The sequence below is a fragment of the Paenibacillus nasutitermitis genome, from assembly GCF_014641075.1.
Classification (GTDB): domain Bacteria; phylum Bacillota; class Bacilli; order Paenibacillales; family Paenibacillaceae; genus Paenibacillus_Z; species Paenibacillus_Z nasutitermitis.
Genome location: NZ_BMHP01000001.1, coordinates 1,441,790 through 1,499,460 on the forward strand (window position 1 = coordinate 1,441,790; position 57,671 = coordinate 1,499,460).

Consider the following 57,671-nt stretch of genomic DNA (forward strand, 5'->3'; position numbering starts at 1 on the left):
GTTATTGATCCAGTGATAAGGTACCTATAAAGTCACTCTTCTATATCTGAACAGTGTCAGATTGTCGAGAAACCCCCGTCTTTTTAAGACGAAGGGGTTTCTCTTTATTTTTATAGAGTATCAGTAATAATGGAGGGTACTTTACCCTAATTCCCTCCTTTCTTGCCGTAGGCTTGTTGGGGTTCAGCGTATTATCCCATTTTCCTTTTTTTGATTAAAGACGGCAGCGTGCAGCGGGGCAGAGAAAAAAAGGTGATCGATCACCTGATGCCAGACGAATACCTCCCTTGTGACAGGAGTTCGACTGGCGGAGAATCACCCTGAGTTCTGAAGGGCCGATTAGAGATTGGATCGAAAGCAGGCATATAAATATTTCACTATTCCTTGACTAACTTTGTGAACCATGGTAGTATATACAATGTTAGAGCATGAAATGCCTTAACACCAATCGCGGTCATGGCGGAATTGGCAGACGCGCTGGCTTCAGGTGCCAGTGGTAGCAATATCGTGGAGGTTCGAGTCCTCTTGACCGCACCATACCTTACAATCAAACTCCAGAGATTTCTGGAGTTTTTATGTACTTGTTAATGATGGATTAATGATGTTGCGACGTTTTCCTATTCGACCGGGTTGTAGGTCCTTGTTCTTGTTTACTGTCTTTGTGAAAGGCTGGCTTGACAAGAAACTTGTCAGGCCAGCCTTTAGCATTTTATCTCTTACGCTTGGTACGAGTGTGTTCGACCGGAATCCATTTTTGATGTTATTCTCCTATTTCATTGTGGACAAGCCATACGTATATTTGAATTGCATTAAGCGAAGAGTATCCCAGTGCTTGAGCGAAAGCCGCAAATTTGAATTCGTTTACTTCACCGATTATTGACTTCCACTTCCGCCAGCTTCAGTAAATAATCGCCCGCTTGCTGAATGCCAAGCTTCGTTGCCGTGAGCCGAACGTAACGCGCGTTCGTTTGCTTGAACGGCAGCGCCTGCGGTTCAGTCGGGTTCGTCATTGCATAGTTGACAAACGTTTTGGCCGTCGTCCAGTTGACGTTGTCCGTGGAGGTTTCAATCACAAAGTCGACCGGGAAACCATCCGCTGTATAAGACGAATTAATGATCGGATACAAGACCAACTGATTGATCGGTTGCACGCTCGTCAAATCGAGCTTTAGCCACTCGGTATGGTCCGCGTCGCCGAATGCCGTTGCCGAACTGAAGCCCACTGCGGCGCTGCGAGGCGCGCGAACGCCGTCGACCGCTTTCGCTTTTCCGAAATCCGTATTTTCCACACTTGACGACGAAGTGACGGTAGGCAGCTCGTAGTTGAACGTGTACCGCATGTAAATCGTCGGGCCGTCGGTCGCGATCGGAGAGTAAATCCAGCGCGCCGTGCTGCCGGCCGGGAAACCGGCGACGTTGGTGCCCCAGGGACTGACGCCGTAAGCGCCATAATCTGCCGCGTTGCCCCAACCGGTTTCGTTAAAGCCGAGTTCATTCCAACCTTCTCCAGTGGCCGAGGTGATTTTCCAATCGGTGCTCGTGACGATTTTAGTTCCGTTCGGAAGCGTAAAGTCGGCGATAAATCCGCCAACGCCTCCCGGATCGTTCTGTACCGCCACCGCAATCGTGTTGACGCCGTTCTTCAGGTAGCCGCGCAGCGAATCCGCCGTCGTCCAGTTGGGGCTTGTGCCCCCCAAAGCCTTGCCGTTCAGGTAGATGGAAAAGCGATTATCCGCGGTCGCCTTGCCTTCGATCGTGTTGATCGCCACGTTGTTCAGGTTGTAGGTTTTCGTGGTTCGTTCCAGGGTTACCGTGCCGCCGGCGGCGATCGTAACCGTCTCGTCGAATAGTCCGCTTACGGCCGTTCCGTTTACTTTCCAATCCGTGTAGGGACTGTTGTTGTCCAGCGCCTGGATGCGGACGGAAGTGTTGGTAACCGTAATTTTCAGCTTCATATCCCAATAATACATGGCGTTCAGGGTCAAGGAAGTCATTCCGCTCGAAGGTAAATTCGGTTTCATGTGCAAGCCGTCCTTGTCTGCGGTAATGCCCATAAACCCGTTCTTCAGCGCAACGGGGACGAGACCGCTTTCCGGGAAATCACCCCAAGTACCGACAAGACCTTCCGTATAATGCTGGCCCGTTTCGCCATAGTAAAGCGGGTTGCCGCCGGAAAGATGATCCAGGTTAAAGCGGTTCACCATCGCTTGCAAACGGGTATACGCATCGTTGGCGCCGGTCGAGCGAAGCCGACTCATGAGTTCATAATAGGAAGTATAGAAGATAGAGCCGCCGTTCTGGATTTGCATACTGCCGAATGAATTATTGCTGTCGTAATCGCGTATCCACCAGCCGCCGCTCCCTTTCGGCGGGTTATTGAACATGGTTGCGCGCGGAGCGAAAACGAATCTTGTAAACACGTCGTTCGTACCGGAAGACGTGTTCGTATTAGATAAATAGGCCATGATTGCATTTGCTTTCGTCGTGTCTGCCAAACCGTACGCGATGGCTTCGAGATTGACGAATACGCCGCCGTAATCGCGCACGACGCCGTTCACGTCGACGTTCATCACGTAATGGTTCGTGGACCAGAAGGTCGAATTGTATGCCGTCTTCAGATCGTCCGCATAACCGTTCAATTGCGTGCTGCGGGCTGTATTGCCGACCATGTATTCCAACTCCGCCATTCGACGAAGGGCGACGTAGCCGTAAATATTATCATAGGCGCTCTTATGGCCGAACGGCAATATATCCCAATAGTTACTGCCGATCGAAGCGCTTGTACCGTTGTGGTAAGCATTCGTGATGATAAACAGCTTCGACGTTGCGTTATATTGCGTAAGCAAGTACGTCATTGCGTTACGCAGCCGGTCGATGTTGTATTTCAACGCGTTCAAATCGCCCGAATTGATAATATGATTGTACAGACCATTGATCAGATTGGCCGAAGTCGTGATGTAGTGGTTGCTGTCGACATCGGTCGGAAACGGCCAGCCGGGGGAATCGCCCCACGTATACACATATCCGTTCGCTCCTTGCTTCATTTGGGAAGCGTCGTACTCCATCTGGTCGCGATTGGCATCGTCGGCCCAAGTGCGCTGCAGGCTTTGCCACTCGTACCAATCCGGATTTACGCCGCCGGGCACCCAGCCGTAGTTACGTTCATTGTAGATGGTGTTTACGCCGCTCGTGACCGCCGGGTCGCCGCCTTCGTATTTGGTATAAGTCGCAGGCGTTATATCGGCGGATGGAAGCAACTCGATGTCCAGTGTATGGGAAATGGTGTTTCCTGTATTCAAATGTGTTGGATAACCAAAGTAACGATTGAAGAAATTCATGTTTAAATAATCTTTGCCCGTTTCAGGCTGCAAGGCCTTTGTCTGCGGATAGAAGCGAAGATTGAAGTTAAAGCCGTTGGCGCCTTGCCAGTCGATCCGGTTCCCGGAGAGATTGAATGACCTGTCGTTACCTGAAGGAGTCCGTTTCAAGACATGAGGCCCGCGATACACTCCATTCACGTCCACCATCCTTGAAAAAGGAATTTTTAAAGTATTCACGTAATAACCTTCATTGGCCCATAAAGTTTCCATGGTGAGTCCGGCAGCCTCCAGTTTCTTGCCGTTGCCCAGAGCGGTTACCGTATAGCTGTTGCGCATCCACTTGCCATCGAGCGTGATGACCCAACTTCCAGATAATCCCGATCCGCCAAAACCGATGCCGTTGATCGTCAGTGTATTGCCGCTGATCGAGGAAGTGACCGGCGAATTACCGATGTAACGCGTACCTGCTTGATCGAAAACGAAATACATATTATCCGTAATCAGATCGTTGCTGTAGTTGCCTGTTCCGGTCGGATCGAAGCGCATGGTGTCGATTAATCCGTCGACGCCGGAGATGCTGTAGTATCCATTGCTGAGTGAATAGCGATTGGCTTTGTCCAGCACACGCAAGGATTCAAGTTCGAAGTCGCCGTTGCCTGTGTTGCGTGTCGGGTCGAAACGAAGCTGGGTTATAGTGCCTGTCCAGTTAGGGTTCCCGCTTAAATCGACCTGCAGCGTGTGCCATTCGCCATCGGCAATTGTGCTGAACGTTTGGCTGCGCGCCTGCGCCCAACTGCCTGCGCTGGAAGTCCAGTACAACTGCGCATCCGTATTTCCTGTGAAATTTCTGTAGGTAATCTCCAATATTTTGTAGGTGGTCGCTGAGATTGACACTGCGGGACCATTGATTTGGGGATCCGTGCTTCCATTTGGAACGTGGACAATCAATCTGCCGTAGATTACCGCGCTCGAATCAATCTGCGCATTCCGAGCCCAACCCTGGGAATCGTTATCGGTCCTCCAGTCCCAACTAATTGAAGCGCTTGCAAAAGTGCTTTGCGCTGATATCCACAAAGCCAATACAATCATACCTGCGGATAAACCCAACATTTTAAACATAGCATTTCGGCTCATCACATATCCTCCCTTAAATTATTGTGAGTTGCAATATCCATACGCATTAATTGTATGATGAAATTGTACTTCAAAAATATAGACAACTATGCTAATTTAACTGTGAATCCAATCATGTTGATAACCGTCGAGAGGAGAGCTTGATATTGAAGATTCCAAAAAAAATAATTAGAGGCGACTCGCTGTGGGAACCCGATTTGCCGCTGTTCGTAAACAGGGGGGGCGAGTCGTTCTTGTTGTCGATGCATACACATGATTTTGTAGAAATCGCTTATATTACGGAAGGCAGGGGCCTTCATTATATCGGGACGGATTTACTTCATGTTGAACAAGGGGATCTGTTCGTGATTGCGATCGGCACCCCGCATGTATTCCGTCCTTATTCCATCGAACAAGACAATAACCCCGTCGTCTACAATTGCGTGTTCGATCGTAACTATATCCAGCGCTTTCGCTATTCGCTTCCGCAATGGGGCGAGCTCCAGCGAATTTTTCAGAACGGCGATTATGAATATCGTTATTATAAAAATCAACAAGACGAAATCGGTGCGATGATCGAAAAAATGTATATGGAATATACGATGCGATTGCCCGGTTATCAGCTCGTATTAAACAGTTATATGTTAAACGTCATTTCTACCCTATATCGTTATGAAATTCTGGGAGTTTCTCCGTCTACTACAAGAAACAGGCTTGACCGGGTGTTTAAGCATATACATGCTTCGTTTCATGAGAACTTGAAGGTCGAAGATCTGGCCGCTTTGGTGCCAATCAGCACAAGCCATCTGCAAAGATTGTTCAGACAACTGAGCGGGCAAACGGTTACCGAATACGTTCAGAGTTGGCGAATAAAAAAAGGCTGCGAGTTGCTCAGTTATACTTCCGAATCCGTCCAGGAAATCGCCGGAAAAGTCGGTTATAAGGACCATGCGTACTTTCACGCATTATTCAAAAGAAAAATCGGCATGTCGCCAGTTCAATATCGCAAATTACAGGAGAGAAGCAGCACCGAGTTCATCCCGTTGAACAAGGCGGATCGATTAGAAGCGAGATCGAACCTGCCAGGGATGATCAATAAATCTTCGACTTTTCATAAATAATTTTGAAAAAAATATTCAAGAAAATTGTTGACACAGAAGATAATAAACAACATAATAAGTGTGAAAAATATTTTGGAAAGGAGCACCGAGTTCTGAACAACGAAAATAATATTGCAGGAGAACGAAAAAAGGAGTGGACTATGAATAGTCTCGAAGTCTCAACAAAAAAAAGCAGCTCGCCGCTCTTCATGAACCTTAAGCGAAACTGGCCACTCTATACGATGGTTATGCCTGGCGTATTGTTGATATTCGTGTTTGCCTATCTCCCCATGTATGGCATTGTTATGGCCTTTGAAAAATTTAAACCGGCATTGGGATTCTTCCATAGTCCGTGGGCCGATCCTTGGTACAAATATTTTGAGCAATTATTTACCGACGTATATTTCAAAAGGCTTCTGAAAAACACCTTGCTTCTCGGCGTTTATGCTTTGTTGTGGGGGTTTCCCGCTCCGATTATACTTGCGCTGCTCTTTAATGAAATCAGGAACTCCAAGTTCAAAAGGATCGTGCAAACTATCTCTTATATGCCGTATTTCTTGTCCACTATCGTTGTCATTGGCATTCTGCGCATTTTTTTCGCGACGGATGGGCCAGTCAACGACATATTCGGCAACTTCGGGGCTGGGATATCCAATATCTTCATGCTGCCGGAAGCTTTCCGATCCATCTATATTGGCAGCGGCATCTGGTCGACTGTTGGATACAGTTCGATTATATACCTGGCTGCAATTGCGGGAATTAATTCCGAGCAATACGAAGCTGCGATCGTGGATGGTGCCAACCGATTTAAACAGATGCTGTATATTACAATTCCGTCTCTGCTGCCTACGATTACCATTCTTCTTATATTTGCGATGTCGGGAATTATTGGAAACGATTATCAAAAAATACTTTTGATACACAATGAAGCGACGTATTCCACATCAGATGTTATCGGCACTTATGTTTTTAGGACAGGGGTTCAAGGCGATAGCCAGTCCTATGCGGCGGCGGCAGGTTTATTCTCATCGGTAATCGCCTTCGTAATGCTCTATTTAACCAACCTATTCGCCCGAAAATTTTCCGAAAACTCACTTTGGTGATTCATAAAGAAAGGACTGCGATATGGCTATGACCAAGAGGCAAAAGGGACATCTTAGTCTGTTTGATGCTTTTCTGTATTTATTCTTCATTGCTTTAAGTCTTGTTTTTATTTATCCGATATGGTATTGCCTCATCACTGCGCTCAGCAGCGGAGATGCGATAAGGCAATCCTTGCCGCTGATAGTGCCTGCCGATTTGACATTCGAAGCTTTCAAATCGGTGTTTGAAGGACCAAACGTCTTGATCTATTTCCGAAATAGCGTTTTTTATGCGGTAACCGGCACGGTCATTTCACTTACGCTGACATCCATGATGGCGTATCCGTTAATTATTAAAGATTTCAAGGGTGCAAAACTATTGAATATTTACATGATTATTACGATGTTCTTCAGCGGCGGACTGTTGCCCTACTACTATCTGATTACTGAAATCGGGATGCGCAATACGATTTGGGTCATGCTATTGCCGGGAGCTGTAAGCGCTTTTAATGTGATTATCTTCAGAACGTTTTTCAAGAGCGTACCGGCTGAGCTTCGGGATGCGGCGCATATCGATGGGGCGGGGCATTACCGCGTGCTTTGGCAAATTATGATACCGGTATCTAAGCCTTTGTTGGCGACATTCGGATTATTCGGACTTGTCGCCATATGGAACGATTGGTTTAACCCGTATTTATTTTTGACGAATGATCATTTGAAGCCTATACAGGTCTACTTGAGAGAAACGCTTATTGTGACATCGGGAGGAATAATGAACAAGTACGATGGCGTTAGGTTGCAAGAGGTAAACGTGACGGAGCTCAGCCTTAAATGTGCGATTGTCATCATTACGATTTTTCCGATCATATGCGTCTACCCATTCTTGCAAAAATATTTCGCAAAAGGCATGATGATCGGCTCTCTTAAATAGTGAGAGCTATGCCAATTGTATCATCATGGATATCTTTCTTTTAGAAAGTCATCTCCCTAAAAGACAGGCAGTACAAAGGGGATTGCTTTCAACGGGAAGTTCCAAATAAAAAAATGGAGGGTTACAGAAATGAAAGCACGTATGATTTCTGTGTTGGTAATCATCTGCATGATTGCGGCGCTGGCAGCATGCACCAAAGGCAATACGGAAGTAAAACGCACGGTTCCGAGCGCCAATGCCAGTCCAACCGGCGGCACGGAAAGCCAGGATGCGGAACAGTGGGCTCTGCCTTATAAGGGGCCGGAAGTCACGATCAAAATATTCGGATGGGAAAGCTTTAAGCCAATCGATCCGGCAACCGACTTTGGAAAATGGGTTCAGGGAAAGATTGGAAACATCAAGCTGGATTTTGAAATTCCGCCAGAAGGCACGGCTGCCAAATCCGATCTCTATCTGGCTTCCGGGGATGTGCCTGATATTATGATCTATCGGGAACCGGCAAAATTCATGAAGAATTATGGCGATGGCAGCCGATCGGTCAATCTTCTGGACTACGCCAGGTATATGCCGGAGTATACCAAACGCATAGCGGAGTATCCTCATTTAACTTCGTATGCCAAGGATGACAAGACCAACTACTTGTTCTTCCCGACCTGGTATAATACGACGAGCGAGCTTTGGTATATGAATCAGGATCTGATGGACAAGTACAATTTAAAAGCGCCTAAGAACTACGAGGAAATGGCGCAGCAGATGGAGCTCGTTCATAAAGCCGAACCGGATGTTAGCGGGTTGTTGTTTCACGGTTGGGGCTTTGAATACCAATATATTATTTATTCCATGCTCTTCGGCTCCAATGGGATGAATCAGATGGCGGTATCGTATGATCATAATAAGAGGCAATGGGTCTATCCGCTTACGGCGAATAACGAGGTCAACTTAAATACGGTTAAAGCGATGCGCGAAGCATATGCCAATGGCTCCCTTCATCCAGATTTCAGCACAATAAGCACCGATGTTTGGACGAACATACGTAATAACGGCAAATGGTTGTTTGCTAACCTTTACCCATTCTCTACTGCGGATCAGAATAATACAGTAAAAACAAAATTCACGTATATGGATCCTCCTGCCGCGACAGGCGTTAACCCGGCTGTCAGAACAGACTATGAATCCGATACGACGGGCTGGGCGTTCATTATTTCCAATACCGCTAAAAATCCTGAACTGGCTGCGGGTTTGCTTGAATTCTTCAGTTCCGAAGAGTTTGCTAACACTTATTATTGGGGCTTTGAAGGCGTATCTTACGAGACTGCGGCTGACGGTAAAAAGAAATTCCTTGATTCTTATACCCAAATGCCCGATGCGGATAAGCAATCGAAATTGGGCCTTACGACGCCCTATACAGTAACGCAATTCATCTCGAATTTCTATGCAGGGGATGCCATTGCGGCATCATGGTCAGATGAGACGAAGAGAGGCGTTACCATCGCCGCGGAGAAGTTGAAAAACGGTGAATTCGCCAATTATTACGGTGCAACGACTCCCGATTTCACGGACGATGTCAACGAAAAAATGACGGTTATTAATACGGCGGTCAAGACTTACGTTACTGAAAATCTCACAGCTTTCATTATCGGCAAAAAACCAATCGACGAGTGGGATAAGTTCATTGCGGGTATCCAGAAGTATGGCGACATGAACTGGGTCGTGGAGCAGTATAACGCAGCTCCGCAGAAGCCATTGCGCGCTAAAGCTACCGAACGTACATGGCTTGAAACCAAGTAGATCGATTCATAAATTCATTCATTAAATTAGTGTGATCGAATAAAACATAAACAGTGTGTGTTTCCTTTGCAGAGGCAGGCACACACTGTGTTTGTAAAAATATCAACATTATATTCGTTGACAGTAATGAAAAAAAACATCAAATTATGATTTGAAGAAATTTGATTTGCCCGCTGGACGAGAACGAGATGAAAGTATCTCAACTAATCGTAATCGACGTTCTTTACAATGCGCTGTACCGACGAATCAACGAAACGGCCATTCATAAAAAGGAACATACCCTGAGGGCTCTATCGGAAAAGCTGCAATAAAATTCGTTTATGGACCGATTGTTGCATTTTTACTCAAAATGAAAAAATATTCAATAAAAATATAGATAATGATGAAAATAATTTATTAAAACCCCATCACAATGTCCAAGAGGAGAATCTATGAACAGGGTATATAACGGGATTCTGAAAAGAGGTTTGATCGTTTCCTGCCAAGCGGACAATTGCGAGGCGTTGATCGGCGTCGGCATCATGGCGCGAATGGCTTTAGCGGCGGAATTGGGAGGAGCCGGCGGATTGCGTGTGGAAGGTATAACGGATTTGCAAGAGGTGAGGGCGCTATGCAAGCTGCCGATCATCGGCATTATCAAGAAAGAGTACCCTGGATTCGAACCGTATATTACCGCGACGATGCAGGAGATAGACGACTTGATGCAGGTTAAGCCGGATATTATCGCGATCGACGCCACGTTCAGGGCGAGGCCGGGTTTCGATTCTCCCCGGTCGTACATCGCGGCGATAAAGAACAAATACGATATCGAGATCATGGCGGACGTATCCAATTTAGAAGAAGGCATTCATGCTTGGGAGGCAGGGGCCGACGTCGTCGCGACGACTTTGTCGAGTTACACGCCGTATACCGCCGAAAGAGAGAAACCGGATATTGAATTGATTCGGGCGCTGAGCGAAAAGGTCGACGTGCCCGTCATCGCGGAAGGGAATATTGTTACACCAGAGCTTGCGTTGGCTTGCCTGGAGGCCGGGGCGTACGCGATCGTCGTCGGAGGCGCCATTACCCGCCCTGATTTAATCTCCAGAAGATTCGTCGATACGATCGGCGGCGCGATCCGGACAGAGCGGAGGGAGAACAGTTATGGATAAATATTACGCTAAAGTCACGGAAATACTGGCTACGGTTCAAAATACGCAAAAGGCCGCGATGAGCGAGGTGTCCGAACGTTGCACGAAAGCGTTGTTATCCGATCGTAAGCTGTTCTTTTTCGGATCAGGACATTCACATATGCTTGCCTAGGAAGTTTACTACCGCGCGGGAAAAGCTGTACGAGATCGCCGATATCGTCCTCGATAATTGCGGCTGCGACGGGGACGCGGCCGTTTACCTGGAACGGATCGGGTTACCGGTAGGGCCGACTTCCACCGTGATTGGCGCGTTCATGCTTAATAGAGTTGTTGTGCAAATCTCCGAAAATTACGGAAGACGCAACCTCGTACCGCAAGTATTCATTAGCGCCAATACGGTTAAAGGCGATAAACATAATACGAAGCTCTTGAAAAACTTCCAATAAGAAAGGCTGGATGCTTCATGGAAACGAATGCCGCATGGTATGAAGTTGGCACCTTTAGCGTCGAAATTACGCCGCCGATCACGATCCCTTATTTGGCCGGTGATCCGAGGCATAGCTATTTTACGGGTGTACACGACCCCTTATACGCTTGCGCTGCCGTGATTTCGGACGGCACTCGCGAAGCGGCTTTGATTAGCGTCGACGCTATCGGTTTCTGCAACCGTCTCTTGGGACCGGACAGAGACTTCACGGAAGAGTTGAAGCATCGCATCGCGTGGGAAACCGGAATCGGCGTGGATGCGATCATGATCATGTCGGATCATATCCATTCCTCGCCGGATACGATTAATTTCAGGCCCTTGAGGGAAATTCCAGCTGCATTGCCGTGGCTGGAAGTACTGTGCACACAGATTTGTAATGCGGTCGATATGGCGGCAAAGCATAAATTTAAAGCCAGACTCAAGCAAGGTTCAGGGAAAGTGGAAGGACTAATCATGAATCGGCGTGCAGAAGCCTACTTGGATACCGAGGTTGGCGTACTTCTGTTTGAATCGGAGGATATGACGGAGAACGTTATTCTCGTCAATTTCGCCTGTCACCCTGTGATCGTTCAGGTGCAGGAGCTCGTTTCCGCTGATTTTATTGGCGCCATGAGAAATGTGTTACAAAACGGATTGAAAAATATTAAAGGTTGTCTGTTTATTCAGGGAGCTTGCGGAGATATTAATCCTCTGGTTGGCGCGAGCAAGAGCTTCAATGATGTTCGTTTTTTTGGTGAAACGCTCGCTGAGGAAGTTATGGAAGTATATCGCAAGATTGCGATTCCCGATTATCCTGCCCAACCCGTGCAGCTTGCTGTCTTTTCGCGAAAGTTGCATTTGGCATCCAGACCTCTGCCATCGATTGAAGAGGTGAAGCATTTAAATAATGAAGAAGCGCTATGGAGAATTCACGAGGGGGATGCGCCTTTTCTTGCAGAAATTCAACTCATTAAAGTAGGCAATTGCATCATTGTTGGGATTCCGGGCGAGCCAATGAGCAGAATGGGCTTGGAGATAAAGGAAATGTTCAGACCGCTGATTTCTTTTCCTGCCGGTTATACGAACGGTTATGTGGGTTACTTGGCCTCGTTGGAAGATTGGGAAAAAGGGGGGTATGAGGTAGATCTCGGGCCATGGTCGAAAGTCGGTTCTGAGAGCTATGATGAGATCATTAATGTTTTGGCGTCAATGAACAATGACTTGATAAACAAAGGTCACTATGGAAGGCTCGGTGAACGCGATGAATGATTAATCTATCCATCGAATTTTCATATAAGAAAGCGCTGCCAAAATAAAGAGGAGGTGAATAACAAGCAGGCTTGGCGGGATGGAGGGAAACTTTTTATCTGGGAATCCCTACAAAAAAATAAAAATGGAGGCATTAGCATGAAAGTTTCTAAAAAATTTCTGGCAGTGTTTGTATCTATCTGTATTCTTGCCACAACCTTGTTTCTGGGACAAAGTACTGCATTTGCGGCGGCTTCGCATGTATGGACTGAATCATCTTATGTTAATGTTTTTAAGAATACACTCATGCCTGCCAATGCTGCGACATCCATTAATCTTACCGTTGCGAAGAATGAATATGAGGCAGCTCAGATTTTGATAAGAAGGGATGCTGCTTTTACAATCAATAGCATATCTTTTACCAATCTGACCAGTGGAGGAAACGCCATAGCGGCATCAAACCTGATGTATCAATTTGTAGAGTATATTTATCTTTCTGGAAATAGCGATTCAATAAGTCTAAAAGCCAAGAAAGGTGCCGGAGATTATCCCGATCCGCTTTCCAATGAAACAAGCATGGCCGTAGCGGCCAATACAACCCAGTCCATATGGGTAAGAGCATATATACCCACTACAACGGTTGCTGGCGTTTATACCGGTTCAGTTGCAGTAAATACGACTGCCGGAGTTTTTACAGTACCCATTACTCTTGACGTAAAAAATGTGACAATTCCAGACCCAAGTAATGGCAGCTTTAGCAACGCAATGTGGGCACAGTTTTTTGGTCCCATATCCTGGGATCTGGTAGGCGGTGAAAGTTTTGCTGATGCATTTCCCTATGCAAGAAGATCTGCTGATTGGTGGACGGTTGTGGGCAATCTGGCGGATCTGATGAAGCAAAACAGGTCTAATGTCCTGCCTCTCAACATGGATTACCTGCTTATGGACGGCGGGTCTTACCTCGGTCCCGGTGGAATATTCCACTTCGACTGGTCTGCATTTGACGAGGTTGTACAGTTCTTTATAGATAGAGGAGCAGTTAAACAATTGCAGGGTTTGTTTATGGCGCAGAGTGCAAACTATAGCGGCAGGGGAATGGTCCAGTTAATTGACGGCGATGCTCAGGGTAATTCCTGGAGGGGGTATTATCCGATAGAACATTGGGCTGCCCAAGCTTGGGTCGACCAATTCATACCTGCTTTGAAGGCACATTTGATTTCGAAGGGCTGGGTAGACATGCTCGTGTTAGCCATACTGGATGAGCCAGGCAGCGCCCAACTTGTAGCAGATTATAAAGCGATAACAAACAGGGTTAAAGCAGCATGGAATGCAGCGCCCGGATCATATACTTTGAAACTGGCAGACGCCGTAGTTTACAATGGTCCAAGCCAGCAGCTTGCAGGCGACATGAATGTGTGGATTGCGAACAATAGCTTATATGATAATGATAAATCTTTTTTTAATGCAAGAATGGCTGCAGGCGACGAAGTCTGGCTGTACAACTGCAGTGAACCCAGGGGATCATACCTAAACAGATTTATTGACCAACCCGTATGGGAGCAGAGGTCTACAATGTGGTATGCCTACAGGGAAGGGCTGACTGGATATCTTCACTATGGTTATAATGTCTGGGTGGGAAATATATATGGAGGAATCAACCCCTTATTGAAGGGCGACGCCTGGATCACATATCCTGATAATGCTAACAAGAAGTTCAAGTCTTCCATCAGGTATGAATCCTTAAGAGACGGAATAGAAGATTATGAATTGTTAAAAATATTAGAACAGACAATGCCTGATGTTGCAAAGAAACTGGTTGATAATATAGTAAATCTTGGAGTAAATTACACATTGGACACAAAACTCATGGAGCGTATAAGGGCAAATCTTGTAAGAGCGGCTGCAGGATTGCCGATATTTGATACCAATCTGGCATATACCAAAACAGCCACTGCCTCATCTTCAGCTTCAGGGTATGCAGCCTCCAGGGCTGTTGACAATAATTCATCCACAGACTGGAGATCTACAGCGGCAGGCAGCCAGTGGATACAGGTAGACCTTGGTGCGGCACAATACCAGGTAGATGGTGTCAAGTTGAAGTGGGGGAATGCAAATTATGCCACCAGCTATAATGTTCAGACCTCATATAATGGGATATCCTGGAAGACGGTAAGTTCTATAACTGGCGGAAACGGCGGAGATGACTATATACCTTTAACCCCTACCTACACAGACCCAATAACAGTAAAAGCCAGATATATACGTATAAATTTTACCGCGTCTTCGGGAAGCACTTATAACCTATTCGACTTGGAATTAGGAGGTTCGCAGCTTCCGAAGGTGAACCTGGCTGCAGGAAAGCCCTATACAAATAGCCATGCTGGCACTTCTCCATATCTTGATGAAGGCAATACGGAGGCTACCGACGGTGTTATTGCAGGGACTTATATCGACCACTTTTCCTTCGGTCAATATCTGCAAGGGGGCACCCACTCACCATACCAAGTAGTAGACCTTGGTTCAGCACAGACGGTTAATCAGGTAAAAATCCACACATATGGCGCTGTAGAAGATAATTATGCTGCTGAATGGGTGAAGGTATTTACAAGCACCGATAATGTTAATTTTACGCAAAAAGCATGGTTGGACAATTTGAATGCCAAGGAAAGATGGTATGATATTACCTTCCCAGATACTTCTGCAAGGTATATCAAGGTGCAATATTTCAAGACTCATACACCGGGGCAGGATCTGAACTGGCTGTTCCAGGATGAGATAGAGGTTTACGGAGGGGGAACCGGTACAAATAAAGCAGCGGGCAGACCTTATACAAAATCCGAAGCACCTAGTGGCATACACCCGGATACCGGCAATGCGGAATCTACCAATGGTGTTATTGCCGGCGAATGGCCTGACGAATTATCATATGGTTTCATCATTCCCAGCGGTACAACAAAAACGGTATCCATTACTGTAGACTTGGGAAGCGACATGTCTATAAGCCTTGCTCAACTCAGGAATTACGAATATGGCATCGGAGAATACGGGCCTGACAATGTTAAGGTATATACAGCTTCAAATGCAGCGCCAAGCACATTTTCAATACGTGGGGAATCTTCCAGCCCTATGGGATTGTGGTATGAAATACCTTTTAGCAGCGTAACGGCAAGGTATGTAAAGTTTGAAGTATCCAAACATAACTATGGGGGAAGTACGAATACCGACTGGCTGTTCCTGGATGAGTTGACAGTATACTAGACGACAGTAAATCGGTTGATGGAAATAACCGCCGGGTGTTCCTGGGATTGACACCGCTTGGACCCAGGAGATCCGGCACATCTATGAGCCGCTCATACTGGGTCCAAATGGTGTCGTGAGAAATATGCCGCAAGATTGCCTCGCTTTGAAGAAATGTTTTGGCGTCAATGAACAATGGCTTGATAAACAAAGATCACAATGGAAGGTTCGGTGAGCGCGATGAATGTTAAACGCATGGGTATTATTACGAATGATGAAAGCGATCTGCTTGGAATTTTTCTGAAATCTCCAATCGATACCGTAGTCATGAAGCCGGAAGAAATTTTCGATCACGATTTGGATTCGCTATTTTCAATCGCGATTTTGGGCGGAACCGCCGAAATGCCGCTGTTGTTCAATCCAAGAGAACGAGCCGTAATCGAAAAACAATTAAAATCGGGCAAAAAAATATTCAGCGAGTATTGCACGAGCATAGGAAACATTTACAGTGCGCCTCCCGTGACAACGAGGTTTGATCGGCTCATATCATGCACCGAGTCGGGGAGTATTCAGGGTTTGCAACAAGGCGATATCTTGGAGGAGCAATGCAACACTAGAATTAAGCCTTATAGCAACACCATTTCCAGCATTAGACCTATCCTTCAGTATGCCAAGGTAAATGCACACAGCAGCTACGAAGTCGATGAAAATATACTTGTCGATATAACGGATAGGGCGTTGTGGATAGATGATCCCGAAACCTTGCTCGTTTGCAATTTTCGCTTGGCTAATTTCGTTAAATCGCGATTTTCACCTATGACAAAGTGGAAAGGTGTTATTGCATTTATTGTTAACTGGTTAATTGACGAGAAAATAGGGCTTGACGATTTGGAGGATGCTTACGGATTTAAACCTTATGATCCCGGCGATTCATTCTCCGAGCAATTGTCAAAGTGCATCGATCGATCCATCGACTGGTATAGGCATGCGGATATGCTAGTAAACGGCGGGAAGGACGGGGTAAAGGAGGGACTTGGTACAGAGATTTATCCTGACGGGACGCAGCGCGTTATCCCTTCCATAAGGGCCGACTGTACGGGGGAAACTTCGCTCGCTTTCTATATGAATTATTTGCGTACAAAAGAGCCCGAAGACAAAGAAATATCGGAGCGATTAATCGAAGTATGTTTTGATTTCATGCAAAACAAGGATGAAGGCCCATTAAAGGGAATGCTGAGATGGACCCAAGAAGCATGGGGCGTATGTTATCAAGACGATGTAGCTAGAGTGCTGATCCCGCAATTATTAAAATGTTTGTATACGGACAGTAAACCCTATTTGAACGAATGTATAGAGGCTTTGCATTTCTTGGTTAATACAACGGGAACAAACGGAATTCGCGTTCCGCGAACGGACAACATCGACTTGAACGAAGAAAAATTAAGGGAACTTGCGTCTACGCCTACAAGTCATATCAGCGCTCATTACAATGCCTTTTATTTAGGATCGCTCTTGCTCGCCTACAAGTTAACGGGGATTGAAACCTTTAAAAAAGTGGGGATACAAGGACTGGAAACCATAATGTCCGTCTACCCGCATACGCAAAGGGAGTATAGTCAGACGCAGGAAATTTGCAGACTTATTTTGCCGCTATCGTGGCTGTACTGGGTTACCGGAGATCCGGAGCATAAACAATGGTTGTACCTTGTCACGGAAGATTTGCTGAAATTCAAACATATATCAGGAGGATATTTGGAGTGGGACGACGGTTATCGCTCTGCCCGGAATGATGCGAAAGAAGGAGAAGAAAGCACGCTGCTATCTCAGAACGGTGACCCTGTCGTAGATTTGCTTTATTCGCTTAACTGGCTTCCTATCGGCTTTACGCAGGCTTATTTTGTCACGAAAGACCCCTATTTTAAGGATTTATGGGAAGGGATTGCCAAATTCTTCATCTCGACCCAAATTCAAAGCAAGGATCGCATGATTCATGGGGCATGGGCCAGAGCTTACGACGTCGAAAAGAACGAGATCTTTGGATTAAATGCAGACGTAGGTTGGGGACCATGGGCGATCGAAACGGGTTGGACGGTTGCGGAAATCTCGGCAGGGTTAAGCATGGGGTTGTTGGAAGATGAATTAATCGCGTTTTATTAAGGCGGAGGTAAATATGGTCGATTCTTCAATTGGAATAGATATCGGGGGTACGGAGCAGGAAGAGATGCTTTATTGGCCAAAATCATTGATTTGATCAGTAAATATCAATTGTATGCAATATCAGAAGGAATAAATATAAAAAGCGTGGGCATAGGTACAGCGGGATTCGTTCATTTCAGCGAAGGGTCAGTAGCCGCGGCTACTGACAATCTTGCTGGTTGGGGTGGAACGCCCTTACGCACAATACTGTGCAATCAAACGAACCTTCCTGTTCGCATAGATAATGTGATATTAACGCGATCGCTATGGGCGAGCAGTGGATCGGAGCAGGTCAAGGCAAGAGAGATTTCGTCTGCATCGCGATCGGTACCGGAATTGGCGGATGTTTGTCGATCGTTTCGCTGAATTCGTCGCAGTAGGGCTAACCAACGTCATCCATTTTTTTAATCCGCAGTCGATATTAATCGGGGGAGCGATAACCGCCCAAGGGGATTTCTTGTTTGACCGAATAAGAGACCATGTGCTGACTAAGACATTAAGCGTATATTGGGACAAGACCCCGATTGAAATCGTCCAAGCGCGATTGGGCGAGCAATCGGGCGTAATAGGTGCAGCCAGATGAGCAATTGAATCGATTGCGTGATTTTTTTATTGGTCTTGGTGTGTTATTATCATATTGGTAATACCATAATACATATGGGGAGACAGGTGAAGCAGATCATGCATGTGCTAAAGATGTTTCAGCTCGAACGGAAGGTCGCCATCGTAACGGGCGGCTCCGGCTTGTATGGCGAGCATATTTCGAGTGCTTTGGGGGAAGCGGGAGCGATTGTCATTATTGCATCGCGTGGATTGGAGAAATGCGAGCAGTTGGCACAATCTTTGCAGGATCAAGGCTGTCAGGCGTTTGCAAGGCGGTTGGATTTAGCGAATGAGGACAGCATTGCGCAGTTTACAGCAGAGGTGACGGCGGAATTCGGCCAGATCGATATACTGGTTAACAATTCCGTTTCCCGCACCGGATTAAACGATATCGAGCAAACGACTGCAGACGGATGGCTTCGGGATCAGCAAGTCAACGGTCTTGGGACGATGCTGCTAACGAAAGCGATCGTACGCACGATGCGGGAACGCCGGACGGGGAACATCATCAATATTTCTTCCATTCAAGGAATATTGGGTCCCCATTTCCCTGTGTACGGAGATAGCGGAATGACAAGCGGAATCGAGTACACGTATACCAAGTGGGGAATGGTCGGGATGACCAAATGGCTTGCCAATTATTATGGCAAGTTCAATATACGTGCCAACTGCATTTCTCCAGGCGGTTATAACCCGGTGGATACCGAGCAAGAGATTGCGTCTGGTGAATTCCTGCAGCGGTACATTGAACGAACCCCGCTAGGGCGACTCGCGGACGAAGACGACATTAAGGGTGCAATCGTCTATCTGGCATCCGAGGCTTCAAAATACGTAACCGGTCACAACCTAATACTTGACGGGGGATGGAGCAGTTGGTAGCGGATGGAGCGACATGCCTTCGCGTGAATGGACTGGAGCTTTCCAGATTCATGCTGGGAACGGCGCAGTTGGGCATGAGCGGATACGGCATTAATAACAATGGGGGGCAGGTGAACGCAGAATCATTGTTGGGCCGTTGCGAGCAGTGGGGCGTAAATTGTTATGATACAGCCTATGAGTATGGTGATGCCGAGTTGAAGCTCGGGAAATATTTTCAGGGAAAGAAAATCCCGTTCATCGCTTCCAAGCTGAAGATCGATATGGATTTGACTTCGGAGCGGGAAATCGAGCGACAAATCTTTGCCAGGACGGAAGCGATTCTGACCCGGCTGCAATTAGAAGCGATACCGGCCCTTCTGGTGCATAATCCGGATATGGTAGAGAAATACGGACACACAATCTCAACCGTAATGCGTAAGCTGCGTACTGAAGGACTCATCGAACGAGGCGGGATTTCTTATGGCGCCGACCCGGTCAGACAATATGACGCTGTTTCCGGTCTGGCGAGCGACGACATCTATGAAGTGGTGCAAATTCCGCTGAATTTGTTCGACCGCCGGCTCGTTCAGTGCGGTGCCATGCAAAGCTTCGGCGCAGGTGGGAAAATCGTCGTTGTCCGGAGTGTGTTTTTGCAAGGTTTGTTCTTCATGAGAGAAGATGCGCTGCCGGAGAAGCTGCGGGTGGACGCCGGGCGTTTGCTTGGCCAACTACGAACGCTCGCCGCAGCGGAAGATTTGTCCGTCGCGCAGCTGGCTGTTTCCTATATTCGGGATATGGCGGGTGTGCATTGTCTGATTATCGGTGCGGAAAGCGAGCAACAGATCGACGATAACGTCAGGCTGATAAACGGTCCCTCTTTGCTTGCTGAAACGCGAGCGCGAATCGAACGCCTCTTTTCGGATGTTCCTTCTGACGTGATTACTCCTTCCGTCTGGCGCTGAATCTGGCAAGCGGGAAGCTCCATTGACTATTGTTTTTTCACGTCGTATATTGATAATACTATGAGACATGCTCGGAGGAAACGATGGAACGGATTTTAGAAGACGAGTATCGGATGTTGAGCCGTTTGGCTTGCGACAAAATTAGAGGTTATGTTTCCGACAACCGGCTCAAAGCCGGGGATCGATTGCCCACGGAAAGAGCGCTGGCGGAGCAGCTGGAGGTGAGCCGCCCGGTTATCAGGGAGGCTCTGGGAACGTTGGAGGCGCTGGGGCTGATCGTAAAGAGGCAGGGCAAAGGCATTTTTCTTAAGGAACCGAATTTTACCGTATTGTTTCATGAGATGATGGGCGTTTGGCAGCAGGACGAGAAGAACGCCGGACAGGTGCTGCAGTTTCGTGTTTTGCTTGAACAAGCCGCTGTGACCCCAATTATTGAACATGCCGACGATGCAGACTACGAACGACTCCATGCGCTGATTGACGAGTCGGAACGGGAGGGATTGTCGCACAGCGATTTTATCAAGCTGGATTACCGATTTCACAGCGAACTGCTCGGCTTGACGCGGAATGTATTGTTTATCCAACTGACCGACGTCGTGAACAAGTATTTTCACTGGGCAGAGACGAGCAATCGAACGGATAGATCGATTGACGGCATTCAGCGCACGGTTCGACAGCACAGGGAAATCGTCCGTTCGCTGCAGGCGAAGGACAAGGAAGGCGCGGAGCGGCTGTTGAAAGCGCATTTGGCCGGGGAAGGATAACGGGATGAAGCCATTGAAACGCATGAGTCTGAAGGATGTCGTCATCAGAAAGCTGCATGATTATATCGCGGAGCACGGGCTGCAGCCGGGAGATCGATTCCTGAACGAGAAGGAGATCGTTCATCTGGTCGGCGCGAGCCGGACGGTTGTGCGCGAGGCGCTAAAGGCGATGGAAGCCGTAGGCGTCGTTCGGATCAAACCGGGAGACGGCGTCTTCGTGAACGAATCCTCGGTGCATCATCTGGTCAACCAGTTTTCCTTCCGCTGGTCGCGGGATCGGACGCGTATGCTGGAGCTGCTGGAGACGCGCACGATGCTGGAGTTGTCGGCCATCGAACTGATCGTGATGCGGAGGTGCGAGAATCAGGCGAGCCCGATCGCCGTCGATTTCCGGGAAATCGATGCGAATCTCGAACAGATGGAGAGAGCCATTCAGCTCAAGAAGTCCCTTGTAGAAGATGATATCGAATTCCATCGCACGTTGTTCCGGATGACAGGTAATCGCACGTTCTATGAGCTTAGCGAGGTGATCACCCAATATTTTAACGAAGTTCGGGAACGTCGAATTTCGGAAGCTGACGGTTACGGGAGCACGTTCGTCGAGCATGCCCGGATCGTTCAACTGCTCAAGCAATCGGATGCGGAAGGCGCTAAGAAAGCGATGATCGATCATCTAAGCCCGTTAAAAGAAATGATCGCGAACGGGCGGTAGTGAGAGTGAAGGGACTAGCGACAGCGTAAGACGACTTGAAAGCTGGTCATGGGTGTTAATATTTTATTGGTATTACCATCATATATTTAAGGGAGGGACGATGAGAATCAGTGATATGGCGGATCAGGGCATATGGACTTATGAGGGGCGCTTGCCCAAGCTAGTCGCTTACCAATCAACAGGCTGCGCCAACATCGCCCAGGCTTGGCAGCTCGGGATAGACGAACCGGCCGAGGGGGCGTCGACGGCGATGATTTCCGGCATTCAGGTGCCGAATCCGCCCGATGGCGTCCAAGCTTTGCAGGCTTTGCAGCATAGCGGCGGATTCGCGGAAGCGCTGCCCGACGCGGATACATGGCATTGGCAAGAGTAGCTTGCCATAAAGGAAGGGATTTTCTGCGAACCGGCTGGCGCGATCGCCTTGGCAGGTGTGGTACAGGTGCTCAGGGAGTGGAGAATCGATTGGAATGCCAACGTGATCTGCATCGTATCGGGAGCCGGATACAAGGATGTCGACCGGATGGACACGATGGTGAAGCAATCGCCGTCGATTCCGATGATCGATGTGGATGAACTATAGGGGGAGGGGGTAGCAGGATGGGACGAATCCGATTGGGGATTGTTGGGTTAGGCCGTTTTGCCAAGCTGCATATCGAATGTCTGAAGCAAATTCCGTTTATCAACATCGCGGCCGTCTGCGATATTCACGGGGAAACGGCTCAAGTGTTCGGAGATGAGCTCGGATGCGGCAGTTATACGGACGTGCAGGAGATGCTGCGCGCCGAATCGCTCGATGCGCTCGATGTGCTGACGCCGGAGGATAGCCATTACGAGGCCGTAATGGCGGGCTTGGAAGCGGGATGCGATGTGTTTGTGGAGAAGCCGCTGGCAAGTGATCTGGCGCAGGCGGAAAAGATGATCGGCGTCGCTGCCGAGCGGGGACGTCTCCTCATGGTCGGACACGTATTGCGCTTTGATCATCGGTATTTGCAGATGAAGATGTCCGTTGAGCGAGGGGACATCGGGCGCGTTCGTTCCATCTATGCCAGGCGGAGCGACAAGCGGGAATATTTCGGATTATACAAGCGGTCTCCGGTCGTCTTGAACTTGGGGGTTCATGATATCGACCAGATCTTATGGATCAAGAACGAGCTGCCGATCGAGGTTTATGCCAAAAGCTCTTGTTCCCCGGAAGGAGAAGATATGATATGTGCGATGATGACCTTTGCAGATGGCACTGTCGCGATGACGGACAGCAATTGGCTGACGCCCCGGCAATGGCCGGCCCCTCAAGATCAGTACATGCAGATTGTGGGAGATGATGGCGTGCTGCGTGTGCAAAGTCCGGATGCGGCGTTCAGCCTGTGCTCCGAACAGCTTTACGAAGTTCCTTACTTGTACACTTCGCGAGAGATCTACGGGCGGATCGAAGGGCCGTTGATGTCGGAGTTGGCGCATTTTGCGGCGTGTGTGCGCGATTCTGCATCGTCCGCCATCCTTCGTCCCGAAGACGCATTGAATGTCATTCGCGTAACGACGGCGATTCTTCGTTCTTGCGAGCGGGGACAGCCGGTCAGCATCAGTTCGGTGCTCGCTTGATGAGGATCAGCGACAAGGTTTAATGGATCGGCAGCAGCCTCTTGGGAATTTGAATGTAGAGCGTTTGATGCCGGGGCATCTGATGCCTGTCGTGAGAAACGGCAAAGTGCCGATACGGAAGGCCGAAGACCTGTTCAGGCACGGCACGATACCGGAATCCATTGTATGAATCGGTCAACAACTTACATGAGGAGGATTTAAGTATGGGCAACAGTTATTATCCGGCGTTAGGAACGCCGCTGGACCAGGACGGCAATGTGCTGGCCGACAGTTTGAGCAAACACGTGGAGGATCAGATCAGGAGGAAAGCCGAAGGGCTGTTTGTCATGGGATCGATGGGCATACAGCCGATGATTAAGGACAGCGAATATGTCAAAGTAGCCCGGATTGCAGCGGAAGCGGCGCGCGGACAATGCCCGGTCTATGCGGGCGTCATGGACAATTCGATCACCCGCGTCAGAGATCGGATCGACGGACTGAAGGGGCTCAAGCTGGATGGTGTCGTAACGACGGTTCCGTTTTATTTTCAAAGCACGCAAGCGGAAATCATAACTTTCTACCGGGCAATTGCCGATACTTCGCCATATCCGCTCTATTTATACGATCTGCCTGGCGTTACCCAGAGCAAAATTCAAGCGCCTACCGTGATCGAGCTGATGCGCCATCCGAACATTCGGGGTATTAAATCGGCGGATCTCGCATTGGTTCGGATATTAAGCCGCAGCTTGAGAGATGTGAATCAGGATTTTGAGGTGATCTATAGCGGACTCGATACATTCGACGTTGCTTATATGTATGGCATTACGAAAACGTTGGACGGCATGTTCAGCTGCACGTCCGAAATCACGGAAAAGATGTATGACTCGTTAGCAGCAGGCAGCCATGAACTAGCCGCAAAGCATCTGGACAGCATTGTCGGCCTTCGCAACCTGTTCGTCGAGGTCGGCATATTTCCCGGATTTACATATGCCATGAACTTGCTGGGCTTCGAGGGCGACTTTCATCCGGATTACTGTTCGCGGCTAAACCCGCAGCAGGCTGATAAAGTGAAGAGCCATATGCAGCAGATTCAATTGATTTGAACGGGAGAGAGGCAGCGGAAATACTCCGAGGGAGCAAACGCACATGACTTTGAAACGTGAAGAGATCGAAAGGTTCCGGCCCGACGCTTACCCCGCAGCCGTTAAGGAACAAATCCGTCTGACTTATGAAGAGGCCGAAGGTTCGGTGGCGGAAATCCCGCTGTATCTGATCAAAGGAGCTGATGCGGGTCCGGTGCTGCTCATGCTTGCGGCCATCCACGGAGATGAGTACGAAGGGGTACAGACGATCATTGAGCTTGGGCGCATGCTGTCGCCTGCAGACATTCGCGGGACGCTGCTTATGGTTCCGATTGCGAATGCGTATGCCTACCGTACGGCAGACAGGCTGACTCCGGAGGATGGGCGTAATCTGGCGCGGGAGTTTCCAGGGAAGCGGGAAGGCACTGTAACGGAGCGGCTGGCATGGCATCTGGGTAAAGGTCTGATCAAGAAAGCCGACTTTCTGCTGGATATGCATAGCGGCGGAACGTATTATGAGGTGCCGGAATTCGTCGGCTATTACGACAATGACGGCTGCGAGACGGGCCGGCGCTCCAGTGCGGCGGCCGAAGCGTTCGGATTTCAAGTGTTATGGGGGCATGATCAAGTGTCGCCAGGCCGGACGGTGTCATATGCCGGAGATTGCGGAATTCCGTGGTTGTACACGGAAGCTTTCGGCGGGAGACGCGTCAAGCGCGACGAGCAGCATCGTCTGCGTCAAGGGGCACTGCGTTTGATGGGTCATCTCGGCATGCTGGTCAGTCCGTCGCAATGGATTCCGGAGGAGACCAAACCGGAGATTCGTTACAGATTAACCGGCAATGGTGATTTCGACGGTTCGGTCACAGCGGAGGAGGAAGGATTCTTTATCCCTTCGGTTGCACTTCTGCAGAACGTTCGGCAAGGCGATGAGATCGGCATCGTCTATAACGGCTTCGGAGAAATATTGCGGAGTTACCGGGCGGTTTGCGACGGTGTCATCGTGGGGCTAGCGGGAGCGCCGGTCTTGAAGCGAGGCTCGCTCGTTTATTTGATTGCCTTATTACAAGAATGAGTCGAAACAGTTGGAGGAGAAAAACGATGATTTTCGGTGATTTGAAGTATTGGAAGCGTGAAGAGGCGGCATTTGCTCCAGTCATACGGCAAGCGATGGAATACCTGCAAAACACGGATTTCACGGAACTTGGACCCGGTAAATATGAGATCGAAGGCAGCAGGATGTTCTGTATGATCAGTGAAAGCCATACGCGCGATATCGCGGAATTAAAAGCGGAGTCTCACCGGGCATATATGGATGTCCAATATATCATAGAAGGAGAAGAGAAAATCGGGTTTGCCCGGCTGACGGACGAACAAGTCGCAACTCAAGATATTCTTGAGGAGAGCGATGCCCTGTTGTACGATCGCCTGTACGACGAGATGGAATTCATCCTTCGAGCGGGCACATACGCCATCTTCTTTCCGGCGGATATCCATCGGCCCGGCGGGAAGATTCGGGACGTCGCTCCGATCAAGAAAGCCGTTATTAAGATTAAGCTGGATTAGGGATTCGATTCCAAGTGATTCCAGAGCCAAGGTATACTCTCGGCTTTGGCACATATTGCAAGGCAAACCCGGGCGATTTTGGCGCATGTGAGCCAGAGCGCCCGGGTTTGTTCGGCGTTCTCGATATCATTGTACGGCAACATACCGCCGATCTGCGGAATCTCGTTATTTTACAACCGAGTTGAATCCGTGGGGCAGCACATCATGAAGCTTGATGCGAGAACTTACGATTTTAGAATCGTTTTGATTTTGCTGCCGGTCGCCATAACGCCGTTTCTGATCGCCAGCATGTACAACATGAACGTAGGAATGATCGTTATGTCGTATCGGTGTTGGCCAAAATGTACAATCTGAGCAGTGGCGTTTATAAAACGCGAGATCGGGTGATTAATTGTGCAGTCGCAGTTATAGCACTTTTTCTCCAACATCATTAAAAAATTGATATATCCCGGAAATCAAAACTTTATCCTTTTGATATACGATTATCCGCGGTAAGCTAGAAGCATCGGCTAGCTGACAGTTCCGGCCGGAACATGATGAATTGAAACTCAGGGAGGCAAATCGATGTCAAGAAAAAGGGTTGTCGCTTTAATCATCAGTATCATGATGTTCGTGGCTGTAGTAGGCTGTTCTACATCTGAAAAGTCAGGCAATGTTAGCACCGCGGGAAACCAGAACAAGAACCAGGGGGAGTCGGCAGCGACTGATTCCAAAAAGAATGAGAAGGTATACATCTATGCTAACGCGGGAAATCTTGCACTTGCATCTACGCTTAGCAAGAAGGAAGATTTGGAGATGGTTCACAAGGAAGTATTAGATCAGTCCGGATTCGATGTAGAGGCCAATATTCCACCAAAAGGTCAAGAAGCGGAAAAATTAAACTTGTTGCTTGCTTCTAATGAGCCGATTGATATTTTCGTTGGAAGTATAGGCGCATTCAGAGACAATGGCGCAATCCAGCCTCTTAATGATTTGTTGGACAAGTATGGATCGCACATCAGGGAGTTATGGCCGAAAGAATGGGCAAGTGCTTGGGATGCGGTTACGGATAAGGAAGGAAAAATATGGGCGATTCCGCAGGTGCCTCAATTAGCTGAGAAAACTGTATTTCTTAGGTCGGATTGGTTAGCGAAGTTGAATTTAACGATGCCAAAGACGATTGAGGAGTATGAGACGGTATTGAAGGCGTTTAAAGAAATGGATCCGGCGGGGGCGGGTCAGACGATCCCAATTGTCACCAATATGACAGGCCTGAATTTGGCTTTGTCAGCAGGCTTCATGGATGTAGGCTATGGGCCTTGGCTTGATCAGGACGGAAAAGTTAAACCGCCGGAAATTAATCCGGGGTATAAAGACTTCATTGCCAAAATGGCTGAGTGGTACCAAAAGGGATATATCTATAAGGAAACCTTCACATTAAATACGGAGAGAACACGCGAATTAATAAAGCAGAACAGGGTAGCCTCCGCCATTATTCATTATTCAGTTGTGACGAACATCCAATCCGACCTTCAACAGAAAACACCAGAGGCATTATATGAGGTTGCCGGGGAGCTCAAAGGTCCTAAAGGCAATATTACAACGATGTCCGGATTGTCGCCGTATGGCTGGATGCTGAATAAAAAATCGAAAAACCCGGAAGCAGCGATTAAATTCATTGATTGGATTCATTCCGACATCGAGAACTATTTGTTGATCATGTTTGGAATAAAGGATAAGCATTGGAAATATATCGATGAGTCCAAGCACGTCTTCGAACGCATTAATCAGGATTATGCCGGAGAATACCTTACGGCCAGTACATTTGCTTACACCGTTCAAATTGCACCGTCGGATCCTGCGAGCAAACCGGAATATGATTTTCTGGGCAAGTTCAGCGGTGACACGAGCAGGGTGAAAAACCCGGCCACGGCAGATGTGGACTATCTGTACGACCAGCAGGAGATTTCCGATAAGCTGCCTCATATCGAAGATATTAATCGCATGATTGAGGAGGAAGTTGTCAAGTTTATTATGGGGGCGAGACCCATGAGTGACTACGACAAATTTATTCAGGAATTATATTCTGCAGGATTGGACAAATGGATTGAAGTCATGACTGAGCAGTACAACAAAGTAAAAGCGGCGATGCAATGAGAAGAACCATCCCATCTCAGCTCAAACGCTATAAATTGTATTATTTTCTAATCGCACCAGGAATTATATATTATCTTATATTTCATTATATTCCGCTGTATGGCGTTGTCATTGCATTCAAAGATGTATCGCCATTTGACGGGATTACGGGGATTTTAACAAGTGAATGGGTGGGGTTGAAGCACTTCCGAAATTTCACCAGTTCATATTACTTCTGGGATATTATGAGGAACACATTGTTGATTAGTTTATATCGACTGATCTTCGGCTTCCCCGCTCCAATCCTATTGGCGATCTTACTGAATGAGGCAAAGAACATCCTGTTTCAAAGAGTTGTGCAAACGGTTTCATATTTGCCGCATTTTATTTCAATGGTAATAGTTGCTGGTTTGCTGACGACTTTCCTAACGACAGATGGCGGCATTATTAATACCCTCTTGCAGCAAATGGGCCTAAAGCAAATTTTCTTCCTGGGCGATGCGAATTATTTCCGCTCGGTGCTTGTTATTTCGGGCATCTGGAAGGAGGTAGGGTGGGGGACGATCATCTATCTTGCAGCTATCGCAGGAATCGATTCACATTTGTACGAGGCTGCGAAGCTTGATGGTGCAGGTCGAATGAGACAAATCTGGCATGTAACTTTGCCAGGGATCTCATTCATTATCACGCTGCTCCTTATTCTTTCTATCGGGGGGCTGCTGGATGCGGGTTTTGAACAAATCTTTCTGCTGTATTCCCCATCCGTATTTAAGGTAGCTGATATTATCGATACTTATGTGTACCGTAAGGGGCTGGTTGATTTGCAGTATTCCTATGCTGCTGCCGTCAATCTATTCAAATCCTTAATCGCGGTGATCCTCTTGCTCGGCGCAAACTACTTGGCCAAGAAATACAAACAGGAAGGTATATGGTAGAGGTGAAGTAAGATGAACCAACAACGCCGAAGTATGGGTGAGAGAACATTTCAGATTGTGAATTACAGCTTTTTGACCATAATTTCATTATCCTTTATTATCCCTTTTCTTGTTGTACTTGCCACTTCGTTCGTCAGTGAGAATGAGCTGATCGCCAGAGGGAATTTTATCCTTATACCGAGGGACTTGGACTTCGCAGCCTATAACCTACTGTTGAGCAAAGGCTCATTGATCTACAATGCTTACGGGATCACATTCCTGAGAGTACTGATCGGTACATCGCTCAATCTGGTGTTTACGGCCATGATGGCCTACGGGTTGGCACGCAGGGATCTGCCGGGGAGAAACGGATTGATTACGCTCGTTTTTATCACTATGCTGATCGGTGGCGGCCTCGTCCCCAATTATTTGCTCATGAAAAGTATACATTTGCTGAACACATTCTGGGTGATGATCATTCCTGGATTAATCAGTTCGTGGAATTTAATTATTATGAGGAATTTCTTTATGCAAATCCCTTTGGAGATTGAAGAATCGGCGATCATTGACGGAGCTTCGCCGCTGGGCGTCCTCGTGCGGATTGTCTTTCCGTTAAGTTTGCCCACGTTTGCTACCATCGGGCTATTCTATGCAGTAGGTCACTGGAATGCTTGGTTTGATGCAGCGATCTATATTAATAATACCCAACTGCATCCACTGCAGCTTATTCTGAGGCAAGTTGTACTATCGATGACCTCGGAAGAATTAAATACAACGATGACAGCAGGGATGATGGAAAGACCAACAGCGCAAAGCTTGAAAGCGGCAGCAATCATCGTTACAACGGTACCTATTTTGTTCGTCTACCCTTTTTTGCAGAAGTACTTTGTCAAAGGTGTACTAACAGGTTCAATAAAGGGCTAGCAGATTTCTAACGATACCATCAGATGAATTTAAGTGGAGGATGAATTTAAATGGATAAGTTTGGGGATGTAGTGTTAGAGCTTGGGCCATCCGAAGGGAATCCGCGTAATAGCGAGGGAGCTTTTATCGAGCTTAAAGACGGCAGACTGTTGTTCGTGTATAGCCGTTTTCTTGGGGATTCTCCAGAGGATTATGCCTATGCAGTCATTGCTAAGCGCTATTCGGCAGACCGGGGAAACACCTGGACGGATGACGAAGTGATTGCAAAGCCGGAGGAATATGATGCCATTAATCTTATGAGTGTAAGTTTATTGCGGTTGGGTAATGGCGATATTGGTATGTTCTATGGCGTTCGTCAGGGCTGGCATGATTTGCGTTTCTTCCTCAGACGTTCAGCGGATGAAGGCGAGTCGTGGAGCGAGGCTGTCTGTTGTATGCCGGGTCCAGGGTATTTCAATGTAAATAACGACAGAGTGATACGTTTGCAAGGAGGGAGACTGGTTATTCCCGCCAGCTACTTTAGAATGCGCGGGGAAAGCAAAGTGGAATTGAGTTCATGGGATTCACGGGCCATGCTGTTCTTTTACTTATCCGATGACGATGGGGTTACTTGGAGAGAATCTAATTCGTTCTATACATTGCCATACGCAAGGTCGGGATCGGGTTTGGACGAACCGGGCGTAATAGAGCTGGCAGATGGTACATTATGGGCATGGTGCAGGACAGATATGGGTTATCAGTATGAGACCTTTTCCATGGACCAGGGAGAGACATGGAGTGTGCCTGTACCTTCCGTTTTTACTTCACCGAATTCTCCACTTTCGATGAAGCGAATTCCGGAATCTAATTATTTGCTGGCTGTGTGGAATCCTATCCCTGATTATCAGACACGTATTTATGAACGGCATACGGCGGGGCGATTCCCGTTGATCGGAGCGGTAAGTAAGGATGAGGGCAAGACATGGGGACATTACTTCTCTGCTGAAACGGATGAAAGCAGCGGTTATTGTTATGTTGCCATCCACTTTGTCGATGATTCCGTCTTACTAGCTTACTGTGCCGGCAATAGGCAAGACGGAAGCTGTCTCCGCAGGCTGAGAGTAACCCGAATAAGAATCGCGGATATGCTGTCGCTACCTTAAGCATGTGTGAATATAACAGGAGCTTTTTGTGCGGGCTCCTGTTTTTTTAACGATATAGACAATCGGAATAGCTCGGGGTATGCTGACGATAAGAGGGGTCAACGTGGGTCAACGATCCGGCAAAGAATAAGGGGGCAATAAAATAGCATGATCAAAAAGATATTTATATTCCGTAGAACCCGGAAATTTTACTTTAAAGTGATCGGCTACACACTCTTTCTTTCTTTGCTTCCCGTTCTGATCATCAGCATTTATCTGTATCACAATGTCAAAGCTTCACTCAAAACTGAACTGCTTCATGCTAATTCCAACTATTTATCCCAGACGGCCAATGCATTGGAGATTATTATTAATCAAATTGGAAATAATTTCAAACAATTCACACTGGATAGCACGATGCGGGAGTGGGAGAGATTCCCTAGGGGCAGCTACTACGAGGGACTGAACAAGGATATCAGCGATCTGGATTTGCCCATTTTGGCACGTTATATCAGTAGTAAAGCCAAAGTGAGATGGAATCTGGACAATATAAAAATCTCCAATGATTTCATTCATTCGGTGTTTCTAATCGACAGGGCTAAGGATATTACACTGACGTCTATCGGTAGCGAGTTGTCGGAGGACGAAGCGAACGCTCAGAAATGGATCGAAATTCCGGATGATGCATTGGAGTTTCCCTACTTCATGGAAGCGAGATATATAGATCATCCGGGAGCTGATGCTGAACAAATACTACCTGTCATCTACAAATCTCCCAACATTAATAGCTATATGGTCGTCAACCTCAATGCGGATCTCATTTATGCCAAAATTGTAAATAATCTAGAAAAACGGGAGAATGAAACCTTTTTCGCTTTGTCGAAAAGTAATGCGGTGTTGCTTCACGATGGAAGGGAAGAGATATACCCGAAAATCAGGGCGGAACTGGAAAGCCGCATACAGGGTGAACTTCTTACGGATCAAGACGTTATCGAGTACAACGACAAGCAGATGCTCGTCACTTACCAGACGTCACAGCTCTTTGGCTGGACGTTCGTCAGGGCGATCGATCTGGATGGACTGTATAGCAGCATCTTTCACATCAAAGGTCTCATATTCCTCTCTTCCTTTATGCTGATTGTGGCGACAGGACTTCTGGCCTTCATGGCCAGTCAAAGCATCTACGGACCAGTATTTCGTTTGCTCGCATATATGAAGAGTGTCGATTATACCGATCATTTGCAAGTACAACCGAATACGCAGTCGTACGATGAGTTCAAGACGATTGAGACCCGGTTTACTCGTTCTATCGAGGAAAGAGCCAGTTTGCAGCATCGATTGAGGGAAAGCCTGCCGGCGTACAGGGAGAAGTTTCTTACTACGCTGATCAAGAATAACAGGTACAGCAGGGAAGAAATGATCGAACGGATCTTAATGCTGGGACTTCGATTTGAACTGGAAGACATGGTGCTGTTGAATGTATTATTCGATGACCGCGGCCGGAGGGAGCTGGACTTCTCCAGCAGAAATCTGATCAAGCTGCAAATCGTGGACATTCTTGAGCGGGTGCTCTTCACAAGCCATACCGGTTTTATCGTGGAGATGTCAGAGGACTTGTTTACCATAGTCTTTAATAGCAAGCAGTCGGACATGATGGACGTCTATGACCTGGCCGAAAATATGAAATCTGAAGTAAAGGGAACACTTGACCTATACTGCACGATTGGTATAGGCCGGCATTGTTCGGATATGTATCAGTTGCACAAAGCGTACGACGAGGCAGAAGAGGCAATCGGGCACCGCGGCAATGGCGGGATTGGTGAAGTGATCTACATCGAGGATGTGCGGCTTGAAAGCCTGCCGGTTTTCGTGTATCCGAAGGAAAAGGAAACGACATTGAACCAATTCGTCAAGAACGGGGAGACGGATCAGGCCAAGCTGGTATTCGCCGAGTTTGTGAAGGAAGTGAAGGAGCAGCAGGAGCGGGTGCAATATCAACAGTTGTTACAGGCTTTCGTTCAGCTATGGGTGCGGTTGCTGGAAACGGCAAGCAATATGCGGCTGGATCTGCCCAAAGTGCTAGGTGTGAAAAACAATCTGTTCACCGTGCTCCTACAGAAGAAAGATGTGGAGGAGATGATCACCTGGTCCGAGGACATGATCGAAGTCATGTCCGTTCATATTGAAGGTGCATTCCGGGAAAAGAAAAACAATTACATCCAAGAAGTGATGAAACTGATCGAAAAGTGCAGCGGCAACGAGTTGTCCCTGTCGTATGCGGCTGACCATCTGCAATTGAATCCTGCCTATTTGAGCAGGATCTTCAGAGACAAGACGGGGATGAATTTCCTGGAATATCTAACACATGCTCGCATCGAGAAGAGCAAAAAGCTGCTGCATGAAACGAATTGGAAAATCAAAGAGATCAGCGAGGTATCCGGTTACAGCAATGTGAATTATTTTATCCGTATATTCAAGGAAGTGACCGGTACGACCCCGCGGGAGTACAGGAAGCTGTACAGCAGTGAAGACTTACTGGCAAACCCCAAATGAGCTTTACTGTGAAGAGAAGTCAATTGTAGAAAAGCAATGTCAACTGCAGTTATGTTACGGTTGATAACCGCGGTATTAAAATAAAGCTGTGAAGGGACGGGATACGGTCAGGGGGATTTGGAATGAATCTAGGCGTTATTGGTTATGGAGCACGAATTCGTTGGGTGTTGGATGAAATTTCCGGAATTGATCCTGAATGCCGCGTAACCGCAATTACGGATGTGCGTAATCAGCAGATCAAACAGGAGCTTGGACAGGAACAAAGCGATCGAATCTCGTTTTATGATACGCCTGAACGAATGATTGCAGCGGGCAATATAGACGGCATCCTAATTGGTACAAGATGTTCTCTGCATACCGAGATGGCATTGCAAATATTGCCCACCGGTATTCCGCTATATTTGGAAAAACCCGTTGCGACTAGCTATGAAGATTTATTACGCCTGAAAGCGGCGAATGAAGCGTACCGATCTGAAGTGGTTGTGTCTTTTCCGCTTCGTAATACACCGCTCCTTCAAATGGCCAAGGAAATCATTGACTCCGGCAAAATCGGTACTGTGGAGCATGTTCAAGCAATGAATAATGTAGCTAGCGGTGGAATTTATTATCACGGTTGGTATAGGGACGAGAAAGAGACGGGCGGGCTCTTTCTGCAAAAATCTACGCATGACTTTGATTACATTACTTATTTACTTCAACTAAGACCTGTAAGGATATGCGCGATGAAATCAAAACAGGTTTTCAAAGGAACAAATCCCGCAGGATTAAAGTGTAAGGATTGCAGCGATAAGCACATTTGTTTAGACAACACATATCAAAGCACTTCTTTCGATGCTTCGTGGGAATATTGCTGTTTCGCAGAAGATACCGGAAATGAAGATTCAGGCAGCGCGATTATTCAGTATGAATCTGGCATGCATGTATCCTATTCACAGAACTTTTTCGCACGTAAAACAGCCTGTGGTCGAGGCGCAAAGCTAATGGGTTATAAAGGTACAATCGAATTTGATTGGTATACGAATCTGTTGAAGGTTTATATGCATCATACAAACCGAATTGAGACGTATGAGGTGCTGCCGGACAATGAGTCTCATGGGGGTGGAGATGCAGTCCTGGCGAGAAACTTCATCGATGTCATGAAGGGAAAAGCAAGATCGAGTACGCCTTTGGACGATGGATTATTAAGCGCCCTCATTTGTCTAAAAGCCAAGAAATCAGCCGAAGATTACAGCTTTCAAACGATTAACTGGGGAGAGATTCTATGAGAATAAAGGTTTTACAAATTGGTGCCGGTTCAATGGGGACGCGAAGAATACGAGATTTGACGGCTCGCGCGGATGTGGAAGTTGCCTTGTTGGAAATGAGGGCCGATCGGAGAGATAGCGCAAGTAACCAATTTGGGATACCCTGTTTCGATAATATGGAGTCGGCTTTAGCCTGGGGAGCAGTTGCCATTAGTATTTCCACGCCGCCGCAGTCACACTCGCAGTATGTGGAGATCGCTTTGGACAGAGGTTTGCATTTCTTCTGCGAAGCGGAACTGTTCCCGTTTCATTATCGAGAAGTGGAGCTTGCAACAGCTGAAAAGTCAACGGTTGCGGCCCCCTCATGTACACTTCAATTTTTGCCCATATACAAGGAATTGTCGAGAATTGTGAGGGAAGAGCTCGGCGTGCTGCATGCCTATACGTTCATCTTATCCATTGATATGGCCAGTTGGCACCCAGATGAAGGAACAGAATATTATGCACGTAATCGCAGCACGAATGGGACAAGAGAAATGGTAGCCTTCGAATTAATTGGACTGGCAAATCTTTTTTCCGAACCGCAAGACGTAACAGGTATAGTGCGTACAGGTGGAGAGTTGGAGCCGAATTATGAAGACAGTTGGAGTTTGCAAATGCGCTTGGATAATGGAGGGATCGGGCAGCTTGTCGTTCTGGGAGCGAGTCCTCAGGTCATTCGAAAAGGCGTTGCTGTAGGTACGCATGGAACAATCGAGTTTGATCTCCTTTCAGGCGATATTCATCGCAGCTTACCGTTGCTGGGGATACATGATACGCGAAATTATGGACAGCTGTCACAGCTGTTGGAATCAGTCTATAAAGAAGAGATTGACGCTTTTGTTGAGACGATTAAGGGGAGTAATCAGTGGCCATACGACTTTCGCACATCCAACGTGATATGTGGCACCTTGGCAGCTGCCGAGAAGAGCGCGATTACAGGTAAGGTGGAAAAAGTGAATCCAAACTTTCTACCGGCTGAATTACCTGATCAGTACGAGGATGATAATGAACGGAGGAATGTATGTGGATAAGCTTGGTATGGTGAATGGAATTCAAATCTCGGAACGATATTGGCAGCGTGCGTCATCTTTGATTCCGTGTGGCACACAGTGTCTTTCGAAAGGGCCTACCCAATTTATCGAGGGGTATGCGCCTAAATATTTAGCCAGAGGCGATGGTTGTATCGTTACGGATGTAGATGAAAATCGGTTTATCGATTATGGGATGGGATTGGGAGCGGTGTCCCTTGGTTATCATTATCCAACCGTGAATTCGGCGATTATCAATCAATTGAATGAGGCGATTACACTAACGATGATGCATCCACTTGAGGTAGAAGTTTCTGAGCTTATTCGTGAAGTTATCCCTTGCGCGGAAAGCGTCAGATTCGGCAAAAATGGTTCGGATGTGACATCGGCTGCAGTACGTCTGGCCAGAGCCTACACGCGAAGAGACATCATTTTGTGTGGAGGATATCACGGCTGGCACGATTGGTATGTCATTACAACGGACAGAAATGCCGGAATACCTCCCGTATTAGAGGGGCTGACCAAGAAGTTTAGCTATAACGATATCGATAGCTTGAGGATGTTAATAAACAAATATAAAGGAAGAGTGGCGGCGGTCATCATGGAGCCGGTAGGAGTTATTCATCCGCAACCCAATTTCCTGGCAGATGTGAAACAACTTGCGCATGACAATGGAGCGCTGCTCATTTTCGACGAAGTGCTGACAGGGTTTAGAATTGCGCTTGGCGGTGCTCAACAGTATTACGGAGTAACTCCGGATTTAGCCACCTTTGGGAAGGCGGTTGCCAACGGGATGCCGTTATCCATTCTTACAGGTAAGGCGGAAATCATGTCTGAGCTGGAGAATGTTTTTTTCTCCTTCACTTTTGGCGGGGAAATGCTGTCATTAGCTTCGGCGAAAGCAACCATCGAGGAAATGAAAACCCATCGTACGATAGATCACGTGAACGCTATGGGAAAGCTGCTTATGGAACAGGGGAATGCAATCATCGAGAAGCATGGTTTGTCGGAGCGAATAAGCATACAAGGTCCTCGCGCCAAAACGTTATTCGTGTATCGTGAATCCCCTGACACCCTACTGATCAAAAGCTTTCTGCAACAAGAAATGATACGTAGGGGAATCTTATTTACAAGCTATAATTATGTGTCCTATTCGCACAAAGAGGAGCAGATTCAATATACTTTGGATGTCTTGGAAGATTCACTATCTGAATTATCAAAGGCAATGAAACAGAACAAGTTAGTTGAGAAGCTGGAGGGTAAGGCAGTAGCGCCAGTGTTTCGGAAAGCATAAGCATTATCGGGAGCTTGATGACTCGTATCCTCGAAAGATGCAGACATTCAAAGCTCCTTTTTAACAGCTTTAAAGTGAAGTCAATTGGGAAAAAGAAATGTCAATTACAGTTATGTAAACGCTTGCACTTGAGAACTTATAGTAAAGAGGGCACACAAGTAGTTACAGTATTTTAAATCATGAGGAGGTTTGGTTGATGGTTAAGCATTTAGCACGAAAAATAGTTTATATTTGTTTAGCTGTTCTTATGGCAGCGGGAGGTCTGCTTAGAAATCCCACGCCCACAACTGCAGCGGACGCCGAAGTGAATATAATGCACGATTCCGGATTTGAAAGCGGAACGCTGGATTCATGGACCACGACTTCTGCGGAAGTAACCAACGTGCCCGCAAATGTCAGGTCGGGTACATATGCTGCTAAGATAACGCAATTAGGCGATCAGGTAAATCAGGCCGTAATGGGGTTATTACCAAATACGAAGTATAAAATGACTGGTTATGCAAAAACAGACAGTGGCGCAGTGTTTATTGGTGTTAATAGTTACGGTGGCGACATCCTGTCCGAAACGCTTGTCGGAAATAATTACACGCAAGGGACTGTCATCTTTACTACAGGCGAAACCAACACGTTCGCCCGTGTGTTCTGTTATAGACCGAGCGGAGATACGGGAAGCGCCTATTGCGACGATTTCTCGTTAGAAGAAGTAACCGATGTTGTGCCTGACGTACCTAACGTTTTCCCAATCGGTCTTTTTTGGCCACCCGGACCAGACGATACGACAGATGAAAGATATAAAGAAATGAGAGAGATGAATGCTAATTTTTTCATCGGAAACAATTATGTCGTATCTCCGGGAATTAATGATAAAGCATTAAAGCTGGCAAAAGCCAACGATTTCAAAATCATTGTTAATGATAGCCGCTTCGCCGTTGACTTTTACAATTCAACACAAGCTGTGGGAGGGGGAACCCTTGCAATCAGTGATTCTCAGCCGATCGGGCAGACGTTTAAGGTGAAGAGAGAGGATCTGGACACCGGCTGGTACATCGAAAGCGTAAAGCTCTTTGTCGATCCCACCTCAGCTTGGGATCCTGGTACTGCACTGACGCTTGCGATTTACGATAGTCCGGCTAAACAAACTTTATTAAACAGCATTACGATAAATGCAAGAGATAGCTCATTTGCAATAGGGAATATACCGATAAGCTTAAACCAGTCTTATTATATGGAAGTTACGAGTAACAGCTCCACCCCTGTATTATTGTCTGCCAGCACCAATGATGTTTACAGTGATGGAGAGGCATATCTGAACGGTGCGTCGGGCAATGTTGATCTCATGTTTGATATTACCTACTTTCAGCTCGTCTATGCTGATGGCGCCAGACTGCGTCCATCTGATGCCAGCTTGGACGCAATCACCGAGGACTATAAGGATTACGAAGCGACAAAAGGTTATTATTTGCTTGATGAACCGAGCAGTCAATTTTATCCCAAGCTGCAGGAAGCAACTAGACGCTTAAAAGCAAATGATCCCGATCATATGGTGTTTGTGAATTTGTTGCCCAATTATGCAACCTCCGAACAACTCGGTTTCGCTGATTATACGACGAATGAACAATTAACAAACGAACAATCATTAGGGCAAACTTTCACAACGCTGCCAGGACAGACATATCTCTCTGCCATTCAGATTTGGGTCGATCACCAAACATGGAATCAAGGCAAGGAAGTGGACCTTAAACTATGGGATTCTCCGGCAAAAACGAACCTGATTGCTAGTGGCAGCCGTATGGGGGCAAATACGGATTGGCCGCAGTTTAGTCTTCATACAGCTGTCCAGGAAAACACGCAGTATTATATGGAGTTGACTGTGGAGGGTACTGTTTCTATTGACGGAGTCGTCCGCTCGAATAATGGAGAGAGCTGGATCAACGACGGAACGGCGTATAGGGATGGATCACCAATAGATGCTGACCTGTGGTTTACGATCGATCAGAACATTCAAGGCGGGACTTATGAGGATTATGTATACCGCTGGGCAAGCACCCAACCCGATATTCTCTCCTTTGATTTTTACCCTTTCGCCAGATGGGAGGAGTTTCGAACTGGTTACTATGCCAATCTCGAAATTATCCGCAAGCAGTCGCTATTAGCCAGAACTGATTTCTGGAGTTATATGCAATCAGTAGGGGATAACTGGCTGCGAGCTCCTAATGAATCCGAAATGCGTTACCAGGTCTTTACGAATCTGGTCTATGGGGCAAAAGGTTATATGTGGTACACCTACTTTACACCGCCTGGACATAATAATGGACTTATTCTGCCTGACGGCACCAAAAACAACTCCTATTACTGGGCCAAGGATATAGATGCCCAAGTCCAATATCTCGGCTCGACGCTTATGAAGCTATCTTCAAATGCAGTTTATCATACCGGCAGCACGATCCCTGATGGAACAACGGCGCTGCCTGCTCATTTTTTCTGGCAACAGGTTGGCGAACAACCTGTTGTTATCGGATATTTCACCCATGAGAACGGTCGGAAATATGTGATGGTTGTGAATCAGGACTTTAAAAACGCGCAGACATTGTCTTTTCAATTAGCGCCCGGAATTCAATCTGTGACGGAAGTTTCCAAAACGACTGGGACAGAGGCTAGCACGAATTACAATGATACGACCAGATTGTTATCGGATCATTTCGAAGCGGGTGAAGGCAGATTGTATGCCTTGGATGCTTCGTTTAGCGATACGAGCACCACTTTAACAACTGAAGGAAGCTCGGTTCCTGCGGGGACAGAATTTAAAGTGAGCTACGGTTTAAGCAGTGTCAGCGAGGCAGTTTACGCGCAGGATATCCAATTGGCTTATGATTCTGCTGTCATGGAATTTGTATCCGCAAGGTCCTTAATAGAAGATATTGCAATTGTAGAAGTTGTCAAAGAGCCTGAGGGTAAGCTGCGGTTAATTGTGGCCAGTCAAGGCTCGGAGCATGCAATCACAGGCAACGCCCAAGTGGTAGAGCTAACATTCAGAGCGAATAATATTTCACAAACGGCAGAAAGTGTAATCTCGATTACGAGCGCAGCTCTTGGAAATGACCAAGGAAACGAAACACTTGCCGCTTTGTCATCCATCAGTATTCAGGTTACGTCAGGAAGCACGGGCGGAAACAGCACTGACATCAATCAAGATGGAAAAGTTACGATAGGCGATTTGTCCATCATGGCAGCTCATTACGGTAAAGACAGCAGCAGCCCGGACTGGCAGCAAGTGAAGAAAGCGGATATTAATGGAGATGACAAAATCGACATCCTCGATCTCGCAGCGGTTGCCAAGAAGATATTGGAGTAATCGAAGGAATAAACAGGGAGGAGACTGCTCCTTCCTGTTTATTCTAAAACAACGTGACCGTTCTCTCATCGAAAGGATGATACGATGAATCGTAAAATGATGACTTACCTGTTGCTATTTCTACTCTGTTATCCGTTGGCGCTACCTGCTGCCACCTATGCCGAGCAGGCACCATCATTTCTAATAGCTGCTCATAAACTTGCTGATGGTAAAGTTATCGTTACTATGAGCGGTAAAAATATGGAGGATTTATATGGCTATGAGGCCAGATTTACGTTTGATCCCGACCTGATAGAGCTTGTGGATGCCACTTCAAGTCTGGACGGATTTTCTGTATCGCCTATTATCAAGAACAACGAGATCATCATTGCTCATACCAAAATCGGAAATGTAAGCGGAGATCACGGGGATATTTCCATCGGCAGCCTGACATTCAAGATTAAACATCACGGGACCTCGACCGTCAGGTGGGAATCCATGAAGGTGGTCGACCATCATTTATCGAATCAATCGTTTTCCTTAGGAAAGGGCATCACTGTGACAAAGTTTTTTTTAGATTTGGAAGGCCATTGGGCCCAGGCAGATATAGAACTGCTCGCTTCCAAAAACATCGTCAAAGGAGTGGACGAAGATCATTTTATACCGAATGCGAAGGTAACAAGAGCACAGTTTACGGCGCTAATTGCTAGAGCTCTGAATTTGAAAGCGGGTTCGAATCAAAGTCCGTTTACTGATGTTGCGCCTGGTGCTTGGTATGAGAATGAAGTGAAAAGCGCCTATTCAATAGGCATTATCCGGGGAATTACAGAAACGAGCTTTGCTCCGGAAAAGAACATCACAAGGGAAGAAATGGCCGTAATGATTGTTAGAGCGAGAAACTATGCTTCAGATTCTGCATTAAGAGACCCTGGCGGTGCCGACTCGGTTATGACTTTCGCTGATTCGGAAAACATAAGCGAGTGGGCCAAAAAGGAAATCCAATTCGCTGTCGGTTTAGGAATCGTGAATGGTAGAACGAAGACTAGGTTTGTTCCCCGGGATCAGGCGACAAGGGCGGAAGCAGCGACAGTGATTAGAAGGTTATTGACTTCGTTAAGCCTTCTATGATAAGCGTGATGAAACGGGGCAATATACGCAGAAAACAGGTGATTCACCCTACCTGTTTTTTCGTTTTTGTTGAACGATTATGACTGGAATAATTTTATTCAATATCGGAATTGGAGTGAAAGCCATTGTTTTATACGATTCAAAGGAACATGATAATGAGTCTATGGAAAGTATTTGCATCCAAGCTCTTTAATAAAATGATTCTCTTATACTCTATATTGACCTTACTCCCACTGATCCTCGTGATTAGTGTCTTTTATTATAAGTCATCTGCAATATTGGAGACGAATATCACCGATTCGAAAAAACAATCACTGGTAGAGATGGTCGATAAAATAGATGGATATTTACGAGAGGTTGCTCTCCAAGCTGCACAGATACAAAAGGATGATCTTATTGCAACCGCTTTACGAGTAGATTATGCGACGAATGAGGAAAATCGAGAGAGCTTTTCGAGTAGAGGAAGCCGAGTTAATGAACGGCTATCCGAGTTGATATTAAGAAGCGAATTTATTGATGCAATATACTTGGTTAACGCAAATCAAGAAGTTTATTATGCCGATAAAGAATACAAGTTTGAGTCTAATCTTGCTTTGGAGGCCATGGCGCGCGAGAAGCCTGAGACTTTCGTATGGGCTCCCTTTAACGATCATAATCGGTTGGTTGGCGCAAAGGAAATTATTCATGAACCTACTGGAAAAAGAATCGGTTTATTGATCGTTATGTTAAACCCGGAGAGGGTAGCAATGACTTATTCAACTTACGGCAGCCAAGAGTTCTTTATAACGAACATCAGTGGGCTGATCCTTTCCAATTCGGATCAACAACTAACAGGCACCCGTTTGCGTCACCCGGATACAAAGAATACAGTCGTATTGGAAAGAGTATCAGCGTATTCGGACTTTCGCTTTATCAGTCTTTTTTCAAAAGCGAACTTCAATCAAGAAATGAATAGTTTGGCTTTTTTTGCACTGTTGATTACAGCGGCAACATGGCTTCTTGTTCTTATTCTGACCATTATCCTATTGCGCCGTGTGACCACGCCGATTGCGAGATTAAGTCGTTTGATGGGGAAAGCGCAGAAGGAGGTTTACGAAAAGATAGATAATATTAAAACCATTGATGAAGTCGGCCGACTCTGCGTCAGCTTTAATCATCTCATTACGGATATACAAAACTTGATCGAAAAGGTTTACAAGGTTGAACTGCTGAACAAAGAAGCCGAGCTCAAAATGATTAAAGCCCAGATCAATCCTCATATTCTATACAACACGCTGGAATCCGTCAATATCATGGCCAAAGAGCTTGGTTCTACGGCTATACCGGACATGATCCGATTACTAGCTGCGATTTTTCGCTTTTCAATCTCGCCAGGAAGTGACTTGATTCCTTTGAAGAATGAGCTTCAATTCGTATTGTACTATTTACAGCTGGCTAAATATCGATATAAGGAACGTTTGACTTGGACAATCGACGTTTCAGATGAGCTGCAGCAGGTTATTGTGCCGAAGCTCATTTTACAGCCACTTGTGGAAAACGCCATTATTCATGGAATTGACCAGATCGAGGAACAAGGCAATATTAAGATTCGCGTTTATTTATACGAATACGACTTGATTGTCGAAATACAAGATAATGGAGCGGGACTGAAACTGTCATCCAAGGATCATCAAAGCTCAGGAATTGGCTTAAATAATGTGAAGCAACGGATTCAGCTGCTGTACGGCAAAAGATATGGGTTATCGATAGAGCCGGCAGCAGACTGCGGGACGATCGTACGACTACGCTTGCCTATCAATATAATGAAGGGTGAAGAAAGTTAATGAAAATAATGATTGTAGATGATGAAGAGCTAATTCGAAATCACCTTGCCAATTTAACAGAATGGGGCGATATAGGCTGTCAAATAACAAGTGTTGCAGCCAACGGAGTCGAAGCGCTTAAGCGGATTCCAGTGGATAAACCGGATCTCATTATTACCGATATCCGGATGCCCTTAATGAATGGCATTCAATTAGCAGAGCAAATTAAAGTAAGATTTTCACACATCCGTTTTCTCTTTTTGACTGCATTTAGCGATTTTCAGTACGCGCAGCATGCGGTAAAACTTGGAGCGGCAGATTTTATCCTTAAGCCCATTCAGAATGCGGAGCTGCTGCACGCCGTCGATTTAATTGTACAAGGAGAAGCGCGCATAAGCAGGGAGGATCGATTCAAGCAAGAGAAAGTCATCCAAGCTATGCTTAGCCCAATCGCTAAAGTGTCGGATAAATATGAAGTTGCCCTTGAGAACAGGTTGGAAGACCGTGAGACCATCGTCATCTGTGTTGTAATCGATAATGCGGATGTTCTAAAAGAGACTGGAGAAGTTTATTCGTTGTTTGCTCTAAGGGAAGCCGTCACACAAATTCTTCATTATAATCCCTATAGCTATTGGGATTATTCGGACAGCAAGGGATTGTATCTCATCTTGTTTAAGCCGCATGGCGATCTGTGGGAAATGCGCGCGGATAGCATGAAAATGGCTGGTGATATGCTTGAGCGTTGCAAAGATTCGTTTCCATTTACAGTATCCATCTGTATCAGTAAAGTAAAATCTTCCCTTGTGTATTTGGATCAAGCCTGGAAAGAAATTAAGGATTGCTTGGACTATCGGATGCTGCTGGGCAAGGGCTCGATCATTTCTAATGATGCGCTTCCCAATCTCGTGAAGGGCAACATTAACGGAGCGGAAGACCAGCTTAATGAGTTAACAGTTATGTTACGTAAAGGGGAAAAAGAAAAAGTGCCTTCTTATTTACTTTCCATATCGAGGGAGATGATGGGTAAAGGACTGACAAAAACCAATATACATACTTTTGCGCTGCAAGTTGTTCAAAAAGTAGAAATGCTATTGTTGGAATACAATTTGCGAATTCCGGAAGAAATTCAATTACATACGCGTAAGACCATTTTATCATTTGATATATTGTTTGATTTAATGGTATTTCTGGAGCAGTGGGTGGAAGAAGCTGCAGATCGGATTATCGCAATCAGCCAAAGTCAATCTGTGAATGGGCTGGTCAAAGAAATTTGTACCTATTTACGAAGCAAGTCTGCCGAAGACATGACATTGGAGAGACTGGCAAATGAATTTCATATGAACCATTCTTATCTCAGTCGGCTGATTAAAAAAGAGACCGGTCAAAATTTCCGTGATTTAATCTGGTCTTACCGAATTGAAGACGCAAAACGAATGCTGCTTGAAACGAGACTGAAGGCAAATGAAATTGCATATGAGGTCGGATTTAAGGATCCGGCGCATTTTAGCCTATTATTCAAAAAACATGTGGGCTTGAGTCCGATGAATTACCGCGAACAAATCAAATCATAGTGCGCACAACAAACTGGTCAACTACAGCAAAGCAATGTCAATTGCAGTTATTCGGCGCATTATGACAGAAAGCTATAATTGGACTTAGTAATGGAGTCATATTGAAAACAGGGGGAACGAAGAATGGGGAAGTGTAGCCTGAGCAGATTCGCGTCTGCATCTGTTTTATCCTTATTGTTATTGATTTCAGCGTGTTCAAGCAACAATTCAAAAGCAGATCCTACATTACCGGCATCATCGGTTGCACCATCTGAGACGGGGCAAGTGTCAACCGCGCCAGACACACCGACCAAGGACATGACGATCAAGTTTGACCCGCAAGGTTATTTGCCGCGAGAAAGTACGACGAAGGATCCGGCTGTGCACAAAGTAATGCAGGAGTTGGCAGATGAATATACGAAATTGAAGCCAAACATCAAGATTGAGTTTGTTGAAGTGACGGCGCCTGACCGCAAGGCTTGGCTGCAAGCAAGAATGCTTAGCAAGGATGCACCGGATATTTTCTGGACGAATTTCGAGGAAACGTGGACCAATTATCAGAAAGGTTGGTTTCTACAGATGGACCCTTGGCTAAATAAACCGAATCCGTACAATGATAATCAGATTTGGAAGGATACATTTGTGCCGGGCATTATTGACGCAGTAAGAGCTCCGGACGGAAATGCATACACCATTCCCGGGGACGGTGTAGCGATAGGTATATATTACAACAAGACAATCTTCGATAAGCTGAGCTTAACCGTGCCGACAACATGGACTGAATTCATCGAAGTCCAGGAGAAAATTAAAGCTTCCGGTGTCATTCCGATGGCCTTTAGTACAGAATCTGCTTCTTCCGGTCCTTGGGCCGATACGATCATGCATAGCGAATTTATGCTCGACAAAATGAATGATATTGATGCTAGTGGAAATGGCAGATTAGAGCCAAATGAGCTCGTCAAAGCAATCAAGGAAGGAAAGTTCCCGCTTAAAGAAGCCGTCAAGCAAGAGTATTTGTTAATGAAGGAATGGTCACAGCAATGGCCAAAAGGCTTTAATGCGCAAATCGATGAAGAACAGTTGTTTGAATCCGGAAAGGCTGCCATGTGGATGGCTGGAAATGCATATTCAGATTACTTGAACAAGTCGGATTTCGGATTTGATTACGGCGTGTTTAGTTTCCCGGCAATTACACAAGATGTTGCATCTGCAGCATCGGGCAAGGCAACCAAAATTTACGGTCCATGGGGGCCGGCACAGTGGTTGGTACCTGGTTATTTGAATCAAGAAGATCCGGAAAAAGTGACCGCTATTATGGATTTTCTAATGTTTCTTGGCAGTCCTGATAATATGACACGAATTTCGGCAGAAGGCTTGACTATTCCAAACATTGTTGGGGCAGTAACTCCTGAGGGTCAGGAGCCTTTTGTAAATGATATCCCACTCACAATTATGCAGGGCTATCATGCACTCCTTGATGCGCCGTTCAAAGATAAAATGAAAGCAGCAATACAGCTCTACCTTAATGGAGATTGGACCATTGATAAGTTCACCGATGAAGTCATGAAATATTATAAAGAAGCTGCTGATCGTATGGCAGAGGCGAATCCAGACTGGTTGAAATAATCCTATCCATAATAGGGGGCTTCTCCAGGGAGGCCCCTTTATTCATTATACAGGAATGGGAGATGACAGATGCCCAATTCAATATGGAAAAAAGTAAACATCAAAGCTTATTTATTTCTACTTCCTACGATTGTATTGATCATGACCTTTAGTTATTATCCAGCGATATCCGCATTTTATTATTCGTTTACGAATTGGGATGGATTTCTAACAGCAAAGTATATTGGGTTCAAAAATTTTGAAATCATCTTTACTTCGGAGGAGTTTCGTCAAGCTTTCCTTAACTTATTCTGGTTCTCCGCATTTAATGTGATCACAGCGCTCACATTCCCGCTATTCGTTGCCTTGCTTATTTATAAAGTCAAACATATTAAGCTGCAGAATATGTACCGTCTATTGTTTGTGTTTCCGATGGTGGTCCCGGGTATGGTTACGATTCTGCTATGGCAATTCATATTAAACCCTGATGTAGGGTTGATCAATTCCTTTCTTGCTGCAATAGGCATTCCAGACGAGCAGTTGCCTTTGTGGCTGGCAAGCATGAAAATGGCGCTTCCATCACTTTTGCTAGTTGGGTTCCCTTGGATATCGGGTGTATATGTATTGATCTTTTTAGCGGGGTTTCAGAGTATACCAGGCTCCTTGCGTGAGGCGGCTATTGTTGATGGGGCAAACGGGAGGACATTGTTTTTCCGAATAGAGCTGCCACTCATCATGTCGCAAATTAAGCTGATCATGATCTTAACGATTATTTCGGTGATACAAACCTTTAGTCTGCAGCTCGTTCTGACCAACGGGGGACCGGCCAATAAGACCACCGTTCCGGGTTATATCATGTATCGTGAAGCGGTTACCAATAGTCAGTTGGGATACGCATGTGCGATCGGAGTCGTACTTTTTATTATGATTTTCAGCCTTACAGTCATCAACAATAAATTTCTGAAGTCGTCAACAGAATTCGAGAGGTGAGAAATCATGAATAAGTTGACCTATAGCTCGATGAGTAAACATGCCATATTAGCAGCTCTTGGAATTCTGACGTTCATTCCGTTTATTATGCTGCTGCTGATCTCCTTTAAGGATGCACAACAATTTGCCAGCCACCGCTGGACACTTACTTTTCCACTGCATCTAGAAAATTATACGGAAGCCTGGCATCAGATTCGGAGATTTATTTTAAATAGCTTTATCATTAGCGGTGTAACGGTCGTTGGCGTGATTATCGTTTCATGCTTGGCTGCTTACGCACTTGCCCGAATGCGTTTTTTCTTCAAGGAGCAGATTTACTTTCTGATCATTTCATTATTGATGATCCCAAGTGTATTGACATTAGTACCGCTTTTTGGAATCGTTATTAAATTGCATATCCTGAACAACTGGCTTGGATTATGGGGGCCATATATCGCCGGTGGCCAAGTGTTTTGTATCTTTGTATTACGCTCTTTTTTTTCATCATTGTCTGAAGAGATGTTCGAAGCAGCGCGAATGGATGGTGCAGGGGAGGCTAAAGTTCTGATTAGTATCGTCGCGCCGTTGTCGAAGCCGATCATCGGGACATTGGCGATGTTAAATATTTTATCAACATGGAACGAGTATATTTGGCCAATCATGGTCATGAATAGCATCGAGCTGCAGCCCATTCCCGTAGGGCTTCTTTATTTCACGCAGAAACAAACTGACTATGGCTCATTGTTCGCAGGTTATGCAATTTCGTCTGTTCCCCTCGTGTTGTTGTTTGCATTGGCCAGTAAGCAGTTTATCGAAGGATTAACCTCTGGTTCGGTAAAGATGTAAACGGTTCAATAGATCCGTATAAATCAGACAGAAGCGCCGTCCGAGCGGGCGATAAAGCAGCGGCTTTTTACGGCCTTTTTTATTTTGCAGGAAACACACATAATTTGCCCACTGCCCACAAACAATGAGTGTAACTCGAAGGAAAGCAGGGGGTTAGTCGATGAAAAGTATAAGGAAGTTTCTGGCGGCTGCCACAATCATTTCTCTAATAGCAGTTGCTTATCCAGCCATACGCTCCAGTGCCGCCAATTATGAGCAGCAAGCACAACAAACGGATGGAGCGGGAGGAAAAACGACCCGACAAGTAGCGATTGTCATTGATGATTTCGGAAATGGCTCGGCGGGTACCAAAGAAATGCTGAATTTACCCGTACATTTTACAGTAGCCGTCATGCCTTTTATGCATATGACCAGGCAGGATGCCGAGTCCGCCCACAAACTCGGCCATGATGTTCTGGTGCATATGCCCATGGAGCCCAACCACGGCAAGCGAGAATGGCTGGGTCCAGGCGCTATAACCGCAAACATGAGCGATCAGGAGATCCGTCACCGGACAGAAGCTGCAATCAAGGATGTTCCTTATGCGATTGGAATGAATAATCATATGGGCTCAAAAATAACAGCTGATGAACATATTATGCGCATCGTGCTTTCAGTGGTAAAGGAACATGGCATGTTCTTTCTGGATAGCCGAACCACCTTCAAGACTGTTGTTCCAAAAGTTGCAGCCGAGCTTGGGGTTCCGCTTCTTTCCAATGATGTATTTCTGGATGATGTGTATACGGAAAGCCATATCGCCAAGCAAATGGGGGTCCTGCACAAGCATATGGACTCTCATGTCAAAGGCGTTGCGATAGGCCATGTCGGAGCTCCGGGCAAGAAAACAGCAGCGGTTCTGACATCGACAATTCCCAAGCTTCAGCAAAGTATGAGCTTCGTCCGTCTCTCGGAAATGTTGGGAACTTCACCGGAGAAGGATATAATTCCGCACACCTGAAGCAATAGCATCGGCAATCTGGAGCTGTCTGCGGGGATCCGTCAACATTTTGCGATCCCCTTCATGACTGATAAAGCCCATTTCGACAATAACAGCAGGCTGCTCAACTTTATTCAGCAGATAAAAGGGTTTTCCCAACACCGGTGTTCGGCTTGAATGCTGCTGGCGGTTTAATGCATCCTGGATGCAATAAGCCAGAAGTGCGCTTTCGCCCTGAGGCTGATGAAGTACCAATGGACCGGAGCGGCTTGTATTTTTGGTCCAGTTGACATGCAGGCTGACCATTAGCTCGCTTTGGATCTCACCGGGAAGCTGGCTGCGCTGCGATAAATCGCGCTGGTGGCGGGAGCGGCTCCGCAGCCAGCGGTTATCGTCGCTTAAAGCGTAATCGCCGTCGCGGTTAAGTGCCGCACGGATTCCATAGCTTCGCAGTAGCAAATAAAGTTTCTTGCCGACCGCAAGGTTAATATTCTTCTCCAGCAGTTCCTTGTGATGGGCTCCCCCATCAATGCCTCCATGACCGACGTCAATGATGACCTCGGTAGTAGGCAAGGCTCTGCGGTATTCCGGTATTGCTGCCTCTATATTATCAAGCTTGGATTCCTGTGCGGCGTTTGCGGCGGGAATATCTTGAAAGGCCAGGGACAGCATAGCCATCCAAATGACGGCGATCCGGACTGACCATTTCGATTTAAAAGGAAACAAATAATAATCGTGGTGCATCTTCTTTATCCACCCTCCAATATGCAGTTCATTATCCTTAGACTGGCACATATGGAGGAAACTCATGCATGTTTGCGTAAAACAAATGGAGGAAAGACTAAGTGTAGAACCATAACGGAAGTTTAACGGAGGTGGGATTGATGGCTGATACCGACGAGTACGTCAAGTATATGACGGAAAGATTTATACATTATGTGGAGACGCCAAAGGAAATTCGTAAACAGACACGTGAAACAGCCAAGACTTCTCAAGAGCCCTGGCTGACGAAATGGTTTGGAGTCGCCCCGATCGGTCTTGCACTGTGGTGGCGCAGCCGTATCGGCCGGGAGGATAAGGATAAGCGAGACTGAAAACGGAACATGGTTCACCTTATTGGAAAAAACTTCCGTTTCCGGTGAGCGCGCTCAGGGGAACATAACGGGTTCCCATTTGGTCAAAAGCCGCGTATAGAGTTTGATGATTCCAATTATGATAGCCGATCATCGGCCAAACAAACAGTACGGTCTGATCAAACAGCTCTGACGTATAGCGAATTTTAGCCTTGTTATCCAACAGCTTGGAGAGGGAACCAAGCTGAGCTTCGCTTAAAGGTGCTTGAGTGAGCCAGGGCATGGTTTCATAAGGATCGAACGCGTCATTTAAACGGGTGTCTGACAAGCTCTTCACTGCGGATTGCTGAACAGGGCCGCTTGACTTCAATGTAGCCGCAGCGAGCTGCTTGTGCCACATTGCATTATCGATCGGCAGTGCTTCTCCTGTCCAGGCGTCCAGATAGTAGGTTTGTCCATCCGCAGCATCCCATTTCCAAACAGCCAGCAAAGGATGAACATACAGCCGTTCCAGCCGGAGCGGCTTTTTTATGGCTGCGGAATAGGATTCGATGAGGCCTTGCCGTACCAGTGAAAGGTACAGCGTGTCCGGGTCGAAGGCTGGATGGCTGCCAACCCCGTATTCACCCAGCGCATATCCGCCATCTTCTGTCGCGTTGACGATCATATAGCCGATGGGACGACGTTCCAGGGAGATGCTCACAAGAAAACCATGTGTCCCCGGTCCAATCGGCATAATCGCCGAAACCGCGTTTTTCCAGGAATGGAATTGAGGCTGACCGGACAGCATGTCCATCCATTCATGCACTTGGATCTCCAGTCTGGATGGATTCTTAAGCGTTGACGTAGGGTTCGTTCCGATGTCGGCAGCTCCCGCCACATGGGTGCTGACCATGAGCAGGATTAAGGCTGTGAATAGCGGGATACGTTTGTGCACGGATATCACCTGCAGCTTTCGTTGGTTTGGGTTCTTACGTAAGTGTAACCGGGCTTGTCTGAAAAGGGTGTTGGAAGCTGTCGCGCAGCCGCGGACAGGCTTCCTTCAGATTTTGCCGTAATGCTGCAAACAAACGATGGATTATCTGTAATCGTGTCGCTTTCCCATTTAGCCGATGCCCTCCAGATAGAAAATCCCGCAGTTTATGGCGGAAACACTCACCCGTGGCTCATATTGCCAGCGGATCTCTTCCTGTCTGCGCTGGAACTGCTCACTGATCAGCTCCCGCTTCTCTTCTTCAGTGGAGTCAAGCAGCGGCTCGTAATAATGCTGTAGCGTCGCCAGCTCCTCATCCAGTCTTGCGGCAGCAGCCGAAGCCCAGCCGTAGTCATAGGTTCTCAGCTTACGTTCCAGAACCTGCTCGGCTATGGTTGCCGCTTTGTTAAGCGATAGGGCATTTTTTGCGGTGTGTATATTAGGCGGCAGTTTCGGTGTCATCCGATGCTGCGTAAGGCGGTCATAGAAGCGTTCCACGCATTGTCCGGTAGCCAAGGATACGCCGAAGGAGTGGATTTCCTCTCTTTTCATATCGCAGGCAAATTCCACTTTCATGTTGACCCCGAGCCAGGCCGTGTAGGCCGTAGACTGCAAAGGGTGGGCGCTGCGTTTTTCCGGCTCCTGGAACAGACAGACGAAACTGCCGTTATGCCGGGCGGATTCGAACAGCTGCTTCAGCCTGGAGGAGCCATAATGCAAATCCTCCCGCGGTACCCGCGCACCTGTATTCAATGTTCCGTGCAGGAAGCCGCGGGTACGGCTTAGTGCCGCTTCTGCCGCCTGGTCGGCCCCGGAAGAGGCAGCGGTCTTTTCGTTACGGGCTTTCTCCTGCGCTGCGGCCTCGTCATACTTTTGCTTGTCCGTAACAAGCAGTAAAGACATGGTTTCGGGCTCGGCTCCTGTACGGTCGATAAATCCCCAATAATAGGTCCGGTTCATCAGCTCTCTGTCCGCTTTCGCAGACAGTTTGACCAGGTAGTGGGAGGGTGACTTCTCGATCACATGGCAGTTGGTCGCCTCCAGATAACGCTGCACGAATTTATGCACCTGACGTTCGTTCAAGGTCTCGCCTCCCGTCCTACTGCATCCAGCATCGCATCGATGGCTTCCAGCCCGCCCGGAGCTTCTGATTCCACTTCACTGCGAATCCGGTTCAAGGAATTACCGAGATCATCAATCTGCTTGCGCAGCTCCGCTGAGCTCCCGGATTCCAACATGACGCGGGCAAGCTTCTGCTCAAGCGTTTCTTTCTTGTCCAAGCGTTCCAGAATATGATCCAACTCGCCAATGACCAGCTCGAAGAGATTGATTTTCTCATGCAGGAGGGAAACGATATGCTCTTCAATCGTTCCCAGCGTGCAAAGATTGAAGATTTGAACATCGCTTGCCTGTCCCAGCCTGTGGACCCTGCCGATCCGCTGTTCGACCCGCATCGGATTCCAGGGCAGGTCAAAGTTAATCATGTTATGGCAGAATTGAAGATTGATGCCCTCACCGCCGGCTTCGGTTGCAATCAGAACCTGGGCGCGGCCGCGGAATAAATCCATCATCCAATCTTTCTTACCCCGATTCATGCCTCCGCGATACGGTACGGCGATAATATTTTGTGCGCGGAAGTATTGAAGGAGGTATTCCTGCGTCGCCCGGTACTCGGTGAATATAATCACTTTGTCATCCATGCTCCGCACAAGCTCCATCGTTTTCTCCGCTTTGGTATTGGCTTGAATGCCGCGGATCACTTCCACCAGCCCCCAGATTTTGGGACGCAAGGGCGAATCCTCCGGCGTTTTTTTGAACATATTCACCAGGGTCAGGAACACGGCGTCGCGGCTGCTGCATACTTCCCGCTGCAGAGTGACAAGTGAAAGCATACTCGTCATATCGCCACCGCTTTCATCGAAACGCTCCTTTACGAATCTCGTTACCGCATCATAAAGTGCCTGTTCTTCATTGGAGAGGGAAAGCGGGATATTCTTGACGATCCTTTTCGTAAAGCTTATGCCGCCATCCCCGCGCCGGTTGCGGATCATAACGGTTGAAAGCGTCTCCTGAAGCTGGCCCTCATTCTTCGGAATCCTCTTGTCTACGACAAAGTTGCTCGCAAACTCGCTTTGGCCGCCGAGCTGCCCGGGCTTAAGCAGCGTAATCAGGTTATAAAGCTCGTCCAGATTATTTTGCACAGGTGTCGCCGTCAGGAGCAGGCAATATTTTTTGCGCAGCAAATTAACGAATTGGTAGTTGGAAGTTTTTTTGTTTTTAAGTTTGTGGGCCTCATCGATAATGAGAAGATCATAATCCTGACTAAGCAGCGTATCCCGGTGAGGATCACGTTTGGCTGTATCGATGGAGGCTACAACAACGTCGTATTGCCAGGTGTGTTCTTTTTTCTGGGCGATAGCGGCAATCCCGAATTTCTGATTCAATTCCCGCACCCATTGCAGGACCAGCGAAGCGGGGACCAGAATAAGCGCGCGGCGGACAAGCCCGCGAACGAGATATTCTTTGAGAATCAGGCCAGCCTCGATGGTTTTGCCAAGACCCACTTCATCGGCGAGGATAGCACGTCCGCTCATCTCATGCAGCACTTTACGGGCTGTGGAGATTTGATGCGGCATCGGTTCAAGCGCTGGCAGACTCCGCAAGCACTGCAAATCGTCGAAACTCTCGATGAGCTTGGTCTGCTCCGCTTCTACGGCCAGCTGGTACATCGTCCAGTCATCCCAGGGACCGTTTCGGTCGATTTTTTCCTGAAGCTGATCGAACCAGGTGCGGTCAAAATATAGCGGTGCGTCGGGATGCAGCTTTCTGCCTGCTTGAACAGGACTGGCATCCGTCTGTTTGGGATGATTTGTTGAATACGCCATGAAGAACTCCTTTCCAAGGAAACCAATGAGTTGCTTGTCCATAGTATGGCCTTCCCGGGGGCAATTCATAAGAGCAGCTATGAAAAAAGAAGTGAAATGAGAGGATTTCGAATAACGGAGAATGCAGGCGGATTAAAGAGTCCGAAAACAGTAACGGCGACTTCAGCTCTTCATAACGCGGACCCTGGACGATTCTGAAAATAATTCTTCTTACTTTTTAAGATAAATCCGCAGTTACACGCGGCAAAATGGTCGATTCCTTTCAAAGTCGCAGCTTCTCAAGCGGCGGATTCTTCAAGAGATTTCTAGGCTTCAACGAGAGAATTGGGCCCGGCAATTATGAGGATGACGATTTTGCCTGCATTTATTATCGCTACCCTGTCCTTGGAAGCATTACGTTCCGACTATTTTTTTAAAAAAACTTAATAAAGGTTTTTTTTACAATAAAAACCTTTATAATGGATATTAATATAAAAATACGTTACAGGAGGTGATCATTTGTATACGAATATGCTGATGACGCCAGTCATCCGCTGGACGGTTATTGTCCTGGCAATATTGTGTATTCTTTTTTTGGTTATTAACAAGCTCATAGTGAAGAAAAGGAGGGAGTTAGCGGAAAAGTCCGGAAAATCATTTAAGGAGTGAATTAATATTTTCATTTCTCGACGATTCATTATAAATGCGAATGAACCACTCTTCCTTGTCGGGGAAAGTGGTTCAGATCAATGTTGGTTTAAGATCATTCCTCGTCATAATCCTCCAGTCTGCCTGGCTCAGATGTCCACTAATTTGAGGCCGAGCTGTCCTGAACATGGAGTTATTAATCCCCGATTAGCGCAATGATTTCATTGCGATCCGCTTCATCATAAAGATTTGACCTTCGTATCGTTGATCTCATTCACGATGCGCTGCAGGTTCAGCATTGATCCTGGACTGAGAAAAATAGAATCCAATGAATTAGTTGTTTACGATACGGAGCTATCAGAGTTTATTAGCAGAAAAATAACAAGATTGAAGACATTGCTGAAAGAACCCGTTCTACATGCTGCCGATGTGACGCTTCTAATAGAAAGGATTCAGCAAGCAAACATTTCTGATCCTGCATTAAGGGCAGAACATGTGAAACAAATCAATCAAAAATAGCTTTCTCTAAAGTATGCGCGACAAGCTCCGGTACATCTTCGGCGATATGCCTTCGCTGCTGCGGAACAACCGGCTGAAATAATGAATATCCGGATAGCCGACTGTCGAGCCAACCTCTCCGACCGACATATTCGTCTCCCGCAGCAGCCGCCTCGCTTCCCGGTGCCTCAGCATCTGGACATATTCGCCCGGCGGCATGCCTGCGATCTTCTTGAACACCTTTATCATATGGTCCTGATTCATGGCCAGCTTCGCAGCAAGATCCGGGTTGGACCAGGAAGCGGCGGGATCATTCTCCATTGCTGCCATGATTTCCAGAATCCGGTCTCCCTGCAGCGGCAAATTGACCGGATTATAGGTTTTCTGCGAGCGCAGCAGCAGTCCCAGTATTTGCAGCATTAGCGCCTTGCAGATCAATTGATATGCTGGCGAGCGCATCGTAAACTCATGCACCACCTGTTCCATGAGCTGGACGCATAAGGGGGTAGGCGTATAGACAAGCCTGCCGGATAAAGGCTCAAACGTTTCCGCAACCGATTCAACGCCGAATTTGGTCTCCTGGACGGCAGCTTCGTTTACGACCATATCCGGCTCGCTGTGAATATCCAATTCATCCTGGAAATCAAAATGGATCCCGATGAACTGCGCATGGGCGGAAAGCACTTCGTTGCGGTGATATACGCCCGCCGGAATAAACAACAGCTGTCCCTGGGCAATATCGTGGCGAACGCCGCCGATCCAGGTCGCTGCCTGGCCCTGCCGTACGTAAAGCAGCTCGAAATCATAGATCCGCCTTCCTTCAAGCGGGCCTTCGGGCATCTTCTGAAATTTGGCATAATGGACACTAGGAGACCAATCACGGAATGGGACCTTGTTACGATTGAGGAGGCCGGAATTGTCCAAAAAATAATCTCCTTTCGCTAAATAATTTTATACGGTCTATTGATAAAATAGCTTTGATACTTATACTTTTTTATCATAAATGAGGAACCACAGCAATCGTTATTGTCCAAAAATACATGGCGGGAGGAATTATTGTATGAAGAAAGGGATTAATATTTGGTCTTTTCCCGGCGATATGCCCGTTGCAGAATGCATTCGCATCGCTGCTGACGCCGGCTTTGACGGAATTGAACTTGCGCTAACGGAAAGCGGGGAGCTTGGACTTGATATCACGGATGCTAAGATCAGCGAAATCCGCCAGCTTGCCGCAGACGCCGGTATTGAAATTAGCGGACTAGCAACGGGCTTATATTGGGATTATGCGATGACAAGCGACGACGAGGCAATAAGAAATAAAGCCATCTCCATCTGCAGAAAACAGTTGGAGGTTGCCAGAGCCTTCGGCGTAGACGCGATTCTTGTTATTCCAGGCGGGGTTGGCGTAGACTTCATTCCGGGGTACCCCGTTGTGGCGTATGACGTGGCCTATGACCGCGCACTGGCAGCAATCAAGGAATTGGCCGCCGATGCGGAAGCGGCGGGCGTTCATATCGGCATCGAGAATGTCTGGAACAAATTCCTTCTGTCGCCTCTGGAAATGCGGGGCTTCATTGATGCGGTTGGCTCCGACTATGTCGGTTCCTACTTCGATGTGGGCAATGTCGTGTATTCCGGATACCCCGAGCATTGGGTACGCATCCTGGGAAGCCGCATCAAAAAGGTGCATTTCAAGGACTACCGCAGAGAAGCAGGAGGTCTCGTCGGGTTTGTCGATTTGCTGGCCGGCGACGTCAACTACCCGGCTGTAGTGGAAGCGCTCCGTGAAATTGGCTACACCAATTATGTCACTGCGGAGATGATTCCTCCATACACGCATCATTCCACGCAAATCATCTATAATACGTCCCGTTCTATCGATGCGATTCTGAACGGTTCGGCTAGATCATAAAGGAGGAGAACACAAGATGCTGAAAGTTGGACTTATCGGGTTCGGGTTCATGGGCCATATGCATTTGGAAAATTACGTGAGGCTTCAGGCGGAAGGCGTGCCGGTAGAGCTGGTCGCGATCTGCGATCTGCGGATCGAGGAACTCAAGAACGCGAAGGTGGAAGGGAATATCGCGACGGATACCCAGATCACCGACTTGTCAAGATACCGTTTATACGCGGATATTGAAGACATGCTGAGCAGCGAGCAGCTGGATATAGTCAGCATCGCGCTTCCTACTTATCTGCATGCCGAGATCACCTGCGATCTGCTGGGACGCGGTTACCACGTGTTGTGCGAGAAGCCGATGGCGCTGAATTCGGTGGAGGGCAAGCGGATGATCGCGGCGGCGGAGCAAAGCGGCAAGAAATTACAGATCGGGCAATGTCTGCGCTTCTGGCCGGCTTATGAATATCTGAAGGAAACGGTTGATTCCGGCCGTTTCGGCGCAGCAACAGGCGGTTATTTCTTCCGCGGCGGTGCAAC

At 47.0% G+C, this 57,671-nt stretch carries 49 protein-coding genes and 1 tRNA gene (2 of these 50 running past the window's edge); 44 read left to right on the top strand and 6 right to left on the bottom strand.

What is annotated here, in order from left to right:
• On the top strand, window positions 1–16 hold the end of the coding sequence (locus IEY46_RS06160) for a glycosyltransferase family 4 protein (protein ID WP_188990122.1). It extends 941 nt beyond the left edge of the window; 16 of the gene's 957 nt are visible here — the last part of the coding sequence; the start codon falls outside the window, past its left edge; the stop codon is at window positions 14–16.
• 434 nt (window positions 17–450) lie between these two features.
• Window positions 451–537: transfer RNA gene (locus tag IEY46_RS06165), tRNA-Leu, on the top strand.
• A gap of 329 nt (window positions 538–866) precedes the next feature.
• Here the strand turns inward: IEY46_RS06165 and IEY46_RS06170 are convergent.
• The gene (locus IEY46_RS06170; RefSeq protein ID WP_188990124.1) at window positions 867–4,454 is read right to left on the bottom strand and encodes a discoidin domain-containing protein; all 3,588 of its coding nucleotides are present in this window, start codon (window positions 4,452–4,454) and stop codon (window positions 867–869) included.
• Between the two features lie 146 nt (window positions 4,455–4,600).
• Here IEY46_RS06170 and IEY46_RS06175 point away from each other — a divergent pair, with 146 nt between their 5' ends.
• The 39 genes from IEY46_RS06175 to IEY46_RS06365 all read left to right on the top strand — a co-directional run bounded on the left by IEY46_RS06175 (window position 4,601) and on the right by IEY46_RS06365 (window position 49,199).
• Entirely contained in the window at window positions 4,601–5,554 is a 954-nt protein-coding gene (locus IEY46_RS06175) for a helix-turn-helix domain-containing protein (RefSeq protein ID WP_188990126.1), read from the top strand.
• Between the two features lie 140 nt (window positions 5,555–5,694).
• Complete coding sequence (locus IEY46_RS06180; protein ID WP_188990128.1) at window positions 5,695–6,636, top strand: ABC transporter permease; 942 nt, start codon at window positions 5,695–5,697, stop codon at window positions 6,634–6,636.
• Between the two features lie 28 nt (window positions 6,637–6,664).
• Entirely contained in the window at window positions 6,665–7,546 is an 882-nt protein-coding gene (locus tag IEY46_RS06185) for a carbohydrate ABC transporter permease (RefSeq protein ID WP_188990130.1), read from the top strand.
• Window positions 7,547–7,675: 129 nt separating this feature from the next.
• Complete coding sequence (locus IEY46_RS06190; protein ID WP_188990132.1) at window positions 7,676–9,334, top strand: type 2 periplasmic-binding domain-containing protein; 1,659 nt, start codon at window positions 7,676–7,678, stop codon at window positions 9,332–9,334.
• Between the two features lie 431 nt (window positions 9,335–9,765).
• Complete coding sequence (locus IEY46_RS06195) at window positions 9,766–10,485, top strand: N-acetylmannosamine-6-phosphate 2-epimerase (protein ID WP_188990134.1); 720 nt, start codon at window positions 9,766–9,768, stop codon at window positions 10,483–10,485.
• Window positions 10,478–10,636 (top strand): SIS domain-containing protein, encoded by a 159-nt coding sequence (locus IEY46_RS06200; protein ID WP_188990136.1) that lies wholly within the window; start codon window positions 10,478–10,480, stop codon window positions 10,634–10,636. Before IEY46_RS06195 ends, IEY46_RS06200 begins: the two co-directional genes overlap by 8 nt.
• Window positions 10,629–10,910 carry a phosphoheptose isomerase family protein gene (locus tag IEY46_RS06205; protein ID WP_188990137.1) on the top strand — a complete coding sequence of 94 codons (282 nt, stop codon included), beginning with the start codon at window positions 10,629–10,631 and terminating at the stop codon, window positions 10,908–10,910. The genes IEY46_RS06200 and IEY46_RS06205 overlap by 8 nt, the downstream gene beginning before the upstream one ends.
• Window positions 10,911–10,927: 17 nt before the next feature.
• The gene (locus tag IEY46_RS06210) at window positions 10,928–12,199 is read left to right on the top strand and encodes a hypothetical protein (RefSeq protein WP_188990138.1); all 1,272 of its coding nucleotides are present in this window, start codon (window positions 10,928–10,930) and stop codon (window positions 12,197–12,199) included.
• Window positions 12,200–12,337: 138 nt separating this feature from the next.
• On the top strand, window positions 12,338–15,436 hold the full coding sequence (locus tag IEY46_RS06215; protein ID WP_188990140.1) for a glycoside hydrolase domain-containing protein: 3,099 nt from the start codon (window positions 12,338–12,340) through the stop codon (window positions 15,434–15,436).
• 219 nt (window positions 15,437–15,655) lie between these two features.
• Window positions 15,656–17,572, top strand: a complete 1,917-nt coding sequence (locus tag IEY46_RS06220; protein WP_229750097.1) for a hypothetical protein — start codon at window positions 15,656–15,658, stop codon at window positions 17,570–17,572.
• 299 nt (window positions 17,573–17,871) lie between these two features.
• Window positions 17,872–17,991 carry a hypothetical protein gene (locus tag IEY46_RS37005; protein WP_373288785.1) on the top strand — a complete coding sequence of 40 codons (120 nt, stop codon included), beginning with the start codon at window positions 17,872–17,874 and terminating at the stop codon, window positions 17,989–17,991.
• A complete protein-coding gene (locus IEY46_RS06230) occupies window positions 17,955–18,194 on the top strand; it encodes an ROK family protein (protein WP_188990146.1) in 240 nt (79 codons plus the stop codon). Before IEY46_RS37005 ends, IEY46_RS06230 begins: the two co-directional genes overlap by 37 nt.
• A gap of 98 nt (window positions 18,195–18,292) precedes the next feature.
• A complete protein-coding gene (locus tag IEY46_RS06235; RefSeq protein WP_229750098.1) occupies window positions 18,293–19,093 on the top strand; it encodes an SDR family NAD(P)-dependent oxidoreductase in 801 nt (266 codons plus the stop codon).
• A complete protein-coding gene (locus tag IEY46_RS06240) occupies window positions 19,078–20,034 on the top strand; it encodes an aldo/keto reductase (RefSeq protein ID WP_188990150.1) in 957 nt (318 codons plus the stop codon). The genes IEY46_RS06235 and IEY46_RS06240 overlap by 16 nt, the downstream gene beginning before the upstream one ends.
• Window positions 20,035–20,117: 83 nt before the next feature.
• The gene (locus IEY46_RS36735; protein ID WP_188990152.1) at window positions 20,118–20,798 is read left to right on the top strand and encodes a FadR/GntR family transcriptional regulator; all 681 of its coding nucleotides are present in this window, start codon (window positions 20,118–20,120) and stop codon (window positions 20,796–20,798) included.
• A 4-nt stretch (window positions 20,799–20,802) separates the two neighbouring features.
• On the top strand, window positions 20,803–21,510 hold the full coding sequence (locus IEY46_RS06250; RefSeq protein WP_188990155.1) for a FadR/GntR family transcriptional regulator: 708 nt from the start codon (window positions 20,803–20,805) through the stop codon (window positions 21,508–21,510).
• A 100-nt stretch (window positions 21,511–21,610) separates the two neighbouring features.
• Window positions 21,611–21,883 carry a hypothetical protein gene (locus IEY46_RS06255; RefSeq protein WP_188990157.1) on the top strand — a complete coding sequence of 91 codons (273 nt, stop codon included), beginning with the start codon at window positions 21,611–21,613 and terminating at the stop codon, window positions 21,881–21,883.
• Window positions 21,884–21,931: 48 nt separating this feature from the next.
• Window positions 21,932–22,090 carry a hypothetical protein gene (locus IEY46_RS06260; RefSeq protein ID WP_188990160.1) on the top strand — a complete coding sequence of 53 codons (159 nt, stop codon included), beginning with the start codon at window positions 21,932–21,934 and terminating at the stop codon, window positions 22,088–22,090.
• Between the two features lie 17 nt (window positions 22,091–22,107).
• On the top strand, window positions 22,108–23,109 hold the full coding sequence (locus tag IEY46_RS06265) for a Gfo/Idh/MocA family protein (RefSeq protein WP_188990161.1): 1,002 nt from the start codon (window positions 22,108–22,110) through the stop codon (window positions 23,107–23,109).
• Between the two features lie 22 nt (window positions 23,110–23,131).
• The gene (locus tag IEY46_RS06270; protein WP_188990163.1) at window positions 23,132–23,278 is read left to right on the top strand and encodes a hypothetical protein; all 147 of its coding nucleotides are present in this window, start codon (window positions 23,132–23,134) and stop codon (window positions 23,276–23,278) included.
• Window positions 23,279–23,312: 34 nt separating this feature from the next.
• Window positions 23,313–24,191 (top strand): dihydrodipicolinate synthase family protein, encoded by an 879-nt coding sequence (locus IEY46_RS06275; protein ID WP_188990165.1) that lies wholly within the window; start codon window positions 23,313–23,315, stop codon window positions 24,189–24,191.
• 43 nt (window positions 24,192–24,234) lie between these two features.
• Window positions 24,235–25,245 (top strand): succinylglutamate desuccinylase/aspartoacylase family protein, encoded by a 1,011-nt coding sequence (locus IEY46_RS06280; protein ID WP_188990167.1) that lies wholly within the window; start codon window positions 24,235–24,237, stop codon window positions 25,243–25,245.
• A gap of 26 nt (window positions 25,246–25,271) precedes the next feature.
• On the top strand, window positions 25,272–25,736 hold the full coding sequence (locus IEY46_RS06285; RefSeq protein WP_188990168.1) for a NanQ anomerase/TabA/YiaL family protein: 465 nt from the start codon (window positions 25,272–25,274) through the stop codon (window positions 25,734–25,736).
• Between the two features lie 564 nt (window positions 25,737–26,300).
• Complete coding sequence (locus IEY46_RS06290; RefSeq protein WP_188990170.1) at window positions 26,301–27,872, top strand: extracellular solute-binding protein; 1,572 nt, start codon at window positions 26,301–26,303, stop codon at window positions 27,870–27,872.
• A complete protein-coding gene (locus IEY46_RS06295; protein ID WP_188990172.1) occupies window positions 27,869–28,786 on the top strand; it encodes an ABC transporter permease in 918 nt (305 codons plus the stop codon). The genes IEY46_RS06290 and IEY46_RS06295 overlap by 4 nt, the downstream gene beginning before the upstream one ends.
• A 12-nt stretch (window positions 28,787–28,798) precedes the next feature.
• On the top strand, window positions 28,799–29,689 hold the full coding sequence (locus IEY46_RS06300; RefSeq protein ID WP_188990174.1) for a carbohydrate ABC transporter permease: 891 nt from the start codon (window positions 28,799–28,801) through the stop codon (window positions 29,687–29,689).
• Between the two features lie 50 nt (window positions 29,690–29,739).
• Window positions 29,740–30,831, top strand: a complete 1,092-nt coding sequence (locus IEY46_RS06305; RefSeq protein ID WP_188990176.1) for a sialidase family protein — start codon at window positions 29,740–29,742, stop codon at window positions 30,829–30,831.
• Window positions 30,832–30,978: 147 nt separating this feature from the next.
• On the top strand, window positions 30,979–33,363 hold the full coding sequence (locus IEY46_RS06310; RefSeq protein ID WP_188990178.1) for a helix-turn-helix domain-containing protein: 2,385 nt from the start codon (window positions 30,979–30,981) through the stop codon (window positions 33,361–33,363).
• 122 nt (window positions 33,364–33,485) lie between these two features.
• On the top strand, window positions 33,486–34,628 hold the full coding sequence (locus IEY46_RS06315) for a Gfo/Idh/MocA family protein (protein WP_188990180.1): 1,143 nt from the start codon (window positions 33,486–33,488) through the stop codon (window positions 34,626–34,628).
• Window positions 34,625–35,680 (top strand): Gfo/Idh/MocA family protein, encoded by a 1,056-nt coding sequence (locus IEY46_RS06320; protein WP_188990182.1) that lies wholly within the window; start codon window positions 34,625–34,627, stop codon window positions 35,678–35,680. The genes IEY46_RS06315 and IEY46_RS06320 overlap by 4 nt, the downstream gene beginning before the upstream one ends.
• Window positions 35,655–36,971 carry an aminotransferase class III-fold pyridoxal phosphate-dependent enzyme gene (locus IEY46_RS06325; RefSeq protein WP_229750099.1) on the top strand — a complete coding sequence of 439 codons (1,317 nt, stop codon included), beginning with the start codon at window positions 35,655–35,657 and terminating at the stop codon, window positions 36,969–36,971. The genes IEY46_RS06320 and IEY46_RS06325 overlap by 26 nt, the downstream gene beginning before the upstream one ends.
• A gap of 196 nt (window positions 36,972–37,167) precedes the next feature.
• Window positions 37,168–40,323: a cohesin domain-containing protein gene (locus tag IEY46_RS06330; protein ID WP_229750100.1), complete on the top strand. Its 3,156-nt coding sequence runs from the start codon at window positions 37,168–37,170 to the stop codon at window positions 40,321–40,323.
• An 84-nt stretch (window positions 40,324–40,407) separates the two neighbouring features.
• Window positions 40,408–41,430: an S-layer homology domain-containing protein gene (locus IEY46_RS06335; protein WP_188990184.1), complete on the top strand. Its 1,023-nt coding sequence runs from the start codon at window positions 40,408–40,410 to the stop codon at window positions 41,428–41,430.
• Window positions 41,431–41,585: 155 nt separating this feature from the next.
• Window positions 41,586–43,253, top strand: coding sequence for a cache domain-containing sensor histidine kinase (locus IEY46_RS06340; protein WP_188990186.1), 1,668 nt, complete (start codon window positions 41,586–41,588; stop codon window positions 43,251–43,253).
• The gene (locus tag IEY46_RS06345) at window positions 43,253–44,803 is read left to right on the top strand and encodes a response regulator transcription factor (RefSeq protein WP_188990188.1); all 1,551 of its coding nucleotides are present in this window, start codon (window positions 43,253–43,255) and stop codon (window positions 44,801–44,803) included. Before IEY46_RS06340 ends, IEY46_RS06345 begins: the two co-directional genes overlap by 1 nt.
• Window positions 44,804–44,926: 123 nt before the next feature.
• A complete protein-coding gene (locus tag IEY46_RS06350) occupies window positions 44,927–46,408 on the top strand; it encodes an ABC transporter substrate-binding protein (RefSeq protein ID WP_188990190.1) in 1,482 nt (493 codons plus the stop codon).
• A gap of 69 nt (window positions 46,409–46,477) precedes the next feature.
• Entirely contained in the window at window positions 46,478–47,377 is a 900-nt protein-coding gene (locus IEY46_RS06355; RefSeq protein WP_188990192.1) for a carbohydrate ABC transporter permease, read from the top strand.
• Window positions 47,378–47,383: 6 nt separating this feature from the next.
• Complete coding sequence (locus tag IEY46_RS06360; RefSeq protein WP_188990194.1) at window positions 47,384–48,202, top strand: carbohydrate ABC transporter permease; 819 nt, start codon at window positions 47,384–47,386, stop codon at window positions 48,200–48,202.
• A gap of 160 nt (window positions 48,203–48,362) precedes the next feature.
• Entirely contained in the window at window positions 48,363–49,199 is an 837-nt protein-coding gene (locus IEY46_RS06365; protein ID WP_188990196.1) for a divergent polysaccharide deacetylase family protein, read from the top strand.
• On the opposite strand, the gene IEY46_RS06370 is transcribed toward IEY46_RS06365, so the two are convergent.
• Window positions 49,167–49,922: an N-acetylmuramoyl-L-alanine amidase family protein gene (locus IEY46_RS06370; RefSeq protein ID WP_229750101.1), complete on the bottom strand. Its 756-nt coding sequence runs from the start codon at window positions 49,920–49,922 to the stop codon at window positions 49,167–49,169. The genes IEY46_RS06365 and IEY46_RS06370 overlap by 33 nt on opposite strands.
• A gap of 140 nt (window positions 49,923–50,062) precedes the next feature.
• Between IEY46_RS06370 and IEY46_RS06375 the strand changes: the two genes are divergently transcribed.
• Window positions 50,063–50,272 carry a YqzE family protein gene (locus tag IEY46_RS06375; RefSeq protein ID WP_188990198.1) on the top strand — a complete coding sequence of 70 codons (210 nt, stop codon included), beginning with the start codon at window positions 50,063–50,065 and terminating at the stop codon, window positions 50,270–50,272.
• 19 nt (window positions 50,273–50,291) lie between these two features.
• On the opposite strand, the gene IEY46_RS06380 is transcribed toward IEY46_RS06375, so the two are convergent.
• The 4 genes from IEY46_RS06380 to IEY46_RS06395 all read right to left on the bottom strand — a co-directional run bounded on the left by IEY46_RS06380 (window position 50,292) and on the right by IEY46_RS06395 (window position 56,158).
• The gene (locus tag IEY46_RS06380) at window positions 50,292–51,188 is read right to left on the bottom strand and encodes a hypothetical protein (protein WP_188990199.1); all 897 of its coding nucleotides are present in this window, start codon (window positions 51,186–51,188) and stop codon (window positions 50,292–50,294) included.
• A gap of 168 nt (window positions 51,189–51,356) precedes the next feature.
• On the bottom strand, window positions 51,357–52,307 hold the full coding sequence (locus tag IEY46_RS06385) for a YqhG family protein (RefSeq protein WP_188990201.1): 951 nt from the start codon (window positions 52,305–52,307) through the stop codon (window positions 51,357–51,359).
• Entirely contained in the window at window positions 52,304–54,109 is a 1,806-nt protein-coding gene (locus tag IEY46_RS06390; RefSeq protein ID WP_188990203.1) for a DEAD/DEAH box helicase, read from the bottom strand. Before IEY46_RS06390 ends, IEY46_RS06385 begins: the two co-directional genes overlap by 4 nt.
• Window positions 54,110–55,261: 1,152 nt before the next feature.
• A complete protein-coding gene (locus IEY46_RS06395) occupies window positions 55,262–56,158 on the bottom strand; it encodes a helix-turn-helix transcriptional regulator (protein ID WP_229750102.1) in 897 nt (298 codons plus the stop codon).
• Window positions 56,159–56,294: 136 nt separating this feature from the next.
• On the opposite strand from IEY46_RS06395, the gene IEY46_RS06400 reads away from it, so the two are divergent.
• Window positions 56,295–57,146, top strand: coding sequence for a sugar phosphate isomerase/epimerase family protein (locus IEY46_RS06400; RefSeq protein WP_188990205.1), 852 nt, complete (start codon window positions 56,295–56,297; stop codon window positions 57,144–57,146).
• 16 nt (window positions 57,147–57,162) lie between these two features.
• Window positions 57,163–57,671 carry the beginning of a Gfo/Idh/MocA family protein gene (locus IEY46_RS06405; protein ID WP_188990220.1) on the top strand. Its footprint extends 529 nt past the window's final position, so the window shows 509 of its 1,038 coding nt (coding positions 1–509); it begins with the start codon at window positions 57,163–57,165; its stop codon lies beyond the right edge, outside the window.

What these genes read in the sequence shown, in the direction of transcription:
- IEY46_RS06375 (WP_188990198.1), top strand. Translation starts at nt 50,063, where the DNA reads ATGGCTGATACCGACGAGTACGTCAAGTATATGACGGAAAGATTTATA.
- IEY46_RS06305 (WP_188990176.1), top strand. Translation starts at nt 29,740, where the DNA reads ATGGATAAGTTTGGGGATGTAGTGTTAGAGCTTGGGCCATCCGAAGGG.
- IEY46_RS06200 (WP_188990136.1), top strand. Translation starts at nt 10,478, where the DNA reads ATGGATAAATATTACGCTAAAGTCACGGAAATACTGGCTACGGTTCAA.
- IEY46_RS06265 (WP_188990161.1), top strand. Translation starts at nt 22,108, where the DNA reads ATGGGACGAATCCGATTGGGGATTGTTGGGTTAGGCCGTTTTGCCAAG.
- IEY46_RS06255 (WP_188990157.1), top strand. Translation starts at nt 21,611, where the DNA reads ATGAGAATCAGTGATATGGCGGATCAGGGCATATGGACTTATGAGGGG.
- IEY46_RS06290 (WP_188990170.1), top strand. Translation starts at nt 26,301, where the DNA reads ATGTCAAGAAAAAGGGTTGTCGCTTTAATCATCAGTATCATGATGTTC.
- IEY46_RS06370 (WP_229750101.1), bottom strand. Translation starts at nt 49,922, where the DNA reads ATGCACCACGATTATTATTTGTTTCCTTTTAAATCGAAATGGTCAGTC.
- IEY46_RS06345 (WP_188990188.1), top strand. Translation starts at nt 43,253, where the DNA reads ATGAAAATAATGATTGTAGATGATGAAGAGCTAATTCGAAATCACCTT.
- IEY46_RS06275 (WP_188990165.1), top strand. Translation starts at nt 23,313, where the DNA reads ATGGGCAACAGTTATTATCCGGCGTTAGGAACGCCGCTGGACCAGGAC.
- IEY46_RS06170 (WP_188990124.1), bottom strand. Translation starts at nt 4,454, where the DNA reads ATGAGCCGAAATGCTATGTTTAAAATGTTGGGTTTATCCGCAGGTATG.
- IEY46_RS06215 (WP_188990140.1), top strand. Translation starts at nt 12,338, where the DNA reads ATGAAAGTTTCTAAAAAATTTCTGGCAGTGTTTGTATCTATCTGTATT.
- IEY46_RS06360 (WP_188990194.1), top strand. Translation starts at nt 47,384, where the DNA reads ATGAATAAGTTGACCTATAGCTCGATGAGTAAACATGCCATATTAGCA.
- IEY46_RS06190 (WP_188990132.1), top strand. Translation starts at nt 7,676, where the DNA reads ATGAAAGCACGTATGATTTCTGTGTTGGTAATCATCTGCATGATTGCG.
- IEY46_RS06355 (WP_188990192.1), top strand. Translation starts at nt 46,478, where the DNA reads ATGCCCAATTCAATATGGAAAAAAGTAAACATCAAAGCTTATTTATTT.
- IEY46_RS06295 (WP_188990172.1), top strand. Translation starts at nt 27,869, where the DNA reads ATGAGAAGAACCATCCCATCTCAGCTCAAACGCTATAAATTGTATTAT.
- IEY46_RS06185 (WP_188990130.1), top strand. Translation starts at nt 6,665, where the DNA reads ATGACCAAGAGGCAAAAGGGACATCTTAGTCTGTTTGATGCTTTTCTG.
- IEY46_RS06280 (WP_188990167.1), top strand. Translation starts at nt 24,235, where the DNA reads ATGACTTTGAAACGTGAAGAGATCGAAAGGTTCCGGCCCGACGCTTAC.
- IEY46_RS06240 (WP_188990150.1), top strand. Translation starts at nt 19,078, where the DNA reads ATGGAGCAGTTGGTAGCGGATGGAGCGACATGCCTTCGCGTGAATGGA.
- IEY46_RS06195 (WP_188990134.1), top strand. Translation starts at nt 9,766, where the DNA reads ATGAACAGGGTATATAACGGGATTCTGAAAAGAGGTTTGATCGTTTCC.
- IEY46_RS06325 (WP_229750099.1), top strand. Translation starts at nt 35,655, where the DNA reads ATGAACGGAGGAATGTATGTGGATAAGCTTGGTATGGTGAATGGAATT.
- IEY46_RS06220 (WP_229750097.1), top strand. Translation starts at nt 15,656, where the DNA reads ATGAATGTTAAACGCATGGGTATTATTACGAATGATGAAAGCGATCTG.
- IEY46_RS06270 (WP_188990163.1), top strand. Translation starts at nt 23,132, where the DNA reads ATGGATCGGCAGCAGCCTCTTGGGAATTTGAATGTAGAGCGTTTGATG.
- IEY46_RS06330 (WP_229750100.1), top strand. Translation starts at nt 37,168, where the DNA reads ATGGTTAAGCATTTAGCACGAAAAATAGTTTATATTTGTTTAGCTGTT.
- IEY46_RS36735 (WP_188990152.1), top strand. Translation starts at nt 20,118, where the DNA reads ATGGAACGGATTTTAGAAGACGAGTATCGGATGTTGAGCCGTTTGGCT.
- IEY46_RS06250 (WP_188990155.1), top strand. Translation starts at nt 20,803, where the DNA reads ATGAAGCCATTGAAACGCATGAGTCTGAAGGATGTCGTCATCAGAAAG.
- IEY46_RS06180 (WP_188990128.1), top strand. Translation starts at nt 5,695, where the DNA reads ATGAATAGTCTCGAAGTCTCAACAAAAAAAAGCAGCTCGCCGCTCTTC.
- IEY46_RS06340 (WP_188990186.1), top strand. Translation starts at nt 41,586, where the DNA reads ATGAGTCTATGGAAAGTATTTGCATCCAAGCTCTTTAATAAAATGATT.
- IEY46_RS06390 (WP_188990203.1), bottom strand. Translation starts at nt 54,109, where the DNA reads ATGGCGTATTCAACAAATCATCCCAAACAGACGGATGCCAGTCCTGTT.
- IEY46_RS06210 (WP_188990138.1), top strand. Translation starts at nt 10,928, where the DNA reads ATGGAAACGAATGCCGCATGGTATGAAGTTGGCACCTTTAGCGTCGAA.
- IEY46_RS06300 (WP_188990174.1), top strand. Translation starts at nt 28,799, where the DNA reads ATGAACCAACAACGCCGAAGTATGGGTGAGAGAACATTTCAGATTGTG.
- IEY46_RS06365 (WP_188990196.1), top strand. Translation starts at nt 48,363, where the DNA reads ATGAAAAGTATAAGGAAGTTTCTGGCGGCTGCCACAATCATTTCTCTA.
- IEY46_RS06310 (WP_188990178.1), top strand. Translation starts at nt 30,979, where the DNA reads ATGATCAAAAAGATATTTATATTCCGTAGAACCCGGAAATTTTACTTT.
- IEY46_RS06400 (WP_188990205.1), top strand. Translation starts at nt 56,295, where the DNA reads ATGAAGAAAGGGATTAATATTTGGTCTTTTCCCGGCGATATGCCCGTT.
- IEY46_RS06285 (WP_188990168.1), top strand. Translation starts at nt 25,272, where the DNA reads ATGATTTTCGGTGATTTGAAGTATTGGAAGCGTGAAGAGGCGGCATTT.
- IEY46_RS06335 (WP_188990184.1), top strand. Translation starts at nt 40,408, where the DNA reads ATGAATCGTAAAATGATGACTTACCTGTTGCTATTTCTACTCTGTTAT.
- IEY46_RS06315 (WP_188990180.1), top strand. Translation starts at nt 33,486, where the DNA reads ATGAATCTAGGCGTTATTGGTTATGGAGCACGAATTCGTTGGGTGTTG.
- IEY46_RS06320 (WP_188990182.1), top strand. Translation starts at nt 34,625, where the DNA reads ATGAGAATAAAGGTTTTACAAATTGGTGCCGGTTCAATGGGGACGCGA.
- IEY46_RS06350 (WP_188990190.1), top strand. Translation starts at nt 44,927, where the DNA reads ATGGGGAAGTGTAGCCTGAGCAGATTCGCGTCTGCATCTGTTTTATCC.
- IEY46_RS06230 (WP_188990146.1), top strand. Translation starts at nt 17,955, where the DNA reads ATGTTTGTCGATCGTTTCGCTGAATTCGTCGCAGTAGGGCTAACCAAC.
- IEY46_RS06235 (WP_229750098.1), top strand. Translation starts at nt 18,293, where the DNA reads ATGCATGTGCTAAAGATGTTTCAGCTCGAACGGAAGGTCGCCATCGTA.